Origin of the sequence: Nonomuraea sp. NPDC049695 (assembly GCF_040674955.1) — a bacterium.
Lineage (GTDB): Bacteria > Actinomycetota > Actinomycetes > Streptosporangiales > Streptosporangiaceae > Nonomuraea > Nonomuraea helvata.
In genome coordinates, this window is sequence record NZ_JBFANV010000023.1 from 57,672 (window position 1) to 115,342 (window position 57,671).

Sequence of the window (57,671 nt, forward strand, 5' to 3'; positions counted from 1 at the left end):
CGCTCCTGACCGAGATCGCCGCGAAGGCGGGCGGGGAGAAGGCCGTCGTCAGCAGCATCTGCGGCGACAAGAGCGATCCCGGCGTCAGCCCGATCTCACCGGACGGCCGCCGGATCGCCGTCCAGGTGGACTTCCCGTCCAGCGGCGACCCGACGCACGTCGGGTGGCTCGACCTCGGCACCGGGACGTTCGTGGACCTCACCGACCGGTCGAACAAGAAGGGATACGTCAAGGAGACCTTCTCCGACGAGAACCCCGGATTCGCACCCGACGGGTCGTTCTGGTTCCTGCGCGACTCCGAGCAGTACTTCTCGGCGGACCCGGACGGCCGGCTGACTCCACGCAAGGTCAGCCTGGCCTGCTTCAACAACAGGCACGAGGACACCTTCTACCGCGTCGTAGGCTCGGTCGCCGTTCTCTGCCCGGGCACCATCCATCCCTCCGGGAGGTTCGCGGCCAACCCCAGCGGGGTGGCCGTGGGGTGGAATCGGATCCAAGGGGCCGAGCTGGAGATCCTCGCGAACACGGTCGACCGCTACGAGGACGCTCCGCCCTGGCTGCCGTTCGGCATGAAGATCGTCGTGCGCGACGGCGGCCTGCGCGACTGCCACCCGCTCGCCTGGCTCAACGCCACCGACCTGCTCTGCTCAGGCGGAAGCAACGACCTCTACACCGCGCAGGTCAACCCCAGGCTCGCCCGGGACGACATCGATTACGTCCAGCACACCGAGGTCAAGGTGAAGAACGAGATCGCCCCCAAGACCGAGACGACGATCACGACGATGGCAATCTCCCGGGACCGCCGCTCCCTGATCATCGCGGCCGATGAGAACGAGGACCCCGCCACGGCCAAGCTCTACCGCGTCAGCCTGACCTCTCCCTCCGCCCCGGTGGAGATCGGCCCGATCCCGGCGGAGTCGAGGGAGCACTTCAATCTTCTCAGCAACTTCCAGCAGCCTGTACGCGTCGACGACACGTCGCACTGACTACAGTGTCGGGGTGGCAGGTGAGCAGCTGAGTGTGCGCGTGGACAGTTGGATCTGGTCGGTGCGGCTCACCAGGACTCGTTCGATCGCGTCCGACGCCTGCCGGGGCGGTCACGTCCGGGTCAACGGGGTGCGGGTCAAGCCCGCGCACGCCGTACGGGTCGGCGATGAGGTCCGGCTCCGGCACGAGGGGCGCGAACGCATCGTGGTCGTCTCCCGCGTCATCACCAAGCGCGTCGGCGCCGCCGTGGCCGCCGAGTGCTACGTCGACAAGAGCCCTCCGCCCCCTCCCCGCGAGGAGGCCGTGACGGTGGCCGTCCGGGCTCGCGGCGCGGGCCGTCCCACCAAACGCGAACGCCGCAGCATCGACAGGCTGCTCGGACGCCCGGTGGCGGAGGAGCGGCGTGGTCCGGACCGGGAAGGATAGTCTTCCCCGCGTGATCTCCCCCGGATCGGCGCGTACCGATCAGCCCCAGCCATCCCCCGTTCGACCGTGACCGATGAAGTCTGACACGCGACCAGTCACCGGCTCGCTGTGGCGCGACCGGGATTTCCTGATCTTCTGGTGTGCGCAGACACTCTCCGTGGCGGGCGACTCGTTCGCGCTCATCGCGGTGCCCCTCCTGGTCCTGAACGTCACCGGCTCCGTCGCCCAGATGGGTCTGCTCACCGGCGTGTCGGGGGCGGCGTCGGTGGCGGCGGGGGTCTTCGCAGGGGTGCTCGCCGACCGGCTCGACCGGCGTCGGCTGCTCATCCTCTGCGACCTCATCCGGCTTGTCCTGTACGTGACGATCCCGGTGGCCTGGGCCTTCGGTCAGCACGTCTGGCTGCTGTACGCGGTGCTGCCGATGGCTGCGGCCGTGGGCATGGTCTTCCAGGTCACCTACGTGGCCGCAGTCCGCGGTCTGGCCGGCGAGAAACGCGTCACCGAGGCCAACGGCATGCTGTACGCCACAGCCGCGGCGGCCGGCATCCTCGGCCCCACCCTCGCCGGGGTGGTGACCGGCCACCTGGGCCCGACCGCCGCGATCACCATCAACGCCGCCAGCTTCGGCCTGTCCGCGGCCGGCGTCCTGCTGACCCGCGCCTCCCGGTACGCCGTCGAGACCATCGAGCCGGTGGAGCCCGCTCCCAACCGACGGCCGTGGCGGGAGTTGCTGGCCGGGGCGGAGTTTCTGTTCCGGCATCCGGTGCTGCGGACCCTGACCGTCCTGCTGTCGTTCTTCATCTTCATGACGCTCGGGCTGACCGACATCGTGATCTACCGGCTCAAGCACGACCTCGGCCAGGCCGATTCCGTGGTGGGTGTCGTGCTGGGAATCGGGGCGGCCGGCACGATGGTCGGCTCGATGCTGGTGGCCCGAATGCGGCGCATCCTCGGCTTCGGGCCACTCTGGATCGGGGCGCAGGTCGTATCGGGGCTGGCCATCCTGGGCCTCGGGCTCGCCCGCTCCGTGTGGGGTGTGGCCGCCATCATGGCGCTCTATCTGGCCTGCGTCAGTCTGGCCGGCATCTGCTCCATGTCGCTGCGGCAGCAGGTGACACCCTCTCGCCTGCTGGGCCGGGTGACGTCGGCGTTCTGGACGATCCACTTCTCGCTCGGGCCGGTGGGCGCGGCCGCCCTCGGCTGGGCCACCGCGCAGTACAGCGCTACCACGGTGTTCGTCTTCGCCGGCGCGGCCTGCCTGCTCCTGGCGCTGATCGCGCTGGTCACGCCCGTACGGCAGCGCCACCCCGAGCACGCATGACCTCCCGATCAGACAGCTCTGCACCCACAGGCACAGACGCGGCTGGTTCCCTTCGTAGGTGACGTCCTTGGTGTCTCGTCCGGCACGGGATCACGTACCGGTCTGGACCAGAAGTGCGCGCCGTGGGTACTGGTATTGACCAGTGGAAGGGGCAAATGATCGAATGTGGGCGATTCGGCCCTCTTTTAGCAGGGTTTCGGGTCTTGGCTCCGATTCTCTCAGGAGGACGCTTGCCCCTCAGCCGCCTGTTAGCCGGCGCGATCGCGACGACGCTCTCGCTCCCTCTCCTCATCCTGACCAGCCCATCCGCGCAGGCGGCCACCGCCCCCATCAACCCGCCCGCCCAGCAGGTGGAGGGCCGCGACGACGGTTTCCCCCTTACCCCTGTGGTCGGGCTGGTCCGTACCAGACAGAGCGACCCCTCGGCAGAAGCCGTGGTCCGCCGCACCCTGGCCCGGGCCGGTGTCAAGCAGGTCCGCGCCACCTACGAGACCGATCCCCGCACTCCCGTCACCGTCTGGCTCGGCGACGGCGCCACCGCGCTCGGCCGCCTGGGTGTCGAGGACGCCACCGGACTGCCCGCCGAAGGGTACGTGCTGGCGGCGGGCCGCGACGCGAGCGGCCGCAAGCACGTCGTGCTCGACGGCGTCGACGCCGACGGCACCTACTACGCCGCGCTGACCTTCCAGCAGCTCGTCCGCGAACACCCCGGCAACGACCGGGTGCCCGGCATCGAGGTTCGCGACTGGCCCGGCATGCGCTACCGGGGCTCCGTCGAAGGCTTCTACGGCACACCGTGGACCCACGAGGAGCGCCTGGCCCACCTCGACTACCTCGCCGCGCACAAGATGAACACCTACGAGTACGCGCCCAAGGACGACCCTTATCACCGTGACCGGTGGCGCGAACCGTACCCGCCGGAGAAGCTGGCCCAGCTCGGCGAGCTCATCAGGCGCGCGCAGGCGGGTCACGTCGACTTCACGTTCGCCGTCTCGCCGGGGCTGTCCGTCTGCTACAGCTCGCCGAGCGACGTGACGGCGCTGCTGGCCAAGTTCGACGCGCTGTACGCGCTCGGCGGGCGGTCGTTCACCGTCGCCCTGGACGACATCGACTCGGGGCGGTGGAACTGCGACGGCGACCGCTCGACGTACGGCGCGCCGGGCGGGGCGACGGCCGGCAGGGCGCAGAGTGAGCTGGTCAACGCCGCGCAGGCGTGGGCGGCGGGCAAGGGCGACGTCGCGCCCGTGCAGATGGTGCCGACCGAGTACTACAACGTCACCGAGACGGCCTACAAGAAGGCGCTGCGCGAGCTCATGAGCCAGGACGTCATCGTGCACTGGACCGGCACCGCCGTCGTGCCCGAGAAGATCACCAAGGCGCAGGCGGCCCAGGCCAGGAAGGTCTTCGGACACCAGATCCTGGTCTGGGACAACTACCCGGTCAACGACTACGCCGGGGGGCGGCTGCCGCTGGCCCCGTACGACGGGCGGGAATCCGGTCTGTCGGAACACCTGGCCGGCATCATCTCCAACCCGATGAACCAGCCCTCCGTCAGCCGGATCGCGTTGTACTCCTTCGCCGACTTCGGCTGGCACGACACCGCGTTCAACGCCGAGGAGTCGTGGCTGCGTGCGCTGACCGAGCTGGCCGGGGGCGACGAGGCCCTGATCCGCGCCCTGCGCGACTTCGCCGACCTGAACTTCTTCGACGGCCGCCTGCACCGCACGCAGTCGCCCCGGCTGGCCGCCGAGGTCGCCGCGTTCTGGCCCGCCTGGCGCGAGGGACGGCCGACCACACTGCGAGAGTACGCCGAGCGCCTGGGCGCCGCGGTCAGACGGATCGACGAGAGACTGCCCGACCGGGCGTTCGTCGCCGAGGCCGGGTCCTGGCTGCGGGCGACCGAGTTGTGGTCGAAGGCCATGGTGAAGGCTCTCGACGTCCTGCGAGCGGTGCGGGACGACGACGGCAGGAGGGCCGTACGGGCCGCCGACCAGGCGCGCGAGCTCGTCGCCGCCGCGAACGCCATCCGGGACACCCGCGTCCCGCACGACGCCCAGGCCCCGCGCGTCGGCGACGGCGTGCTGGACAGGTTCGTCACCGACGCGCTCGCCGAGCTCGACCGTTGGATCGGCGTCACCTCCACCAGGCCGCGCGCCACCACCAGCCTCGGCACCTATCAGGTCAACACCCCCGACCGGATGGTCGACGGCGACCCGGGCACGTACTACTGGAGCAACAGCTCACCGGGCTCCGGCGACCACGTCACCGTCGACCTCGGCACCTCCCGCGCGATCGGCGACATCACGCTGCTCATGGGCAAACCGGGCAGTCCGAACGACTACATCCACGCGGGAGCGCTGGAGGTCTCCCGTGACGGCGTCGCGTGGACGCGGCTGGCCACGGGCACGACCGCCGAGCTCAAGGTGGCGGCGCCCTCCGGCACCGTGGCCCGCTACGTGCGCTACCGCGCCACCGCCGCCAACAGCACCTGGCTCGTGGTCAGGGAGTTCACGGTCCAGGTGAGCGACGACTCGGTCACCAGGATCACCGTCAGCGGCACCCCGGCGGGCACCGGCCTCGACCTGGCGGCCGACGGCGACCTGGGCACCGCGTACACGGCGGGCACGGCGCCGGCCCGGGGCGACGCGCTGGTCGCCACCCTGTCCGGGCCGCGGCTCGTCGAGCGGATCCTGGTCGTCGGCACCGGATCGGCCGAGGTGCAGGTGCGCGCCGACGGCCAGTGGCGGGCGATCGGGCGGCTCGCCGGGCCCTACACGGATCTCGACCCGGAGGACGTGCGGACCGACGCCGTGCGCCTCGTCTGGGCGACCGGCGGACAGCCACCGCGGATCGCCGAGATCGTCCCCGTTTACGGCGACGGCTCCGCCGCCACCCTGATCGCGGACCCCGTGGCCATGGACGCCACCAAGGGCGTCGAGGCGACGGTCAGCGCCACGTTCGTCTCCGAGCGTGCCGCCGACGTCACCGGGACGCTCAGCGTCACCGGACCGGAGGGCTGGCGGGTGCCCGAGGACCGGCAGGTCACCGTGCCTCGGGGAGGAGGGCTGACGCTGCCGATCGCGTTCACGCCGACCGCGTCGGGCACCCTGCGGATCGCGTTCACCCCCAGCCGTTCGGAGCCGGTCGAGGCCCAGGTGACGGTCACCGCGCACCGTCCGGCCGGCGACGCCGACGTCGCCCTGAAACGGCCGGTGACCGCGTCCTCAGTCGAAGGCGGCACCTCCTTCGCCGCCGCCAACGCGGTGGACGGCGACCCGGCCACCCGCTGGTCGTCCGGGCGCACCGACGGTGAGTGGCTGGCCGTGGAGCTGGCCCAACCGGTCGACGTGGCCAAGGTGACGCTGCGCTGGGAGGCCGCGTACGGCACGGCGTACCGGATCGAGGGCTCGGCGGACGGCGCCACGTGGCAGCCGCTGGCCACGGTCACCGGCGGGGACGGCGGCATCGACACTCTCTGGCTCGACGAGCCGAACCAGACACGGTTCCTGCGCGTGCAGGGCGTCAAGCGCGCCACGAGTTTCGGCTACTCGTTGTGGGAGCTGGAGGTGTATCCCGCCTCCTGATGTTGACGGGTGAGCCCGGCCCGGACGGAGACCCCGGAGGGTTTCGGTCCGGGCCGGGTCCGTCAGGGCTGCCCGCCCTGGTATCCGACCTGGGACAGGGTCCGAGCCAGCAACCCCGCGTACGCGGACGTCCCGGTGTCGTTCGGGTGGAACGACTCCCGGCTCATGCACACCGGGTTGGAGAGGTCGAGCGGGTTGGGGATGCATTTCGCGCGATCGTCCCCGGGATGGAAGTCACCCTCCCCGTTGGGGTTGAGCATGATGGGGTTGATCCAGTTCGCGCTCCCGCAGGCCTCGTGACCGGCGAAGTCGGCGATCGGGCTGGCCGTGTACACCTTGAACGGCGGGTCGCTCGGATTCCCCTCGGACTGCAGCTGGGAGACCAGCTCCCACTCCTTGCCCTCCAGGTACCGGGCGAGCTCGCCGAGCTCGCCGGCCTCGTTGGAGGTGATCAGGGACGTGCCGCTGACGCTGCAACCGCCCGAGGCGATCAGCTTCGGATAGCCCAGCAGGATGATCGTCGCGTTCGGCGCCTTGTCCGGGGCGTGGATCGCCTTGAGGACGTTCTTCAGCTTGGCGGCCGTCCGGTCGAGGATCGCCTTGTACGTCGCCAGGAACGAGCCGCCGCACTCCACGACCGGGGTGATGCAGGTCGTGAGCGCGTCTGTGAAGGCTCCCTCGTCGTTGCCGCCAAGGGTCAGCGTGACCAGGGTGGTGTTCTCGTCGAGCACGCCCGAGTCGATCTGCGCGATCTCGTGGAACTGACCTTGACCGTCGCTGTATTTCTCCGGATGCTCCCAGGACGTGGGCGCCGTCCCCATCACATGCCCGGTCTCCGCCCCGGAGCAGGCCACGAAGCCGAGCTCGTGGTTGGCGTCGAACCGGCCGGCCAGCGTGCCCAGGTTCTCGCTGTCGCCTGGCAGGACCACCTTGCGCGACCAGGCGTCATTGCTGCGCCGGCAGGCGTTCCAGTAGGACGTGCCGTGATCGGCGTCGGACTCGGAGAAGTAGTCGCCTGCGCCCTCGCCGGAACTGTAGGAGTCCCCGAGCGCGGCGACGATGTGCTTGGGCTTGGCGTTCAGCTTCTGTACGGCGATCGCGTCCCAGGCCACCCGTACGGTGCCCTTGCCGTCGTCGGTGACGTTGTCGAGGCGGACGCTGGGCACGGTGCCGCCGAAGTTGTACACCCCCAGCGACACCCAGCCGTTGCGACCGAGCTGCTGCGGCAGGTAGCGATGCTTGGTGTACAGACGGCTGCCGTTCACGTCGATGTCGTAACGGGCCTGCTGGGTGCGTGCCCCGATGACCGGCAGGTGGACGAGTATCCGGGCCCATCCGGCGCTCTGGTTCAGTGTCCAGATCCCGCGTGCCCTACGGCCGGCGCTCGAGGGTTGGGTGTTGCTCATCCAGAACTGGCCGGCGAAACCGCTGCCCATCTGATGGACGTCGATCTTGCCTGGATAGTCGCCGGATATGTCCGCCAAGAAGTTGAACTGGAAGGAGCCGCCCTCCACGAAGCCGGGGGCGCAGTTGGGCCTGACGGACGGGGTTCCCTTGGCCAGGTTGTCGATGACCAGCGCGCCCTGCGGCAGGCCGGACAGGTCGCAGTTCGGGGCGTAGTTGGTGGCGTCGTCCTGGTAGGCGTATCCGGGGTCGAAGCGGATGAACTCGTTGCCGCAGGTGAGCGAGCAGTCGGCCTTCCACGTGGACGGCTGGTGCCACCAGCATTTCAGGTCGTACTGGCCGAGGGTGTTCTTGTGCGCGCAGGGGCCGGCGGGCTCGCCGATCACGTCGGGGTCGTTCGGCGTGTGGGACTCGCCGGGGTAGCAGTCGTTGCTGGCGGCGCAGAACTGCACGACCGGCGGCTTGACGTTGTACCGGTACTCGTTGGCGTTCCACCATGCGTACCGGTGGGAGTACACCAGCGTGCCGGGGCTTTCGATGAGCTCGATCGGGTGGCCGGCGAAGCCCATCACCTTCTCGGGGTAGGGCCAGTCCTGCGGGTGCGCCGAGTCAGCGTAGGAGGTCTCCATGAACGGCGGGCGGTCGGCCGGGTAGCGCGGGTTGACCGGATTGTTCAGCCAGCCCAGCCCCCACGGGTTCGACCCGCTCGGCTGGTGCAGCCCGGAGTTGTAGGCCCACACCGCGAAGAACCAGTTCTCCAGCCCCGCGGCGGTGCCGTTGTTGACGATCAGTCCCGCCCTGCGGGTCTCGTTCCACTTGTCCTGCAGCATCTGCAGGCCCTTGGCGATGTTGGCGGCGAAGTCGAGCGCGATCGCCCGCTGCTGGTCGACCGGCAGCGCGGTCTCGCCCGGCTTCGTCTTGCCGGCCAGGCGCATGCCGTCGGTGACCTGCATGATGCCGTAACCGCAGTCGGCCTTGGCCCAGTTGATCGACCAGTCGTCGCCTTCGTCGTCGTTGTAGTAGTCGATGCCGAAGTAGTTGCCGATGAGCGGGTTGGCCGTCACGCCCGGGATGGCGAAGCGGGCGGCCTGCCACGTGTTGGACTCCTGCACCGCGACGCCCAGCAGGATCTGCGCGGGCACGCGCCCGCCGCCGTCGAGCGCCCTGGGCGGGAACAGGCCCTGCGGCGTGTACGCGGGCATGCCCAGGTTCTTCCAGTTGGCCGGCCGCTGCACGGTGAGCCGGCCGTACACGGCCTGGTCCGCGGCCCACTCCACCTGCCGCGGCTTGGGCTGCATGGCCTGGCTGTGCGGGTCGTTGCGCGCCACCGAGCAGACCTGCTGGCCGCCGTCGGCGGGGTCGTTCGGGCCGCCGCCCACGGCGAGCGCGGCCCGGCCGAGCGCCGGGCTCGGCTCCGCGCCGCCGCCCGCGCCGTCGGCCGGCGTCACCGAGAGCGTGAACGGCTTGTTCGTGGCCAGCGACGTGGCGGTGATGTCCACCCGCTGCGCCGCGTCCGGGTCGGCGGGCGCCACCCGCGGGTCCTTGGTGTTCGTGCGCAGCACCGAGGTCACCGCGACGCCGCCGGACAGCGACACTCCCGCGTCGTACGGCACGTCGGCGAGCGCCACGCTCGGCGCCGCCGCGGTTCGGGCCTTGGTGGACTTGGCGCCGGTCACGTACACCTGGCCGCCGCGGGCCGCGCGTACGCTCAGGCCGGTGATGCCGCCGGTGGCCAGCGTGGCCACGGCGTGCCCGCCGGCGAGATCCACCCGACGCACCGAGGCCGTCTGCCCGTCCTCCACCTGGGCGTACACGAGGCCGCCGTCAGCGTCGGGAGTCAGCCGGTACGGCACCCCCTTGGCCGGGGCCAGCACCGTGCGCTTGCCGTCGGGGCGGACCCGGACCACCGCGCCGGAGTCGGCGGCCACGATGCCGTCCTTCACCGGCACCGCCGAAGTCAGCTGCCCGGGCACCTCGATCGGCGACCCCAGCTTCCCCTTGACCGTGTCCAGTTCCAGCAGCCGGGTCGAGGTCAGGTCCTCCCCGCCGCCCTGGGTGAGCACCACCGACTCCGACGGGCCGCAGCCCGGGTTGAAGTAGGCCAGGCTCGTCTGCGCTTTCAGCTTGCGCACCGGGCCGCCGTCGAGGTCCACGATCGCGGTGAACCCGCCCCGATCGGCCAGCTCGGCCTTGTTGGTGAACGTGCGCGGCGCGTACACCACGACGGCTCGCTTACCAGAGGCCGTCACGCAGATGTTGCCGATCCACGCGTCGGTGTCGAACCCGGGCTCCGACAGCGAGGCCGCCGTCCGCCACCGGTAGCCGTCCTTGGCGTCGGCCACGAGCACGTGGAAACCGGCGGCGTCACCCGCGGTGGTCACCGCCCGGTCGGAGGATTTCTCCCACCCGCTGCCCAGCACCTCGCTCCGCTCTCCCGCGTCGATGCTCTCCGGCGCGACGGGTTTCACGGCCGGCACCGCGAGGTCTTTGTCAGACGGTGGTGGGGTGGGTTCGGCGGTCGCGGGAACCGCCACGAATAATAACGCCGAGACGGCGGATAAGGCACTAAGGAATTTTCGGACGCGCACGGCTACTCCTTCAATGATGAGTGCGAGGCCGTTCAGGCGTTGTACCGGAGCCAGGCCTGGTGGGCTTGGTGATGGCAGTCCCAGGTGACGATGGCCGCGAAGTCGTCCAGCGACCCGCCCTGGACCTCCATGCAGAAATTGGACTCGTCGTTCTGCTGGAATTGGGGGTAGTCCGAGGTGTTGCTCCAGACCATGCCGGGCACGTACGTGTTGCACTCGATCTGTTTGACCGGCGCCTGGCGATTAGCATTCCATTCCATGAGGCATTTCCCGCTCCAGGCGTTGCCGATGAGATGGAAATCGATGAAGCCATCGCCTTCGGTGTGCCAGAGATACCACATCTGCGAGACCCCGCCAGCGACGCACCTGTATTGCACCGCCGGCGCGCCCCTGTCCTTCGACGCGCCCAGGATGTCCAGGCACCGGCCACTGTTGAGATTCCGGTAGGTATAGGGCCCGATCCAGGAGCCCTGGAGCCGCGTCCCATCCTTCGTCATCGGCGGCGGGGGCGGCGCCGGCACACCGTCACCGGTGACGGACAGCGCCCGCATGGCCGTGTCGGTGTCCGACCGCCCCGCCGACGCGTTCGCCGTGCCAGGCAAGCCCAGAACGAGCAGCACAACGGCTGCGACGGCCGGGAGCAATTCTCTGATGCGCATGATGCTTTCCTTCTTTGCCGGGATCACCGAATGGCAGGCTGAATTCCCCGGCCCTGGCCGAGCTCGGACGCTTGGCCAGGACCAGGAACATGAATGTTGTCGAGACGGCCCTCTTCTACGAGACCGCGTCAGGTGAAGAGGAGGACTTGTGCGGCAGCAGTGGACGTGAGCGCGTCACGCTCCCTCAAGAGCCCAGGCGTTGGTCAGCACGCCGTCGAGGTGCCACGGAGGCGTCCTCTCGTAGCAGTACTGATCCATCACGCGCGTGTTGACCGCGCGCCACACGCCCGCGTCGCTGATCCGCCACACGGTGGCGAGCCGCTCGCCCGTCGGCAGGCGGGGCGGGTCGAACTGCCCGTCCTCATCGACGTAGCCCAGCACGCCTTCGTCCACGAACGTGCCACTGCCCGCAAGAGTGGCCGCCTCCTGCGGCAGCGCGAGGATATAGGAGGCCCGGTCCACGGCCCGCAGGCGATGCAGCCCCACGCCGCCGGAGAATGTCGTCCGGGAGATGTAACGGGCCGCCTGCACACCCGCCGGCCCGAATCCGTGGTCGCGGATCGCTGATTCCCGCTCGGCCGCGCTGGTGGTGTAGAAATATCCGCCGATCGGAGTTTTCAGCTCGTACAGCTCAACGAGTTCGACCGTGGTCGACACGGCGGTCGACACGGCGGTCGAGGCGGCGGTCGAGGCGTTTGCGGAAGACGTGGTCAGCGGCAGGCCGGCGGCGAGAATCGCCGCGGTGGCCGCCATGCGGATCGAGCGTCGGTGGACTGAGAACATGACATGCCCTTCATTCGTCATGACGACGGCACGGCGAGCGCCCGGAAGGAGCGCGTGCGATCGCTGCACCGGATTCGTCCACGGCCGGCTATTTAGGAAATAATTTCTTCACCTTCGGTCCCACGAATTCTCCTTTCTCGGCACAGTCCGTTTGCCCGACGTCACACTTTCACAGGAACAGTGAGATCAAAAGGGCACCAGCCGGACAGTAACCGGACATTTGTCGGGCAGCTGTTTCGCAAGGAAGCCTGGATTTCCGGTGGCTTGCTCACGCAAGAGTGCAGGCTGCGTCCGGCCCTGTCGTTACGGGTGGGCGCGCAGTTCTTCAGTCTGCGTGCTGTGTCGTGCTACCGGCGGCGGAACTGGCTCGGCGAGAGGCCGTAGGCACCGGACTCGTACGGTCGGCTGGTTCTCGGTGCGGTGAAAGACTGGGCGAGTCACGAAGTCGAGCTACGGAGAGTCGTGCTGGTGCGTCCGCTCGTCACCGCCTGCGTTTCGGTGCTGCTGCTGTCCCTCGCCGCCTGCGGGGGCGGGCCCGAGCCCCAGACGGCGCCGTCCTCTCCCGCCACACCGCCGCCGCCGGCGTCCGGGACGCCGGTGCCGGACTCCGAGGACGCTGAGACGAAGGCGCCGACGCCTGCGCCCTCACGCAGGCCCGCGCTCGCCCGGCCCGGCACCGTGTGCGGCGAGATCCAGCCGTCCAGCGACGGGCCCATCGCCGCGGTCGCGGTCGCCGCAGGTCGCGTCGACTGCGGGACCGCCCTGCGGACCTTCCGCACCTACTACCGGCGAGACACCCCCAAACAAGGCAGCGCCGGAGTCGCGACCGTCGGCGGATGGCGGTGTGCCAGCAACTCGGCCGCCCAGGCGAACATCAGCGGTCGGCTGTCCACATGTCAGAAGGCCGCCACCAAGATCGTGGCCGACGTCGTCCCGTGACGTGGATGACGCCTGCACCGCGCTCGACGTTCTGCTGGGGCCAGGAGGAAAACCGGCCAGGACGGCGCCCAGGCGGACCGTCACCGACATCGGCGCCGTACTGCTGCTGGGCATCGCAGGCAACGAATCCCACGACCAAGATCCTCGGCAACGCCTGGTATCAGGCCGCCCGCCATCCCGACCAGCGCAGCATCGCCCTCCGGCCCGGCCGGATCGGCAACTGGGTGGAGGAGACACTCCGCTACTCCGCTGCTGCCCGCTCCTGGCAGGTCAACTCGTCAAAGCGATGCTCGTACTACACCTCCGCGAAGCGGGATGAACCACTCACTGCATGGTCCTTATGATCCTCAAGCCACAGCTCTCGGGGGTGTCAATGCCGGGAACCTTCCCGATCCCCGTGCCCCTGGATGCCCTCACCTTCCGAGGACGTGACGCTGGGCCGGTACTGCCAGACGAATTCCAGCCACGGCGGGGCCACCCCCGTGAAGTGCGACCAACTGCCCGGTTCCGCGCCGGGGTAGTCGCCTCGGACTTCAGACAGGTGCGTCAACATGAAGCCTTCCTGGATCAGGCTGTTGACTATTCGGCTCAGTGTCTGCGTGTACTCCCTGGGTTCGCGGATGCGCTCGCCGGTCGGCTTCCCGTCGTAGACCCAGTCTTGGTCGGGATAGCTGGTCTCGGCCTCGTCGATGTAGGGCTGCTTCAGCGTGTAGCCTTCCCCGTTCCACGAGTCGTGGGTGAGCCCGGCGAAGAACGGGTTGGCGCACATCAGGTAGTAGTGGCCGCCTTTTCCGACGACTCTCGCGACCTCGCGGAAAACGATCCGGGAGTCCGGGACGAAGGTCAGCGAGTATGGATGCCAGACCAGATCGAACGTGGAGTCGTCGAGGGCGGACAGGTCCCGCATGTCTCCTTGGATCGTGCGGATGCCGACGCTGTAGTGCTCAGCGGCCAAGCGGTCCCGCTCCAGCTGTCCGGAGGAGATGTCGAGAACCGTCACGTCGGCTCCGAGCAGGGCGAAAGCCGCAGACTGCTGCCCGCCTCCTCCTGCCAGGCAGAGCACCTTTCGGCCCGCCAGGTCGGCGGGTATGCCCAGCCTGTCCAGGCCGAGATAAGCCTGAGCCTTCTCCGCGTCCAGGTCGAGCATGGGACGGGTGAACAACGCGTCCGCCTCCGCAAGGGCTTCCCAGCGTTCCTCGTTGTAGTGGTAGACCTCGTCTCGCACAGCGGACACGCTATCTGTCGTCCAGCGGCCGAGGCGAACGATTTTGATCGGGCCTAGGAGGGCACCGGTAGCGGGTTCCTGACGAGCACTCCTCGATCGGTATTGTGCGGGAGCCCCTCGTCTTATCGCTGTCTTATCGGCGATGTGCTGTTGTCGCCCGATCTCGCCAGATCGACGTAGATCGGGACGACGAGACGCCGGCCGCTCCGTAGACCGGACTTTCGTTACGGCACGGTTTCGGGCTCACCGGCAAGAGGTTTCTACCGGTATCACTACGTGAACAATGGGTAACATCAGGGCCCTCACCGACGGCTTTTCCTTGCAAGGCGGCGCCGATGGACTGGTCCTCAGTTGGTCCCGATTTGGCATCCAATCTGTTGGCTAACGTCATTTTCGCCGTTATGGTCGCCGTGGCGGCTATTGTCCTGGGAAACATCGCCTGGCGGCGCAAGGTCCGCGCATTCTTCAACATGAAGCCCAACCGCGGCAGGTTACCCGTCTACCTGTCGAACATCGTGGTCCATCCCGGCGGCACTACCGGAACCGGGCCGATCTCGGTGGGATACCACGGCACGGCCATCACGGAACTCGAGTACAAATACGCGCTGGCCTTTGCGGCGACCGTCGAGAGCAAGCCCCTGTACCGGGCGCTGCGCGCACTCGACTCGGCGGAACTGCTCACCACAGTGGACCCCATCGTCTGCCACATCGGCACGAGCCCCGCGGCCTCGGAACTCGGCGATCCCTCGCGCGTCAGCGAGTACATCCGCGAAGGGACGACCCTCATCGTCGGCGCCCCCATCTACAACTCGCTGACCGACTACGTCATGCGGACGGTCCCGTCGCACTTCGAGTTCATCCGGTTCGACGACAAAGAGCGTGGCATAAAGGTACGCAACTTCAAGGGCAGCGACACCTTTGTCTTCAAGCGCGGGCTTTACACCAGGGAACGCCCCGATGGCAAAGAACGCCCCTTCCTGAAGGAGTACTTCATCATCGAACGCCTGACGTGGAAGCGCGGCACCGGCCGGCACAAGCGCAAGAGCACAATCTTCATCTGCGCGGGCACCTGTTCGGCCTCTACGGCAGCGGCGCTGCGCATGCTGGCCGACTGGCCGAAGCTGGCCAAGGTCTACGGGACCGAGGACTTCGGGCTGCTCTGCGAGATACACCTGGACGCCGCCGACGGGCGCGACACCATCCCGCGCGAGATGCCTCCACCCGAAGACGAGCCCTTCATGGTCCACCACTACGGCGAAAGCTGATCCCGCAGGGCTCTGACCAAGCTGTACAGGAACTCCGGCACGGCCTCGGGCGCGTCGACACACAGGTCGGCGAGCGCAGCCAGACGCGCGCCCGTCTCGCCGTTGGCCACCGCCACCCGGACACCCGTGAAAGCCGGATCGAGCCGTTCGCGCTCGGTCAGCGTCTCGAAGGCCTTGGCGTCGGAGATGTCGTCGCCGAAATACCACGCCGTGGTGAGCTCGGCGCATTCCCTGGCCACGATGATGCCCTTGTCGAGCCGTACCGGAGGCTTGAGCTCGACGACCATCCGCCCGGCTTGCCGCCCGGCGGCGCGAGCGGTATCCGACATGACGGGCTCCCACGCGGCCGCCTCATGATCGATCCGTACCTCGCCGTCCACGTAAGACTGCAGGCCGTACAGACCGTAGAGAGGCATTTCCGGAAGGTTCGCGAAGCGTTCCTGGAGGAACTCGACCGGCCGCGCGGAGATGATGGCGACCCGGGCGACGAGCGTGACGAGGTCCGCCGATCTCTCCACTGCTCCGGCCACCGGACGGACCGCGGCCGGATCGAGCATGATGGGCGCCAGAGTGCCGTCGTAGTCGAAGAAGAAACCGGTTTTCGCCGGATGGGAGACTGTGGCGGAGATCGCCTCGTCGAGTCCTCGTGCGGAAGAGGTCTCATCCGACGACGATAGAACGGAACGTCCTGCCCGTACAGGCGCCAGTCACGGGCTGCGGCTCACGCGCGCTGCCTGCGCCTATACGTGCCCGGCCAGGCCCTCGGACAGCAGTGCGAAGGCATGTTCGGCGTCGGCGACCGCCTCCGGATAGCGCTCTGCCGCGGACTGGCCCCCGTCCAGCGCCCGGGAGTTGTCCATCGCCAGCAGCCAGTGCGTGGCCACCAGGTGGGTGGCTGCCAGGCGCGCGGTCAGGGCGGGTGCGCCTGCGGTGTCCTGGAGCGCCTCCGCGAGCGCCTGTTGCCCACTCTCCTGAAAGCGGATCGCCCTCGATCGTAGCGCCGGAGTTTCCCGGACCATGCGGGTGAGCGCGACGATCTCCGGGACGTCGTTGAGGCCGGTGATCGGGTCACGGTCGCGCAGGCCGTCGAGGAAGTGGTCGCGGAGGGCGGCCAGCGGCGCGACGCCCGGCGGGCGGGCGCGCACCACGCGGGCCGACTCGGTCTCGTGGTCGGCGAAGCGGTGGACGACGAGATCCTCCTTGACCGGGAAGTAGGCGAACAGGGTCCGCTTCGACACTTCGGCGGCCTCGGCCACCTGTGCCACCGACACCTGGTCGAACCCGCGCTCAAGGAAGAGCGCGATGGCAGCCTCCGAGATGGCGGCATGGGTCCGTGCCCGCTTGCGTTCGCGCAGCCCTGTCATGCCTCCACGATATCAAGAACCTGCACTCGAACTCTTCTTGCGACAGGTATATATTTGCACCCGGTCGAGTATTGGGGAGGAACGATGACCGAAGTGATCGTGGCGGGCGCCGGGCCCACCGGGCTGGCACTGGCCTGTGAGCTGGCTCTGGCCGGCGTAGAGGTCCTGGTGGCGGAGCGCCTGCCGGACCGGATCAAGCAGACCAAGGGCGGCACGATCCAGCCGCGCGTACAGGAGCTGCTCGAGCTGCGCGGCCTGCTGGAGCCGATGCAGGCCAGGGCGGTTTCCCGCGAGCCGGGCGGCGGGCACTTCGCGTTACTGCCCGTGCCGCTCGACTGCACAGCGTGGGACACCGCGCACCCCTACCCGCTCGCGATCCCGCAGTGGGAGATCGAGGAGGTGCTGGAGGAGCGTGCCACCGCGCTGGGGGTCAAGGTGCTGCGCGAGACCGAGGTGACGGCGGTGGAGCAATCGGACGACGGCGTGGTCGTGACGGCCGGCGACCGACGGATCGAGGCCCGCTACCTGGTGGCCTGCGACGGCGCGCACAGTACGGTCAGGAAGCTGCTCGGCGTGCCGTTCCCCGGCAGGCCGGGGACGTATACGGCGGTGCTCGCCGACGTGCGGCTGTCGTCGGTGTCCGACCTCGTGCCGAAGACTCTCGGGCACATCAGCACGATGACGCGCGAGGTCGACGACTGCTGGGTGATGCTGGTGCCGCTGGGCGGCGGCCGCTACCGGTTCACCGGCGGGGCGGCGGGCGAGGAGCCGGCCAAGGACAGGCCGGTCACGTTCGAGGAGATCGCCGAACTGCTGCGCATCGTGTACGGCGAGCAGACCGTGCTGGACACCGTGGACAACGCCTCACGGTTCGGCGACGCCACCCGGCAGATCGACAGCTACCGGGTGGGCAACGTGTTCTTCGCCGGCGACGCCGCGCACATCCACCCGCCCTTCGGCGGGCAAGGCCTGAACCTGGGCGTGCAGGACGCCTTCAACCTGGGCTGGAAGATGGCCGCGGTCCTGCGGGGCCGGGCCTCGACGGACCTCCTGGACACCTACCACGCCGAGCGGCACCCGGCCGGAGCCTGGGTCCTGCACATCACCCAGGCGCAGCGAGTCTTCGCCGACCCCCGCCCCAGCGCGGACGTCATCGAACTGCGCAAGGTCTTCACCGACCTGATGCGCCTGCCCGAGGCCAACAGGCACCTGGCGGGCCTGATGTCGGGGCTGTCGCACTCCTACGACCTGCCCGGCGACCACCCGCTGGTCGGCCACCGGGTCGCCGGTCTCGATCCGTCGCTGTTCCTGGCCGGCAGGCCCGTCCTGGTCGATCTGGCCGGGATACTCGCGCCCGACCTCGGCGCCACCCGCGTCCAGCCGGTGGACGGCCTGCCCGGCGCGATTCTGGTCCGGCCCGACGGCTACGCGGCCTGGGCGGCGGACACGGATCCCGACCTGAACGCCCTCGTCGGTGATCCGTGCTGGTCCCTCAGGGGGTAGGTCCGCAGGGAGACCGGCGGATATGATCAGCCTCTCGGGTACGGCGCCGTTTGCCTTGTCCGCCGTAGAGTGAGACCAAGCCGGGCGTGCCGGCGACGCCACTCTCCCGCTCTGCCGGGAATGGGCGGCGGTTATGACACCATCGAAGCGGTCGAGGCTGTGGAAGCGAGGACATGAACCGGGCACCTGGCATGGTGGATGTGGCACGCGAGGCCGGCGTGTCGCACGTTACGGTGTCTCGCGTCCTGAACGATCACCCTTCCGTCCGGCCGGAGACCCGGGCGCGTGTCGAGGCCGCCATCGAGAAACTCGGTTACCGCCGCAACAGTGTCGCCCGTGCGCTGAAGAGCCGCCGGTCCTCCACGATCGGAGTGGTGCTCGCCGGTGCCGAGCTGTACGAGCTGCCCCGCATCCTGCGCGGCGTGCAGACCGCGGCGCAGCGGGCCGGATACTGGGTCAATCTGGCCAGCTGGCAGGGCGGCACCACCAGGGATATGGCCGAGACGCTGCAGCGGCTGACCGATCAGGCGGTGGAGGCCATCGCGGTCATCGCCGACCGGCCCATGGTGGTGGACGCCCTGTCCGACGTCGTCACCGGCGTACCGATGACGGTGGTCATGTCCGGCAACGTGCCCAATCCCGAGGTCGGCTTCGTCGAGCTCGATCAGGTGCACGGCGCCCGGCTCGCCGTGCGCCACCTGCTGGAGCTGGGGCATCGCCGCATCGTTCATCTGACCGGAGCATTGCGTACGTTCGACGCCCGAGCGCGCGTCGAGGGCTGGCGGGCCGCGCTGAAAGACGCGCCGCAGGCCGAGGGCGAGATGCTCGAGGGCGACTTCACCGGCAACAGCGGCTACCGGCTGGCGCACTATCTCACCACTCGCCGGACGGAGGAGCTCCCGACGGCGATCTTCGCCGGAAACGACCAGATGGCCATGGGGGTGCTGGCGGCCTTCGCGGAGCTCGGCGTGAAGGTCCCCGGCGACGTCTCGCTCGTCGGCTTCGACGACATCGCCGGGGCGGCTTACCTGGTGCCCGCGCTGACCACCGTTCGCCAGGATTTCGTCGGTCTCGGCGAGCGCTCCATCGAGCAGGTGCTGCGGATGATGCGGGGCGAGCCGGCCTCGTCGGAGCGGATCGCTCCCGAGCTCGTGGTCCGGCGCAGCACGGCGCCGCCCCGATCAGCGCGCTGATCCGAACGCACCGACCCGTACGCACTGCTGCTGGCCGGGCTGCTGTCGGCCGGGCTCAGCGGTGCGGCTGGTATTCGAACCAGTGGACGTGCGCGCAGCCGTCGCCGGGGCGTCCGTTGCCGGTGGCGTAGAGACCGAGGTGGACGCCCACGAAGCCGCCCGCGCGTTCGGTGCTGAAGAAGGAGCGCTCGATCGTGGCCAGGCTGGTCCAATGATCGGCGTCGGGGTCTTTGGCGCGGAAGGTGTAGCCGGCCTCGTCTCCCTCGACGGACAGCAGCGCCTCGCCCACCGGGATCGGCACGGCGGCCAGTGACGTCTCCACGCCGCTCTCCCGGACGGTCAGCGTCGCCTGTGGCCTTCGGTCGCCGTCCACGGTGAGGGCAAGCGTGGCGTACTGGTCCTGATGCTGGAAGACAGCCAGTCCGGCCTCTTGTGACGGATCCGCGGCGGCGAAGCTGAGGTGTGCCTGCGCGTGAAAACGGACATGCTGCTGGCGCCGGCCGATGAAGGCCGGTACGCCGGTGGAGCTGAGCGGCTCAGGCACCACGTCGATCTCGAGGCCCTGCCCGTGCGCCGAAGGCCTGACGCGGTCGCCGATCGGGCCACGCAGGCTGCTCCAGTGCAGGCCCGGCAGCTGCCCGTCGAAGCACTCCCGGCCCACCACCGCGGCACCGTCACCCAGCCCGTCACCCAGCCCGTCACCCAGCCCGTCACCCGGCCCGTCACCCGGCCCGTCACCCGGCCCGTCGCCCAGCGGGTCACCCAGCCGTTCCGACGCGATCGACGGCAGCCGCTCCGACAGCCGCACTTCCCCCGACTCCGGGGCGAAGACGGGACCGTGCGCCGTCCAGACGACGGGCACCAGGAACACCTCGCGGCCCAGCGTGTGGGTGCCCTCGATCGGCCGCACCCCGAGCGTCACCGCCCACGTCTCGCCGTCAGGGGTGTCCACCAGGTCCGCGTGGCCGACGTTGTGAATGGGCTCGTCCGGGCCACGGTGCCGATGGGTCAGCAGGGGGCTGCGCGGATCGGTGACGTAGGGGCCGGTGACGACGTCGGAACGCGCGGCGGTGACGCTGTGGTTGCCTTCGGTGCCGCCTTCGGCGGCGATCAGGTGGTACACGCCGTCGCGCTTGTACAGGTGCGGAGCCTCCACCCACGCCCCCCGTACGGCGCCCTGCCAGAGCACGTGGGTGGGGCCGATGAGCTTGAGGCGGTCGAGGTCGAGCTCGCGCATCCACAGCTCGCCGGGGCCGCCCTCGACCGCGTCCCTGCAGGCGGCGAGCCAGCACCGGCCGTCGTCGTCGAAGAACAGCGAGGGGTCGATGCCCTCGGCCTCCAGCGGGACCGGGTCGGACCAGGGCCCGGCCGGGTCGTCGGCGGTGACGATGAAGGTGATGCTGCCCTGCCGGTTCCTGGCCAGGGTGGAGACCACGTAGAACGTGCCGTCGTGGTGGCGGATGGTCGGCGCCCAGATGCCGTCGGAGACGTCCAGTCCCTCCAGTGACAGCGGGCCCGGCCGGGTCAGTACGTGGGTGAGCTGGCGCCAGTCGACCAGGTTCCGGCTGTGAAAGACGGGGATGCCCGGATAGTAGGCGAACGACGAGGTGACCAGGTAGAAGTCCTCGCCGACCCGGCAGATCGACGGATCCGGATGGCAGCCGGGCAGAACCGGGTTACGGAAGGTGAGCACGGGGGTGGGCTCCGAAGCGGTGTCGGCTCTGTTACGAGCGAGGGCTTGACAGGATGACAACGTTAACATCAGGTTAGATGCCAACGCACGACCCGGCAGTCCGCCGGATGCAGCACCTGTCCGAGGAGATCGTCATGACCCCACCCACCGTTCCCCCGCTCCGCCGCCGGAGCATGGTGAGCGCCGCATTGGCGCTGGCCCTGGCGGCGTCGCTGGCCGCCTGCTCGTCCGACGACACCTCCTCCTCCTCGGGAACGGCGAGCGCCGGCGGGCCGGTCACGCTGCAGGTCTGGACCTGGAACCTGAAGGGCGGCGACCCGGAGGCCGAGGCGATCATCAAGAAGTACCACCAGGAGAACCCCAACGTCACGATCAAGCTGTCGGAGGTCGGCGGGACCGCCGACACCGCCTCGAAGCTGCTCGCGGCCGATCAGGCCGGCGACACCCCTGACGTGGTGCAGCTGGAGTACCGCGGCGTGCCCGCCGTGGTGGTGGCCGGAGCCGTCAAGGACATCACCGCCGACGTGGCCGGCGTCAAGTCGGGCATCGAGTCCAACATCTGGGCCCTGACCACGTTCAACAACCAGGTCTACGGCGTGCCGCAGGACATCGGGCCGATGACGTTCACGTACCGGAAGGACCTGTTCGACAAGTACGGCGTCAAGGTCCCCAGCACCTGGGCCGAGTACGCCAAGGCCGCCGAGCAGATCCACAAGAAGGACCCTGACGCCTACATCGCCAGCTTCTCGGCCAGCCAGCTCGAGTTCTTCGCCGCCCAGGCCGCCCAGGCCGGCGCCCAGTGGTGGAGCAACGACGGCAAGGCGTGGAAGGTCGGCATCGACAGCGAGGCCTCGCTGAAGACGGCCGACTTCTGGGAGGACCTCGTGAAGCGCGACCTGGTCAAGGTCGAGCCGCTGCTCACGCCGGAGTGGAACGCCCAGGTCAACGACGGCAAGATCCTCAGCTGGGCCGCCGCGGCCTGGGCGCCCAGCGTGCTCTACTCGGTGGCGCCGGATACGGCGGGCAAGTGGGAGTCGGCACCGCTGCCGCAGTGGACGCCGGGCAATCCGGCCGTCCCGTTCCTGGGCGGCTCCGCCTATCTGGTGCCGGCCAAGTCCAAGCACGCCAAGGAGGCCGCGGCCTTCGCCGCCTGGCTGGGCGCCTCCGACGAGGGCTCCAAGTTGCAGCTCACCCTGGACATCTATCCCGGCGGGAACGCCGGCCGCCAGGCGACGCTGACCTCCGCGCCGCCGAAGCTGATGCCCCAGCAGAAGGACTTCTACCAGGTGACCGACCAGGTGATCAAGAACACCACCATCCCGGTGACCTGGGGACCCAACGTGAACGTGGCGCAGACCGCCTTCGGGGACGCGCTCAACAAGGCCGCGCTCGACAAGGCCTCGTTCCGCGCGGTCTACCAGGCCACGCAGCAGGCTGTCATCGCTGACCTGCAGAAGTCCGGCTATACAGTCACCAAGTAGGACACTCGGGGGCCCTCCGGGTCCCCGGTTCGACCCATCTCTGGACGTCTCATGCCCGCCACCTCCGCCGGCCGGCGAACGCGCCTGCGCGCCACAGCCACCCCCTGGCTGTTCGCCACGCCCGCGATCGTGCTTTTCACCCTGTTTCTGATCATCCCGATCGGTTACGCAATCTACCTGAGCTTCCGTGGCTTCCGCATCGAAGGCGGCGGCGCGTTCGGGCGGCGCGTACAGACCTTCATCGGGTTCGACAACTACACCGCCGCGCTCACCGACCCCGAGTACGTCGCCGGGCTCGGCCGCGTGCTGCTCTACGGCGTCATCGCCATCCCCAGCGTGCTGGGCCTGGCCTTGCTGTTCGCGCTGCTGCTGGACACCCCGAGGGTGCGGGCGCGCGGCTTCACCCGTACCGCGATCTTCCTGCCGTACGCGGTGCCCGGCGTGATCGCCAGCCTCCTGTGGGGCTTCCTCTACCTGCCCAGCACCAGCCCTGTCACCTACATCGCCAGGCAGCTGCACGCCGGGCCGCTGGACTTCTTCAGCTTCCCCGCCCTGTACTTCTCCCTGGCCAACATCGCGCTGTGGTCCGGCGTCGGCTTCAACATGATCATCATCTTCACGTCGCTGCGTTCCATCCCGACCTCCGTCTACGAGGCGGCCCGCATCGACGGAGCGAGCGAACTGCAGATCGCCTGGCGGATCAAGATCCCGCTGGTGGCCCCCGCACTGGTGCTCACCGGCCTGTTCTCCGTGATCGGCACCCTACAGCTGTACAGCGAGCCGGCCACGCTGCGCCCGATGACGACGACCATCAGCTCGACCTGGGTGCCGCTGATGAAGATCTACCAGGAGGCGTTCATGAACGACAACCTCGGCGGGGCCGCCGCCGCCTCCGTCGTGCTGGCCGCGGGCATCCTGGTCATCTCGCTGCTCCTGCTCCGTTTCTTCCAGCGCCGTACCTTCGGAGACAACGCATGAGCGCCACCCTCCATCACCGCCGCCGTCCCGGCGCGCGGCGGCGGCCGCGCCTGGCGCTGATCGTGCTGCTGCTCGGCGGGCTGTACTGCCTGACCCCCGTGGCCTGGGTGGTGATCGCCGCCTCCAAGACCTCGCGCGAGCTGTTCACCACCTTCTCCTTCGCCCCAGGCAGCGGCCTGGCGGACAACCTGGCCAACCTCAGCACCTACGGCGGCGGCCAGTTCTGGCAGTGGGGGCTCAACTCGCTGCTGTACGCCGGTCTCGGCGCCGTCCTGTCCACGCTCGTGTCGGCCATGGCCGGCTATGCCCTGGCCAAGTTCCGCTTCCGCGGACGCCAGGTCCTCTTCTCGGTGATCCTCGCCGGGGTGCTCGTGCCCGGCATCGTGCTGGCCGTCCCGCAGTACCTGCTCATGGCGGCCGTCGGTCTGGCCGGCACCCACTGGTCGGTGCTCCTGCCGGTCATCATCAACCCGTTCGGCATCTTCCTGTGCCGGGTCTTCGCCGCGGCCTCGGTCCCGGAGAGCACGCTGGAGGCGGCACGCCTGGACGGCGCCGGCGAGCTGCGCATCTTCGGCACCATCGTGCTGCCCATGATGGTGCAAGGGCTCGTCACCGTGTTCCTGCTGCAGTTCGTCGGCATCTGGAACAACTTTCTGCTGCCCTTCATCATGCTGTCCGACCAGGACAAATACCCGATCACCCTGGGCCTGTACACGTTCCTGGGCAAGGGCGCCGGCGACGGCGACCTGTACTCGCTGGTCATCACGGGCTCGGCCGTCGCCGTCATCCCGCTGATCGTTCTCGTCCTGGTCCTGCAGCGGTTCTGGCGCGCCGACCTGCTGGCCGGCGGATTGAAGGGATAGCCCCACCGATGAAGTTCACCGACGGGCTCTGGCAGATGCGGCCCGGCGTCACCCCGCTGTACGCGGCCGAGGCGTACGACATCGAGACCGAGGAGAGCGCGTTCACCGTCACCGCGCCCACCACGGTCATCCACCGCCGAGGCGACACGCTCAACCGGCCGGTGCTCTCGCTGCGGCTGTCGTCACCGCTGGAGAACGTGATCCGCGTCCGCATCGACCACCACCTGAGTGACGAACGCGGCTTCGAGCTCGTCGGCGCCGAGGACGGCCCCGAGGATGGGCCCAAGGATGGGCACGGCATCGTCAAGGCGGACGACGCGAACGGCGCGACGCTCACCAGCGGCGCGCTCAGCGCGACCATGGCACCCGGAGCCCCCTGGAACCTGTCCTTCCACGGCGACGGGCGCCCGCTGACCTCCAGCGGTCCCAAGTCCATCGGATACTTCCAGCTGGCCGCGGACGCGCTGACCGACCCGGGCCCGGTCGGCAACCCCCGGACGGGCCGCTCCGTCCACCTCGCCCAGCAGCTCGCGCTGGGCGTGGGCGAGGCGGTCTACGGGCTGGGGGAACGCTTCGGACCGCTCGTCAAGAACGGCCAGACGGTGGAGATCTGGAACGCCGACGGCGGGACCTCCTCGGAGCAGGCCTACAAGAACGTGCCGTTCTACCTCACCAACCGCGGCTACGGCGTCTTCGTGAACCACCCCGGGCACGTCTCGTACGAGATCGGGTCGGAGGCGGTGCAGCGGGTGCAGTTCTCGGTCGAGGGAGAGAGCCTCGAGTACTTCGTGATCTACGGGCCGGCCCCCAAGCAGATCCTGGAACGGTACACCGCGCTCACCGGCCGTCCCGCGCGCCTGCCCGCGTGGTCGTACGGCCTGTGGCTGTCGACCTCGTTCACCACCCGCTACGACGAGCGGACCGTGACCTCGTTCATCGACGGCATGGCCGAGCGCGACCTGCCGCTGTCGGTCTTCCACTTCGACTGCTTCTGGATGCGCGAGTTCAACTGGTGCGACTTCGCGTGGGACCCGCGCGTCTTCCCCGACCCCGAGGGCATGCTCGCCCGCCTGCATGCCAAGGACCTGCGCGTCTGCGTGTGGATCAACCCCTACATCGCCCAGCGCTCGCCGCTGTTCGCCGAGGCCGCTGAGCAGGGCTTCCTCCTCAGGCGTCCTGACGGCTCGGTCTGGCAGTGGGACCTGTGGCAGGCCGGCATGGGGCTGGTCGACTTCACCAACCCCGATGCGACGCGGTGGTTCCAGTCGAAGCTGCGCGCGCTGCAGGACCAGGGAGTCGACGCGTTCAAGACCGACTTCGGGGAGCGCATCCCGCTCGACGTCGCCTACTTCGACGGCTCCACGCCCGAACGGATGCACAACCTCTACACGCACCTCTACAACAGCGCGGTGTTCGAGGTGCTCGAGGAACGACGCGGCCGGGGCGAGGCGGTGCTGTTCGCGCGGTCGGCGACCGCCGGCGGTCAGCGGCTGCCGGTGCACTGGGGCGGCGACTCGGGATCGACGTACGAGTCCATGGCGGAGAGCCTGCGCGGCGGCCTGTCACTCGCGTTCTCCGGCTTCTCCTTCTGGAGCCACGACATCGGCGGCTTCGAGGGCACCCCGGACCCCGGCGTCTTCAAGCGCTGGGTCGCCTTCGGGCTCATGTCCTCCCACTCGCGGCTGCACGGCTCGTCGTCGTACCGCGTGCCGTGGGCCTTCGACGAGGAGGCCGTGGAGGTGACCCGGCTGTTCACGAAACTCAAGCTCCGCCTGATGCCGTACCTGTACCAGGCGGGCGTCCAGGCGCACGAGAGCGGGACACCCGTCATGCGGCCCATGGCGATGGAGTTCCCCGGGGACCGCAACGTCACCTACCTCGACACCCAGTACATGCTCGGCCCCGACCTGCTCGTCGCGCCCGTCTTCAGCCCCGACGGGACGGTCGAGGTCTACCTGCCCGACGGCACGTGGACGAACTACCTGACGGGTGAACGCGTCGAGGGTGGCCGCTGGCGTACCGAGACGCACGGCTTCACCTCGATGCCGATCTACGTGCGCGAAGGCGCCGTCCTGCCCGTCGGGGCCAGGGACGACCGGCCCGACTATGACTACCTCGACGGCCTGACCCTGCGCGTGTACCCGGGCCCGGACGGCGAGACCACCCTCACGGTCACCGACCAGGCCTCCGGCGAGCCCACGCTGTTCACCGTCGCCCGCTCCGGCGGGGAGGTCTTGGTCTCGTCCTGCCTCGCCACCGGCTGGAGGTACGAACTCGCCTGACGAGTCGGTTGACCTTGTCACGGGCGTCAACGTTTACCCTCGACCCCTCTGACATCGACGAACGGACGCACATGAGCACGGATCGGGCCACGCTTCTCAAGCACGACCAGAGCTTCTTCGACGCCTTGGTGGCGGGCGATCTCGGCGTGCTTGAGGAGCTGCTGTCGGACGACTTCATCCTGGTGGGCCTGCAGGACGGGGCCGTCGCTGACAAGCGGATCGTGCTTGACCTTGTGGCGTCCGGAGCTCTTGCGTTTCCCCGGATCGACTCGTTCCCGGATGAGGCGATCGTCCGCGTCATCGGGAACGTCGGCATCGTGGTGGGGCGTACCGGAATGAAGGTGACCAACCCGGACGGCACCACGTACAGCGCCGGGAGCCGTTACACCCACGTGTACGCCACCGGGTCCCCCGGCACCTGGCGCCTCACCTCCGCCCAGGGCACCGCCATCAGGCCCTGACCCGATCGCATCACGTGGCTTCTTCTTCGGCCGGCACCTTCGCCTTCGCAGATCTTGCCGGCAGCAGCGAGACCGTGCCCAGCAGCCAGTCCGCCAGACGGTCGCGTTCGACCAGGATGAGCGGCGTCCGTGCGCCCAGCGCCTCGAGTCTGGCCTGTTTGGTGAGGCGGCCGGAGGTGACCAGCACGCCGGTGTGGCCGGCGAAGGTGTTGGCCAGCGCACCCAGGAAGTTGCGCACCTCGGGCGCGCCGACCGTCTTGCTGTAACGCTTGCACTGGACGGCGTACCGGCCGTGTCCTGGAGCGAGGGCCGTGATGTCCACGCCGCCATCACCGGCACGGCCGCACTCGCGGACCTTACGGAAGCCGTCAGCGATCATCCGCTCGGCGACGAGATGCTCGAACGCGGGGCCCGCCATCCGGTCGACCTTCTCCAGGTGGGCATTGGCGGCCAGGAACCGCTGTCTCTCCGCCTCGATCATGCGGTACCGGAGGACGAGCCCGCCGACGAACACCACCGCGAGCAGGCCAGCGGTCCCCGCAGCCCAGCCTGGGTACTCGCGGGCGAACCACACGACGACGGCGCTCAGGAGGCACGCCCCCGTAACCGCCCACTGCCTCTTGCGTGATCTCCGCTTACCGCTTCCTCTCTTGGAGCCCCTCGCCATGGTTCCTCCTCGATGGTGGCGTCGAACAGGCTGTCACAAACGGCGCGGCCATCTTGTCCTCACTCTGAACAGTCCCTGTTTGGATGGAGGACAACATGAGCGCTGAACACGCACACCTGCCCCCAGGCGTTGAAGTGATCACAACCCTGCCGGAAGCGGCGGCCCGGATCCCCGCCGGCGCCGAGGCCAGGACCGTCCGGGTCACCCTGTCGCCCGGCGACCCCGGCGCACCGCCACACCGCCACCCCGGGCCACTCTTCGGCTACGTGACCCAAGGCGAGATCCTCTTCGAGCTGGAAGGGCAGCCACCCCGGGTGCTCAAGGCCGGCGACGCCCTGTTCGAACCCGGCGGCGACGTCATCCACCTCCAAGGCGCCAACAACCTCCCGGACGCGCAGTCGCAGCTGGTGGTGACCATGTTCGCGCCGCCGGGAACCCCGATCCTGACCCTGGTCAGCGCGGAGGAACTGGCCGAACGGCGACACCTGCGGGTCACCCAGCCATAGGGATGTCTGAGCGTGCGGCGGCGCCGCGGCCGTCGAGGCGACCGCGGACCGCCTCTACTGCTCGCCCTGGGACAGGTGGGCCTTGGCGTCGTCATAGGAGGCGTCGCCGCTCGTCCCGGCAGGCCGGTAGACCAGGTACAGCACGCCCGTCGCGAACGTCTCGGACTTGATCAGCTCCAGAGGGACCGAGCTCTCCCCCTCGTCGAACAGGCGCTCGCCCTTGCGGACGGCGATCGGGTGCACCAGCAGGTGCAGTTCGTCCAACAGCCCCGCGGCCAGCAGCTGGCGGACCACCGAGACCGAGCCGCTGATGGCGATACGGCCGCCCTGCTCCTTCTTCAACGCGGTCACGGCCTCGGCCAGGTCACCCTGGAGCAGCTCGGAGTTGCGCCAGGTGAACTCCAGGGGCTGGCGCGACACGACGATCTTCCGTGCGTCGCCGAGCGTCTTCGCGAAGCCGGCGTCCTCGCCGCCCTCGGCCTCCCGCTCCGGCCACGCCCCGGCGAAGCTGTCATAGGTCTTGCGCCCCAGGAGCAGGGTGTCGGCCATCTGCGCCGACACGGCGGCGCCCATCTCGTCGTTGAAGTACGGGAAATGCCACGCCGCCGGCTCCTCGACGACACCGTCGAGCGAGATGAACAGGCTTGCGACGATCGTCCTCATGAAATCCTCCAAGGAAGGGGCGGGCCGTCCGGCCCGGCCGTTCTGATGTGCTTGTAGTCTCGCGGGGCCTGCTTACGGATTGCTTAAGGTCTCCCTTTGGGTCGGGCGGACATACGACCGGGGCAGGCGGGGTAGCGCGCTGCGAATGGGATCAGTTCCGGCATCCGGGCTGCGGCGGCGGCTCGTCACTCTCTTGATCGCCGTTCTGCTGCTCGGCATCACCGAGTCCATGATCGGTCCCTACCTCGTCCTGTTCGGTGTCGAACGCCTGCGGTTGTCGGCACTGGAGATCGGCCTGTTCGTCTCGCTCACAGCGGTCAGCGGCATGGCCGTCAGCGTCTGGTTCGGTCGCCGCTACGACCGCCGTCCCAGCCGATGGCCCACGGTGGTGGCCGCGGCGCTGGCCGGGACGGGCTACCTGCTGCTCCTGCTGACCCCGTCATACCCGCTGCTGCTCCTCATCGGTGTGGTGTTCCTCGGCGCGGGCAGCGCGGTGTTCCCACAGCTGTTCGCCCTGGCCAAGAGCGACGCGGACGGGCCGGGCGGCGGCACACCCATCCTGCGCTCGGCGTGGTCGCTCGCCTGGGCGATCGGCCCGCCGGCCGGTGGCGCGCTGCTGGGCGGGCCCGGCTACTCCGGGGTGCTCACGGCCACGGCCTGCGGGTTCTGCCTGGTGGTCGTGGCCGTGTTCCGGGTCGATGCCCGCTCGCCGGCTCCGTCCCGGCCCGTCAAGGAGCGGAGCGACCGGCCGCTGTCCTCGCCGGCCGTCGCCCTGTCGATCGCCGGCTTCGCGCTGTTCCACGTCGCGATGTTCTCGGGCGCGGTGGCGCTGCCGCTCTATGTCACCGAGGCGCTGCACGGCTCGGCCGATGCGGTGGGATGGATGTTCAGCGTCTGCGCGGCGGCCGAGATCCCCGCGGCGCTCGCTCTGCTGGTGTTACCAGGCCGCTGGAGCAGGGAGCGGATGATCCTGATCGGCATGGGGCTCATGATCGCGTACTTCGTGCTGGTGGCGGCGTTCACCGGGATCGTGGCGCTGGTGCTCGTCCACATCGCCCGGGGGGTGGCCATCGCGGTGGTGGGCGCGCTGGGCATCAGCCACATGCAGGACCTGCTGCCGTCCGCCCCGGGACGGGCCACCACCTTGTTCGCCAACACCGCGACGGCCGGCTCGCTCGTGTCGGGCATCGCCGCCGGCGGCATCTCCCATGCCCTCGGCTACCGTGCGGCCCTGCTCGCCTGTGGCGTGCTCAGCGCCGTGGCGTGGCTGCTGTTCCTCCTCGCACGGCGCCGGGCGGCGGCTGCGCCGGTCTGACCAGGCTCGTCAGCCGACGTGGACGTGTGGCCGGCGTTCCGGGTCAGGTTCGGCCTGGCGCAGCACCTCCCTGGTCAGTGGCGGTACGTCGCCGCCGCCGAAGACCAGGTAGCGCAGCATCGCGACGGCCGGGTTGCCCTCGGCCCAGTGGAAGTAGATGTGCGGCACTCCCCCGGTCCGTTCGCGCAGGAAGAGCAGCAGCGCGGCCAGCGAGTTCGGGACGGCCGAGCTCTCGATGGTGAGGATCTTGTGGCCGTACCGCTCCTCGCCCTTGACGTGCAGCTCGGTCTCGAACTCCGACGCGTCCGGCACCGTCACCTCCACGAACAGCACCGGCTCCGAGCTGCGCAAGCGATGGGTCTGCCAGGTCTCGCGCAGCTTGTCGTTGTATTCGGCCTGGTCGCGGGCGTTCGGCTCGTTGGCGATCACGTGGATGTCGCCGCACGCGTCGTTGACGAACTCCTCGGCCAGCCCGTCCAGACGCACCTCGGTCACCCGCAGCTCGGTGGAGCGGGTGACCCGGGAGACCAGCGAGGTGACGATGATCGCCGCGATGAAGAATGAGGCGATCTTGACGCCGTCCGGCCGTTCGATCACGTTGTCCACCAGGGTGTAGCCCAGCACCGCCGAGATCAGCGCGAATCCCGCCGCCGCCGCGTGCTGGCGCTTCTTGCGGGCCGACAGCGTCACCGCCACCGCCGCCGACAGCATGAGCACCAGCACGCCGGTGGCGTACGCGCCGCCCTGGGCGTCCACGTCCGCGTCGAAGATGATCGTGATAGCGAACCCGATCAGCGAGAACACCACCACCAGCGGCCGCACCGCGCCCGTCCACTCCGGCGCCATGCCATAGCGCGGAAGGTACCGCGGCACCAGGTTGATCAGCCCCGCCATCGCCGACGCCCCGGCGAACCAGAGGATCGCGATCGTGGACACGTCATAGGCCGTGCCGAACCAATCGCCCAGGAAGCTGTGCGCCAGGTACGCCAGCGCCCGCCCGTTCGCCTTGCCGCCCTCCTCGAACTCGTGATGCGGGATCAGCACGGTCGTCACGAAGCTGGAGAAGACCAGGAACACGCTCATGATCAGCGCCGCGGTGGTCAGCAGCCGCCGGGTGCCCCTGATCCGTTCGGCGATGTCGCCCTTGACCACGGGCATCACGGCGACGCCGGTCTCGAAGCCGGACATGCCCAGCGCCAGCTTCGGCATTACCAGGAGCGACAGCCCGATCATGGCGAGCGGGCTGGAGTAGTTCACGCCGAGCGCGCCCTGCCAGTCCACCACGACCTGCGGGGCCTCCAGCACGTGCACGAGGGCCACCGCGATCACGACCGCGTTCAGCCCCAGGTAGACGAAGACCAGCACCACGGCGATGCCGATCGCCTCGGTGAAGCCCAGCATGAACACCCCGCCCAGCGCCGCCAGCAGCACCAGCGTCACGAGCACCTGCTGTCCGGCCAGGGCGTCGGGCACGAACGGGTTCTCCAGGATGTGCGCGGTCGCGTCCGCCGCCGACAGCGTCATCGTGATCACGAAGTCGGTGGCGGCGAAGCCGAGCAGCGCCAGCACGAAGATCTTGCCCCACCACTGGGGCGCGAGCTTCTCCAGCATCGCGATCGAGCCCTGCCCGTACGGGCTCTCGGCGGCGACGCGCCGGTAGACCGGCAGCGCGCCCAGCAGCGTCAGCGCCACCAGGAACAGAGTGGCGAGCGGGGAGAGCAGTCCGGCCGCCAGCGCGGCGATGCCCGGCTGGTAACCCAGCGTGGAGAAGTAGTCCACGCCGGTCAGGCACATCACTCGCCACCACGAGTGCTTGACGTGGGGACCGTGCTCGATCTGCTTACGGTCGGTCTGCAGTCCCTCCAACAGCCAGGAACGCAGCGTCCCTTCCGTAGCGGCCGGCCGTTTCGCCAGCACCATAACGGTCACTCCTCGTCAAAACCCCGCAAAGACGCATCGGACACTACCTGTGCCGAAAGAGCGATTGACGAGGTGAGGGCGTCAAGAAAACGTATAAATCAGCGCAGGTGTCCGGCCTCACCCGGTGACCGCGGGCACGCGGGTGAACAGCCGGCCGGCGAGGTCGACACCCACGATCGTGCCGCTGTCGTCGCGGGTGAAGTAGCCGCGCTGCCCCTTCAGGCCGCCCTCGGTGACGATGTACTCCTCGCCGTCGCCGGGCAGGAAGCCGATGGCGGCCGGCGGGTAGTCCGGGGGCATGTCGGCGTCGGAGGCCTGGCGGATCTCCGGCTTGATCCCGACCCCGAGCGTGAGCTGCTGCCCGTCGGTGGCGATGTCGAGGTTCATGGCGTCGATCTCGTAGTGGCCGGCGACCTCCCGCGCCCGCGACTCGTCGTACGGGATCGGCTCGGGGTCGCGTTCGACCACGCCGAGGTAGCGCTCCAGCGCCCAGCGGAGGACGGCCTGGTTGAAGGGGTAGCCGTCCGGGCCGGCGTTGGCCAGGGAGACGACGGCGAAGTCGTGTTCGGGCGCGATGAGCAGCTCGGCGAACTGGCCGTTGCCCGATCGTGCGGACGCCGCCCACCTCACGCAGGAACCAGCAGATCCCGAAGCCGTCGCCGAGCGTGCTGGAGCGCAGCTCGACCGTCTGCTCCCGCATGCGGTGCAGCGCCTCGGCGGGCAGCACCCCGTCACCGGTGCCGAGATGGAAGCGGGCCCAGCGCAGCAGGTCGCTCACCGATGACACGATGCCCCCGCCGGGGTTGCACCCAGACGATGGCCGTCGCCGCTGACAGCGCTCTGAGATCGCGCTGTCAGGAAGCTCCGGCCGCCGTCCGAGGGCGTCAGCGACGGCGTCGCGAACGGTCCGCACCCCCGATCACGTGCTGCGACGGCCTCCTGGGCCCCACTACTGTCCCAGGAACGCGCCGACCTGGGCGGCGAACTCCTCCGGGCTCATGATCCGCACCCCGAGCGTCTCGGCCTTGGCCCGTTTCGAGCCCGCCTTCTCCCCCGCCACCAGCAGCGACGTCTTGGCGGACACGCTGGAGGAAGCCTTGCCGCCCGCCCGCTCGATCAGCTCGTTCATCTCGTTGCGTGACAGGGCCGCCAGCGGCCCGGTCATCGCGCCGGTGACCACGATGGACATCGAGGCCAGCGGCAGCTCCACCGCCGTGTCGGGTGCCTCGGAGGCGGGCGTGACGCCGGGCTCGGTCATGTTGACCCCGGCCTGGACGAGCTTGTCGATGAGCGGGGCGAGCTCGGTCAGCTCGGCGACCACGACCGGCGCCTTCTCCGGGCCGATGCCCTCCACCTGCTGGATCGCCTCGGCGTCGGCGGCGCGGATGGCGTCCATCGTGGCGAAGTGGCGGGCGATGCGGCGGCTCATGGACCGGCCGGTGCCGCGCACGCCGAGCGCCGCGAAGACGCGGCTGAGGGGGCGCGCCTTGGCCTGCTCGATGGCGGCCAGCAGGTTGTCGGTGCTGGTCTCGCCCATGCGGTCCAGGCCGAGCAGCTGCTCGCGGGTCAGGAAGAACAGGTCGGCGAAGTCGGCGATCAGCTCGGCGTCGAGCAGCTGCTTGATGCGGTTTTCCGCCAGACCCTCGATGTCGAGCTGGTCGCGGCCGACCGCGTAGATGATGGAGGCGATCGCGCGGCAGCCGCGCCCGCGTACGCATCGCCAGCGCTCCTGCGAGCTGTCGATGGCGTCGCCGCACGACGGGCAGACCTGCGGGATCTCGATGGGCTGCTCGTCGCCGGTGCGCAGGTGGACGACCGGCGCCTCGACCCTGGGGATCACGTCGCCCGCCTTGTAGACGGTCACGCTGTCGCCCAGCATCAGCCCGCGCCGGGTGATGTCGGCCACGTTGTGCAGGGTGGCGTAGGTGACGATGCTGCCGTCCAGCTCGACCGGCTCCAGCACGGCGCGCGGGGCGATGACGCCGGTGCGGCCGGTGTTCCACTCCACGGCGAGCAGTTTGGTGATCTTCTCGGTGGCGGGCAGCTTGTAGGCGATGGCCCAGCGGGGTGCGCGGGAGCTGAATCCGGCCTCGGCCTGGTCGGCAGCCAGGTCACACTTGATCACGATGCCGTCGATGCCGAACGGCAGCTCGGCGCGGACCGCGGCGATCTCCCCGACGCGCTCCTGCACCCGCTCGAGGGTCTCGGCGACGATCCCGGCCACGGGTGTGGCGGCCGTCGTCTGCACGCCCTGCGCCGCGGCCCACTCCATGATCTGGCTGTGCGGCAGCTCCCGCAGCCGCACCGCCGGCTCCGAGGCGTCGTCCGGCGGCGGCAGCACGCCGTAGCCGAAGAAGGTCAGCTCGCACACGTACGGCCGGTCCTGCGCGCGCAACGTGCCCGCCGCCGCGCTGCGCGGATTGGCGAACGTGGTGCCGTCGTGCGCCTGTCGCTTGGCACAGGCCTCCTCGAACTGCGAGGCGGTCATCATGACCTCGCCGCGGACCTCCACCGTCACCGCGTCGGCCAGCCGGTCCGGCAGGCCGACGATGGTGCCGATGGCGTGCGAGACATCCTCCCCGGCGCTCCCGTCGCCGCGCGTGACCAGCTGGGCCAGGCGGCCGTGCCGGTAGCGGGCCGAGATCGCCAGGCCGTCGAGCTTGGGCTCCACGCTCCACGCCGTCACCGGCCGGCCGAGCCGGCGCTCCAGCCCGGCCGCCCAGTCGGCGAGCTGCTCGGCGCCGAACACGTTGTCCAGGCTGAGCATGGGCACGGTGTGCGGCACATCGCCCACCACGGCCCCGCCGGCCACCTTGCCCGTGGGCGAGAACGGCAGCACCGCCTCGGGGTGCTGCTCCTCGTACGCCTGGATGCCGCGGACCAGCCGGTCGTAGGCGTCGTCGTCGAGCGTGGAGGTGCCGTCGGCGTAATAGGCCGCGGCCGAGTCCACGGCCAGCTGAACGGCCTCGGCGTAGGCCGTGTCGTCGGCCAGGACGGTGAGAGGGGGTGCGTCGCTCATGGCTCCACCATGCCGGGTGCCACCGACAATTCCCGCAGCCGCGCGGAGGACCCTGATCAGTCGGCGACGAGGGTGTCGAGCGTGAGGGTCTCCTCGCCGGACGGGCCGGTGAGACGGATCGACAGCTCCCATGCGCCCGCCATGAAGAACAGGTCGTCGCCCTCGGCGGCGAAGTGGCCGGGGGCGGTCTTCCTGGCGGTGACCTCGGGCATCGAGTGTCCCATGGTGAGCATCACGGCGGCGACGGTGACCGTGTCGGCCTGGCCCTTGTCCACTTGTACGTCGATCGCGTCCCGCTCGGCGGTGACGGTGACGGCGTAGCGGGTCCCCGTCGTGGTGACCGGGGTCGCGCCCGAGGTTCGGGCGACGATGAACGCGGCCACCACGACCGCCACGAGCCCGGCGAGCACCAGCAGGCGTATCAGGCCCTTGCTCGGCATCATCGGGGGACCTCCACGGTGAAGGGCACGGTGGTGATGCCGCGGTCTGTGGCGTACTGCGTCCAGGCGAGGTAGCGGCCCGGCGTGGGGAAGCTGAAGGTGAAGCGCAGCCGGCTGCCGGGTGTCCCCATCTCGTGGACGTGCCCGAGGAACTGGCCGTCCTCGCTGCGTACGATGAGGTGCCCCGCCATCCCGAGCCACGGCCGCGGCGTCCCGCTGGTGCTCACCTCGACGGTGGCCGGCCGCCCCGCCTGCGGTACGGCGGGCGTCACCGTGACCGTGCCGCCGGTGGCGGCGGCGTCCTGGATCGCCGGGTCGGACGTGGCAGCCGTGGCGGCCGCCGGCCCGGTGACCGTGAAAGAGCCGGTGAGGAGCTGGCCGCCGGAGTCGGTGCGTTCGAGCTCGACGTAGGTGAGATAGCGCCCGGGGCGGTCGGCGCGCAGCCGTACCTCCAGGCGGCCGGGCGCGGTGCGCAGCGGATGGACGTGGCGGAAGTAGCGGCCGTCCTCGCTGGTGACCACCAGGTGCGCCATGGCCTCGTGGTGGATGGCGAGGTCGTCGACGGGTCGGCCGGTGGACCCGTCGGACAGGTCCACCCGCGCCACGAACTCCTCGCCCGCGGCGGGGCGGGCGGGGACGGTGGTGAGTACCCGCTGCACGTACGGCCGCCCGATCGCCGAGTCCGTGGGGCGCGGCTCGGCGCCGTCCGGCGCGCCGGCGGGCAGCCACGGCTCGAGGACCACGATCAACGCGGCCACCGCGACCCCCGCGGCGGCCACCGCGGTCACCACGAACGCCGGACGGCCGCGCCGGTTGAACGCCCCGGTGAGCAGGCCGCCCACCAGGAGCAGACCGGCCACGAACAGGCCACCGTAGATCAGGAACTCCCACCCCGACCCGCGGTCCACCAGGACCCGGAACGGGATCACCGCGCTCTCGCCCCCGGCGCCGACGGTCAGCTCGTGCGGACCGGTCTCCTCGACCCCCAGCTGGGCGGGGCGGCCCGGCGCCACCGTGCCCTGCACGACACGACCGTCCGCCACGGAACGGAGCCGCAGGCTCAGCTCCGGGGCGGTCGGAAAGCCGATCACCTCGACGCGCAGCGGCCCCGGCACCCGGGTCGTGGCCTTGATCACCAGGGTCAGCTCTGAGCCCGCGATCGTCTGCGCGATCCGCAGGTCCGCGCCCGCCTTGACGACGTGTGCCGCCGCCGGCGGCGCCAGCGCCACCAGCAGCAGGGCGACCAGGCAGAGTAGCCGCGTCATGCCCGCCGGTCGCCGGACCCGCCGGCCTCTGCGGGCATCGCGTTCGGGAGGAACAGGGCACCGAGGGCGAGGCCGATGAGACCGGCCACGACGGGTGCGCCGGTCCACAGCTCGGGGATGGCGGGCAGCCGCCCGGCGACCACGGAGGAGACCGCGATGTACAGGGACCAGGTGGCGAACGCCGACAGCCCGGCGAAGGCCCAGTAGGCGGCCCGGCGCTCCCGTGAGGGACGCAGCCACCGGATCAGCAGGTCGCCCACCACCCCCGCGGCGACGAACGTCAGCAGGGTCGGCAGGTTGCGGAAGGCGGTCTGCGCGCCCGGCATGAGCACGCCGACCACGGACAGCACGGTCACGCTGCCGAACGGAAGCCGCCAGCGCCGCAGGAGGAACAGCACCGGAGCGAGCAGGATGACGTTCGTGATGACCATCGACGCGGCCAGGCGGGAGGTCATGCCGTCCTCCATGCTGGAGAAGGCCCGGATTACGCCCTCCGCGCCCCACTCCATGGCGTCGGCGTACGACAGGAACAGCGACACCAGCGTGGCGCCGAAGCCGAGCCCGATCAGCGCGGGCAGCAGCCGCGACAGCCGGGGCCGGTCCCCGATGTCCGGGGCGTTCCAGGCCGAGCGGAGCGGGGTCGTGATGATGAGCATCATCGTCACGATCAACCCCAGGTGGGAGGGGCTGAACAGGATGTTGATGGTCTGCTCGATGCCCAGGAACGTGTGCCACATCATGTCGGCGAACCCGAACGCGGCGAACGCCGGGATGGCGACCAGCCCCGCGAGGTATCCGTTCGGCACCGCGGCCAGCCCGCTCCGGCCGGCGCGCACGTTGCGGTAGACCTGCCAGATGATCCAGGCCGACACCGCCGCGAACCCCGAGTAGAACGCCGCGTGCCAGGGCGTGAAGAACGTCTCCAGCCCGGCCAGGTTGCTGTGCGCCCAGGCGTCGATCATCAGCCCCACGCCGAACCAGACGCCGAGCAACGCCATGACCAGGTCCGTCCGGGGGGTCACCCACGTGCGTGTCTCCCCGGAGTCCGCGAGCAGCCGTCGTACTCCAGGACTCACCGCCGTCATCAGTACGCTCCTTCCAGTCGATCCGATCATTCGCGACCGGGCCCGGAAAGGGAACCCGGCTGGCACTCACGGAGAGGTACGGTTACCCGCACCCCTCATGCGTTCAGGTACCGCAGCACCGCGAGCACCCGCCGGTGGTCGTGGGCGCTCGCCTCCAGCCCGAGCTTGGCGAAGATGCTGGTGCAGTGCTTCTCCACGGTGCGTTCGGCGATGGCCAGCCGCTCGGCGATCGCCATGTTCGTACGCCCCTCGGCCATCAGGCGCAGTACGGCGCGCTCACGCTCGGTGAGCAGGCCCAGCGGGTCGCCGGGCTGCCGGTGGCGGCCGACAAGTTGCTCGACGACGACCGGGTCCAGCGCGGACCCGCCCGATCCCACCCGCCGGATGGCCGCGGCGAACTCGGCCAGGTCGGACACCCGGTCCTTGAGCAGGTAGCCCACGCCCTCGGTGCGGCCGCCGAGCAGCTCGACCGCGTAGCTCACCCGTACGTGCTGCGACAGGACGAGCACCCCCACCGCCGGGTGCCGCTCCCGCAGCGCGACGGCCGCCCGCAGCCCCTCGTCGGTGTGCGTGGGCGGCAGGCGGATGTCGAGCACGGCCACGTCGGGCGGGTCCTTCTCGACATGGGCGAGCAGGTCCTCGGCGTAGTCGACGCACGCCGCCACCGTGAACCCCGACTCGGCGAGCAGCCGGGCCAGGCCCTCGCGAAAGAGCGTGGAGTCCTCGCAGATCGCTACGCGCACGGCAGGACCACCTTCAGCACGGTTCCCTTCCCTGGTGGGCTCTCGATCGTGAGTCTGCCGCCGTTGGCCTCGGCGCGGTCGGCGAGCCCGGCGAGCCCCGAGCCGCGCGCGGGATCGGCCCCGCCGGCGCCGTCGTCGCCCACCTCGACCCAGAGGCGGCGGCCGTCGTGGGCGAGCCGTACCCACGCCTTCGACGCGGCGGCGTGCCTGGTCACGTTGGCCAGGGCCTCGTTGACGATGTAGTAGGCCGCGCTCTCCACGGACTGCGGCAGCGGCTGGTCCAGCGCCAGATCGCAGGTGACGGCCATGGGGGCGACCGCGGCCAGCTCCTTGACCGCGCCCGCCAGGCCGCGCTCCGTCAGCACCGGCGGGTGGATGCCATGGCTGACCGCACGCAGGTCGTCCAGCGCGGTCAGCACCGCCGTCTTGGCCTCGCCGATGAGCGGGACGGCCCGTCCCGGGTCGGTGCCGGCCTCCGCCAGCCCGAGCGCCATCGCCGCGGACAGCAGCCGCTGCTGCACACCGTCGTGCAGGTCGCGTTCGATCCTGCGGCGCTCGGCCTCGCCCCACTGCAGCATCCGCCGCCGCGAGGCCGCGAGCTGCCGCAGCCGGGCCCGCAGGTCCGCGGTGAGCCGCTCGTTCTCCAGGGCGAGCGCCGCGGCGGCGCACGCGGCCTCGACGAGCAGGGGCTGCTCGAGGAGGGCGGCGTCGTGCACGAGTACGGCGAGCGGCGCCTCGCCCTGGTCGACGCGGGTGACGACCCTGCCCGGCCCCGGGTCCAGGGCGACCGGGCGGCCGTCGGCGTCCACGTAGCGGTCCTGCTGGGCCGTCCAGTAGCCCACGATCAGCCCCGGGTCCCGCAGGGTGGCGGCCAGCTCGTCACGCAGGCTGTGCGGCCGTTCGCGCCTGCTCAGCCGCACCACGAGGTCGGCCACGCGGCCGTGGTCCATCCGGCTTCGCATGAGCCCGGCCAGGTACGCCAGTGGGACCGCCATGAAGGCCCCCAGCATGACGAGCGCGAGGGGGACCTGCAGCGGGTTCGGGCCGAAGAGGCCGGACATGCGGTCCACGGCGAAGGAGGCCGTGGCGAGTATCGAGGCGCCGGTGACCGGCGCGACCGCCCGGCGCTGCGCCATGCTCGCCTGCTGCCAGCGCTTGACCGTGAGAGCGAGCACCGCACCGGAGATGAGGACGGTCACCTGCCAGGAGGAGTCGTCGAGCGCGACGGCGAGGGTCCGGAGCGGTGGGGACAGGGGAAGGTACGTGGCGGCCTGGGCCGAGGGCAGCAGGAGAGCCGCCACGTACGCCAGCCCGGCCACCACCCGGTAGGAGACGAAGCGCAGCCTGCCGGTGGGAAAGGCGAGGAACAGGTGGCAGGCGACCGCCGCCCACATGCCGCACAACGCCAGCGCCCACAGCACGTCCCCGGGATGGAACAGCAGCTGCTGCGGAAGCCAGGCGACTCCGACCGCCACCATGAGCGGGCCGACCTGGTTACGTGGATGCTCCCGCCAGGCCACGGTCCCGGCCGTGAGGAAGGAGAGGCCGACCAGCGCGCCGAGCATCCAGATCGGGCCGTGCCGCCAGATGGGGCCGTGCCCGGTCCCGAGGACGTTGACGACCAGCAGCCACGTCCCTGCCGCCGCGACGGCGAGTAAACCGGTGGTGCCCCTGGAACGCGTCGCCATCGCCCACCCCCGATGGGGATTCTACGGGCGAACCGCCCGGAATGAGGCTGAGCGCGGGCTCGCGGTCACCGCGGGGTGAGCCGGATCACCGGATACTCGCGGTCGGATTTGCTCTGGTACTTCGCGATGCGGGGCTGGGCGGCGGCGATGCGCTGCCAGGCCCGCTCGCGGTCGGCGCCGCCGAGCCGGTGCGGCGTCACCGGCATGGCGTCGCGGCCCGGCAGTTCGATCGCCGCCCGGTCGGGGTGCGCCATCAGGTTGGCGTGCCAGTCCGGGTGCCGGCTCCCACCGCCCGACGCGACGATCAGCCAGGCGTCCTCGCCGTCGGCGAACCACGCCACAGGCGTCTCCCTCGGCTGCCCGCTCCGCCGGCCCACCGTGTTCAGGATCAGCACGTCCATGCCCATGAACGTGCCGCGGCCGCGCCGGATCTTGCGGTTCATGCGGGCGTTCGTCTTGCGCTGCAGCCACCGTGACAGCGCTCCGGGCGTGCCGGGCTCGCGCGCCGCGCGGCCGCTTGCTTGCTGGTTCTGTGCCATGTCGCCAACGTTAGGCAGCGGGGCCGCGGGCCTGCTTCTCCATTCCTGATCGGTCCGTCCCACCCCGGGGCGGAATATTCTGTTGCGGTTTCTCTGCTGATGACCGCACTATGTTCGGCATGTTCCTGCACGCTCTCCTCGCCACACCCGCGGTGCCGGGTGTGCTTGAGCGTGCCTGCGACGGCCTGGAGCGCTGACCTCTTCCCGTACGTCCTGAAGTGACCCGGCGGGGGGAGGTTGTCGGCCCGGACGGGTCACGAAATTTCCAGGTATGTCAGGAAGGAACCATGGCCAAGCAGGCCTACGTACGGAACAAGCCCCACCTCAACATCGGCACGATGGGGCACGTCGATCACGGGAAGACCACGCTGACCGCGGCCATCACGAAGGTGCTGGCGGAGCGGGGGCAGGCCACGTACACGCCGTTCGAGCGGATCGACCGCACGCCCGAGGAGGCGCAGCGGGGGATCACGATCAACATCTCGCACGTCGAGTACGAGACCGCCACCCGCCACTACGCCCACGTGGACATGCCCGGCCACGCCGACTACGTGAAGAACATGATCACGGGTGCGGCGCAGCTCGACGGCGCGATCCTCGTCGTGTCCGCGCACGACGGGATCATGCCGCAGACCCGGGAGCACGTGCTGCTCGCCCGGCGCGTCGGGGTCGAGCACCTGGTCGTGGCCGTCAACAAGGCCGACGGCGCGGACCCGGAGCTGACCGACCTGGTCGAGCTGGAGCTGCAGGACCTGCTGACCGAGCACGGCTACACCGGCGTCCCGATGGTGCGGGTGTCCGGGCTGCGGGCGCTGGAGGGCGACCCGGTCTGGACGGCCTCCATCGAGGCGCTGCTCCGGGCGGTGGACGAGCACATCCCCGTGCCGGTGCGGTACGTGGACGCGCCGTTCCTCATGCCGGTCGAGAACGTGCTCACGGTCACCGGCCGGGGCACGGTCGTCACCGGGGCCATCGAGCGCGGCACGGTCCGGGTCGGTGACACGGTGGAGGCGATCGGTTTCGGGGGCGGTTTCGGGGGCGGTTTCGGGGGCGGGTCCGGTGACGGGTTCGGCGCCGTCGTGACGGGCGTGGAGACGTTCGGCAAGACGATGGAGCGGGGCGAGGCCGGTGACAACGCGGCCGTGCTGCTGCGCGGCGTCCGGCGCGAGCAGGTGCGGCGCGGCATGGTGCTGGCGGCGCCCGGCAGCCAGCGGGCCCACCGGTCCTTCACCGCCCGCGTCTACCTGCTGACCGCGGAGGAGGGCGGGCGGCGCAAGCCGATCGCGTCCGGGTACCGGCCGCAGTTCTACCTGCGGACGACGGACGTGCCCGGCGAGATGACGCTGCTGTCCGCTGGAGCCGGCTCCGGGGTGGCCGCCCAGCCGGGTGACACCGTGGACGTGGTGGTCGAGCTGGGCAAGGCGGTGGCGCTGGAGCCCGGGCTCGGCTTCGCGATCCGCGAGGGCGGCCTGACGGTCGGCGCGGGCACGATCCTCACCGTGCCCGGCTGACCCGCACGGCCGCACGGCGCCGCGACCGGCTCGTTCCCCGTCAGGGGCGCGAGCCGGTCGCTGCCGCCCGTCAGCTGGGCTCGAACCTGAGCCTGAACGTCGTCCGCCCGGCCCTGAGGTCGTACGCGGGAAGCGCGCCCGGACCGCAGGTGGCGGTGCCGATGCCCTGCTGGGCCAGGTCCAGGCCGATGTGCAGGCGGTCGCCCGGCACCAGGTCGGGCCGGTGACGGGCCCGGTCCAGCTCGGCCGCGCTCCACGGGCGCGCGGTCAGGCCGAACACCGGGTACCCGCGCACCCTGAAGGCGCCGAAGTCGGCCCACCGCACGTCCGCCCGGTGGCCGTTCTCCTGCGGGAACACGTACGGGATCTGGAGCTCGTCGATGCTCGCCCGCCAGCGGCCGACCCGGGCGGACATCCCGGTGTCCGGGTACGCCTCGCCCGGCCCCCTGCCGAACCAGGTGACATGCTCGACCGTGCCGGCGGGCAGCGTCATGTTCAGGCCGACGCGCGGGATGGGATCGGCCCAGTCGCCCTCCGGCTCGATGTCCACCGTCAGCTCCAGGCCGCCGCCCACCGCCGTCCAGGTGTACGTGGCCCGCATGCCGAGGTCGGTCACGGCGGGCGCCACCCGGGTGCGTACGGTCAGCCCGTCGCCGGTCTCGATCGCGTCCACGCGGTGGGTGAGCCGGTGCAGGCCGAGCCTGCGCCACTTGCCGGCCAGCCCGCCGTAGGTGTCGTTGTCGGTCGGCGCCCGCCACAGGTCGAGCCGCGGCCCTTCGACCTCCGTCCCGAACAGCCGCACGAGCCTGCCGGTGGCCGCGTCGAACGCCGCGTCGCCGAGCATGTGGTGCTCCCGGCCGTCCAGGACGGCCCGCGCCGGAGCGCTCACCACGGCGGGGGCGGCGGGTTCCACGGGCGAGGGGAACGGCTTGAGCGGGGCCTGACCCCAGGCGACCTCGTGCCCGGCCGCGGCCCACGGCTGGTCGGCGGCCAGTACGGCGCGCACGGTCACCCACGACTCGCCGTCCCCAGCCGGTGGCGGGGGCAGCTTGACCTCGCCGCCCTCGGCGGGGACCGTCAGCCGGTGCTCGGCCACCGTCTCCCCGTCCGTCTCCCCATCCGTCTCCACGGTGACGACGAACTCCAGGTGCGACAGGTCACGGAAGCCGTGACCGTTGACGACCCGCACCACGCCGTCCCCGAACTCGAAGCGGACCGGCTCGAACACCTTCTTCAGGTCGAGCAGCCCGGGCGACGGCGTGCGGTCGGGGAACACCAGACCGTCGATGACGAAGTTCGAGTCGTGCACGGGCTCGCCGTAGTCACCGCCGTACGCGTACTCGTACGTGGGATGCGCCAGCCCATGGTCGATCCACTCCCAGATGAACCCGCCGGCCAGCCGCGGATACCGCTCGAACAGCTCCTGGTACTCGGCCAGCCCGCCCGGCCCGTTGCCCATGGCGTGGGCGTACTCGCACTGCATGAACGGCATCCCCCGCCGGCGCGCGTCCAGCGCGGGGTCGTCGAGTGGCGCCTCCTCGCGCCGCCCGATGGCCTCCACCTCGGCGTGCGAGGCGTACATGCGCGAATACACGTCCGTGTGCGCGCACGACCGGTCCCCTTCGTAGTGGATCGGCCGGGACGAGTCGCGCGCACGGGTCCAGTCCGCCATGACGGCCAGGTTGCGGCCGACGCCCGCCTCGTTGCCGAGCGACCACATGATGATGCTGGGGTGGTTCTTGTCGCGTTCGACCATGCGGCGCATGCGGTCGAGCAGCGCGTCGGCGTAGCGCGGGTCGTCGGTGGGGTTGGCGCGCCAGCCGACCTCGCCGAAGCCGTGCGTCTCGAGGTCGCACTCGTCGATCACCCACAGGCCCAGCTCGTCGCAGAGGTCGAGGAAGTCGGGGTGGGGCGGGTAGTGGCTGGTCCTGACGGCGTTGACGTTGTGCCGCTTCATCAGCAGCACGTCCTCGCGCATTGTCTCGTACGGGACCGCCCGGCCGTGCTCCGGGTGGAACTCGTGCCGGTTCACGCCCTTGAACAGCAGCGGGCGGCCGTTGGCGAGGAGCACGCCGTCGACGATGGAGATCGTGCGGAAGCCGATGCGCAGCCGCACCGTCTCCTCCGGGAACGTCACGACGGCGTCGTACAGGCGGGGCGTCTCGGCCGTCCACGGCTCCACCTCCACCGACACCTCGGCCCCGGGCGCGAGGTCGGCGACGCCGAGCTCGGGGACGCTCAGCGTCCCCTCGCCCTCGAAGCTGAGCGTGCCCCGGCCGTCGGCGTAGGAGGCGCGCACGAAGACGTCGGCGGTGGAGCGGGTGAGCGTGACGTCGCGGAAGATGCCGGGCAGCCACCACATGTCCTGGTCCTCCAGGTACGTGGCCGCCGACCACTGGTGCACGCGGACGGCGAGCACGTTGCGCCCGGGACGCAGGTACGGGCCCGCGTCGAACTCGGCGGGCAGCCTGCTGCCGGTCCAGAAGCCCAGCTCGTGGCCGTTGAGCCAGACCCTGGCGAAGGACTCGGCGCCCTCGAACCGCAGCCGGCCGCCCGTCCAGCCCTCAGGCAGGTCGAAGACGCGCCGGTAGTCGCCGGTCGGGTTCTCGTCGGGGACCCGGGGCGGGTCGATCGGGATGGGGAAGTCGACGTTCGTGTACGCGGGCGCGCCGTGGCCGTGGAGGTTCCAGTGCGACGGGACCGGGAGCGAGTCCCAGTCCGAGTCGTCGAAGGACGGCTCGGCGAAGTCCTCGTGAACGTTCACGGATTGTGAGAAACGGAAGCGCCACGTCCCGTTGAGGTCGAGGGCGGGCGCGTCTGAGCGGAGTGCGGCCCTGGGTTCGAGCAGTCCCGAACCGGGGGCGAAAGTTTCGAGGTCCATCATGGCCGAGCCTAGAGGTTCCAGCTGGTTTCGTCACCGATGAGTTTTCTGTCCGCTTGCCCGGGCGAGCGGCCGCGCTCATGCGTCCCCGAGGTCGTAGACGCGGCGCGCGTTCCCGGCGCCCACCATGAAGGCCACCCGCATGGCCTGCTCCACCGACCACTCCCCCTCGGCCACGAACCCGCCGAGCACCCGCGCCATCGCCCGCCGCCACAGCAGCGCCCCGAGGTGGTGCAGCTCGGCGGGCCCGAAGGCGTCGGACGAGAAGAGGATCTTCGCGAACGGCGCCACCTCCAGGCTCTCGGCCACCACGGCCGCGCTGCGCGCTCCCGTGTAGCTCACCCCCAGCCCCACGTCGAAGAAGACGTTCGGGTACGCGTGCGCCAGGAACCCCGCCTGCCGCTGGTACGGGTAGCAGTGCAGCAACAGCAGCGGCACCCCGGTCGGCTCGGCCAGCTCGATCAGACCGCGCAGCAGCAGCGGGTCCGACCGGCGAAGGTCCACGTCCGGATCGCCGAACCCGATGTGGAACTGCAGCGGCAGCCCGCGCTCCAGCCCCGTCCAGATGAGGTGGCGCAGCAGCACGGGGTCCGTCAGCCGGCCGCCGCCCGCCGACAGCCAGCGCCCGGCGGCCTCCGTGACCTCCTCGGGGGCGGGCGGCGCGGGGTCGAAGTCGAGCCCGTGCCGGTAGGCGGCGACGCTCTTGAGCCCGCGTGCCGTGCGCGTGCGCTCCCACAGCGCCTCGGCGAACCGGCGGGCGAACGCGCCCGCCTCGCACCCGGCGGCGGCCACCTGTTCGGCCACGCTCTCCAGCCGCACGATCTCGTCGGCGGGCACGCCGCTCGCCTCGGCCATGCCGGACGGGCCCAGCAGCTCCTCGCTCCGGTAGCCGGTCTCGACGAGGAAGTGCCCGATGCCGGCGGCGGCCAGCAGCAGCCGGTTCGTCTCGGCGGCGCCGAGCCGCGCGCGCCTGGCGAGGTACTCCTCCGGCGTGCAGAACGGCTCGAGCCCGAGCACCGGCGCGCAGTGGCGCAGGATGGCGTGGCCGAGCTGGGAGTCGAACGGGGTCATCCACGAGGGCACCGGCCGGTCCGACTCGGTGATCATCTCCTCGAACGCGGTGCGCGACAGGTCGCGCGACGTGGCGCCGTGCACGTGGTGGTCCACCAGCGCCATCTCCTCGATGGCCCGCACGAAACCGCTGGGCAGGAGGTCGAGCTCCATGGACATCAGCCATGCCTCCCAAGGGGTCTCCCCAGGTGTCTCCCAAGGTCAACGTACCCGCGTGCTACCCCGGCGGGCGCGGGTTCACGCGCCCTCGTGAAAATTGTGGCCATGGGTGACAAGAACCACGAAAACTGTTTTAATCCGTGGCTAAGTGACTAAGGGGCCTACATGGCCCTGTGTGACCGTTTTCCTCGAGCGGGAAAGGCGGGTCCGTGCGAGCACCAGGTGGCGAAGTAGTCATCACCGGCGGTCTCGGTTTCATCGGCTCTTATCTCGTGGACGCCTACCTCGCGGCGGGCCACCGCGTACGGATCATCGACTCGAACGCCGGCGCGGTCGTGGACGGCGAGGACTACGACGCGGACCCCCGCTGCACCGTCATCCGGGAGCGCGTGGAGGACCACCTGGCGTCGGGCGGCGACTTCGCGGGCGTGGACCGGGTCGTCCACGCCGCCTCCTACGTCGGGCCGGCCAGCATCCTGGCGCGATCCGGACGATTAGGGCACGACATCGTCGGCAGCACCGCCCCGGTCATCGAGGCGTGCCTCAGCGCCGGGGTGCCGCTGTGCGTGTTCAGCTCGGCCGAGGTGTACGGGCGCAGCGGCGTGCTGAGCGAGAAGGACGACATCGTCGTGCCGACCCAGTACAACACGCGCATCGAGTACGCGATCGCCAAGACGCTGGTCGAGGCCATGGTCTGCAACAGCCGCCGGCAGGGGTTGCGCGGGATCGTCATCCGGCCGTTCAACGTGGCGGGCGCGCGGCAGTCGCGGGCGGGCGGGTTCGTGATGCCGACGTTCGTGCAGCAGGCGCTGGCGGGGCGGCCGATCACCGTGTTCGCGGGGGGCGAGCAGGTCAGGGCGTTCGTCGCGGCCAGCGACCTGACGGCGTTCCTCATCGGCTACATGGACACGGCGCTGGACGGCGACGAGGTCATCATCAACGTCGGCAACCCGGCCAACGCCGTCACCGTCATGGAGCTGGCCGAGCGGGTGAAGTCGCTGCTCGGCAGCCCCTCGCCCATCGTCCGCGTGGACGGCAGGAGCGTGCACGGCCCCCACTACGCCGAGGCGGAGTCGTTCCACAAGATCCCGGCGCTGAGGACGGCCACCGACCTGGGCTGGCGGCCTCGCGTCACGCTCGACGAACTGATCATGAGCACCGCCGACTACTACCGCGCCCGCGAGGACCGAAGGGCAGTGAATGCGCCGCTTTGACCGCGTCCTGGTGATCTCCCCCCACGCCGACGACGAGGTCCTGGGCTGCGCCGGTCTGATGGCGGCGCAGGCCGAGGCCGGGGCCGAGGTGCACGTCCTGTATCTCGCGGTGGACGGCATGCACCACTACGGGCTCGACGGCGCCACGACCTACCCGCAGCGGCTGGAGGAGATCGAGGCCGTGCGGGACCTGCTCGGCTTCACCTTCGAGATCGCGTACGGGGACGCCGGGCTGACCGAGCGGCTCGACACGCTGCCGCGCAGGGAACTGGTCGACCTGTTCGAGCAGGCGCTGAACGAGCGGCGGCCCGACCTGCTGCTGCTGCCCAGCTTCGCCGACTACGACCAGGACCACGTCGCGGTCTTCCACGCCGGGTTCGCCGCCGCCCGGCCGATCGCGCAGCAGTTCGGCAAGTGGCTGGTGCCGAACGTCCTCATGTACGAGATGTCGAAGATCCAATGGGCGTCCGAGCCGATGCCCCGCTCGACCGCGTACTGCGACATCTCCTCCTGCATGGACACGAAGCTGAAGGCGCTGCGGGCGTACAAGAGCCAGCACCGGCCCTCGCCGCACATCAGGAGCGAGGAGTCGGTGACGGCGCTGGCCACGTTGCGCGGGGCGGAGATCGGTGTCTCTCACGCGGAGGCGTTCGGGGTGTTGAGGGAGGTCCTGTGAAGACGTACGCGTTCGCCACGGGGATGGAGTTCGCCGCACCGGCAGTGGACGTGCTGGTGGCGCAGGGCACTCCCCCGTCCCTGCTGATCGGCTATCCGCAGAAGCTGCAGCACCGCTCCGGGTTCGCGCCGCTGCGGGAGGCGTCGGAGAAACACGGCATCCCCCTGCTGGAGACGTCCGACATCAACGATGGGCAGGCGTACGAGCTGGTCAAGGGCATGGACCTGTTCGTGATCGCGGGATGGTCGCAGCTCGTGCGCGAGCCGCTGCTGTCGGCGTGCCCGCTGGGCTCGATCGGGCTGCATCCCACCCGGCTGCCCGAGGGGCGGGGCCGGGCCGCGCTGCCGTGGACGATCATCAAGCGGCTGGAGACGAGCGCGGTCAGCCTGTTCTTCCTGGACGAGGGGGCCGACACGGGCGACCTCATCGCGCAGCGGGAGTTCACGGTCAGCCGGCGTGACGACGTCACCGAGGTGTACCGCAAGGTCACGGAGATCAACGTGGACCTGCTGGCCACGTACATCCCGCTGCTGCTGGAGGGCCGGGTGGTGGCCCGCCCCCAGGGTCCCGGAGGGTCGTGGTGGGACAAGCGGCGGCCCGAGGACGGGGTGATCGACTGGTCCCGGCCCGCCTCGGACCTCTACGACTTCGTGCGGGCGCTGGCCGCGCCCTATCCGGGGGCGTTCACGTCGGTGTCCGGGCGGCGGCTGTACGTCCACAGCGCGGACCTCATCGAGTACGGCGGAGCCGAACCCCCCGGGACCGTGCTCGCGCCCGTCTGGTCCACCGGCGTCGGCGGGGTGCTGGTGGCCTGCGGGTCGGGGCTGCTGATGGTGCGTGAGGTGCAGTGGGAGGGCGAGGACCGGCGCGACGCCCTGGACCTGGTCGAATCGGGCGAGCTCGCGGTAGGCGCAGGCCTGGGCACATGACCGGCCCCGGCGGCGTGCGGTTGAGCGGTGCCGTGATGGCGCATCCCCGGCGCAGGGAGGCGGCCGCGCGGCTGGCCGGCGACGTGCTCGGCGTCGTCACCGACCCCGATCCGGCCGGCCGGCCTTCGGCGTTCCGCACGTCGCTGCTGGCCTGGTCGAGCATCCCCGACGACTCCACGCACCACTTCCTGCTCCACGACGACATGGTGCTGTCCGGCACGTTCTTCGAGCGGGCCGAGCGCGCCGCCCACGCCATGCCGGACGCCGCGCTGGCCCTGTTCGCGTTCTGGAACTCCCGCAACGGCGCGGCCGTGCGCCAAGGGGCGCTGGCCGGGGCGCGGTGGGTGGCGGGCGCGGGCGAGTACACGCCGGTGGCGGCCCTGCTGCTGCCCAGGGAGGTCGCCGAGGGGTACGTGGAGTGGGCGAAGGACCGGGGCGACACCTGGCCCGACGACGTACTCATGGGGCGTTACCTGCGCCAGGCCGGGGTGCCGGTCTTCGTGGCGGTGCCGAACCTGGCCGAGCACGAGGACCTGGCGAGCCTGGTGGACAACGACTTCCAGGGTCTGCGCCGCTCGCCGTGCTTCTTCACCGACGACCCGCTGGCCAGCCAGGGCGAGGACGCCGTGCCGGCCGATCTGCCGGTGATCCCGTTCTTCAAGCGGGGTATCGCGCAGTGCGCCGTACGCGTACCCGGGTCGAGGCGCTGGCGGGACCTGCGGTGCGAGGACTATCTGGCCGGCCTGGGCATCGACGCCGGCTCGCTGCGGGCGCGGGCGGCCGCCGGGCGTCACTGGCCGCTGTGGCTCACGGCGTACACGATGGGGGTCGTGCACCGGGGCGCGCGGGGCGACGCACGGGTGCTGGACGAGGCGCTGGCCACGCTGGGTCCTGGCGGGCTCTGCCACGAGCTCGGGTGGCGGGAGCTGGCGGGGCTGTCGGCGGAGCTGCACGAGGTGGCCCGGGCGGGGCTGGAGGCCGGGCTGTCCCGGTCGGAGGGCCGTCCGCCTCGCCGGGTGGATCGCGGGCCCGTGGCCGTCAGCGGTTCGAGCACGTTCGTACGGGAGCACCTGGCCGGCGCGCTCGCCGACCGTGGGTTCCGGCTCACCGGGCCGGGCAGCGGTGGGCCGGTAGTGCACGTGTGCGCGCTCGGCTGGTCCCCGGACGCCGACCCCGAGGAGGAGGTACGGCTGGCGCGGGCCGCCTTCGCCGGCGGGGCCGGCGGGGTGCTGCTCAGCTCGTTCCACGTCTACCCGGAGCGGAAGTGGGTGGACGAGGAGACACCCGTCGGCCCCGCCGGGGAAGGCGGCGTGTCGGCGGCGCTGCTCCAGGTGGAGGAGGAGGCGGCGGCCGGGGCGGTGGTGCTCCGGCTCGGCGAGCCGTACGGGCCCGGCATGCCGCAGCTGGGGCCGGTGGCCGAGCTGGTGCTGCGCTCTTCGCTCAACCGGCCCGCGCCTGTCTCGGGACGTCCGGTGCAGCTCGTGCACGTGCAGGACATCGCCGGGGCGGTGCTGGCCGCGCTGGAACGGGGCCGCGCGGGGCGCGTCTACAACATCGCCGACCGCAAGCGGCTGCGCATGGGCGAGCTGGCGGAGGCGGTGTCCGGGGCGGTGCGGCCGATGGAGGTCGAGACGTCGGACGAGCCTCCCGGGGCGCTGGTCAACGTGGAGCGGGCGGGTGTCGAGCTTGGGTGGCGGGCTGGTGTGACGTTGGACTATGGGCTGCATACGTGTGCGCAGTGGCTCGCCTACGAGAGCGACCGCTCATAGGGAATCCCCGCAGGGAGCCGCCGCTCCTGGGGGCCGACTCTCCTGGAGGCCACCGCGTCCTGCGGGCCGCTCCTGGAGGTCGCCCCTCCGGGGGCCGCCCGCTCCTGGGGGCCGCCCGCTCAGCCCGTGAGTGAGCGCCAGCGGAGTCGGCCGTCGTGTCCCGCGCCGATGAGGCGGCCTGCGGTGGCGGCCAGCGCGGTGAGGCCTGCGGCGGGTCCGAGGTCGCTCCAGCCGGACTCGTGCCGTTCGGCCGACCGCACCAGGATGCGGTCTGCCGCGACGGCGAACAGGCGTCCGTTCATCGCGGTCAGGCTCACCACGCCGGCGGCCGGGCCGACCGCACGCCAGTCGTGCGCGTCGAGCCGCCGGATGGGCAGGTGCCACAGCTCGCCGGCCGAGGTGACGGCGAACAGGCCCTCGTCCACGGCGGCCAGCCCGATGGCACCCTCGGGCGCCCGACTCACGTCCTGCCACGGCTGCGCGGCGGGGACGGGGTCGCGGTATCGGATGACGCCGTCGGGCGTGACGCCGTACAGGCCCGCGGGTGGGCCGCCGTGCGCCTCTCTCGGCGCGGCGAGGGCGATCGCGTCGGTCTCGCCGATCGCCTCCCAGGGAAGGTTCTGACCCGAGACGTCACGGACCGCGAGCGTCCCGTCCGAGCACGCCGCGTACAGGCGGTTCTCGCAACACACGAGCGCCCGCACACCGGCTTCGGCCGATGCGTTACCCACCCTCCTCTCAGGCGCCGCGGCGGCGGGACGGTGTGCGATGGAGCCCGGCGCACCATGCACGGCCCCCGAGCTGGGCGAAGCGGGCGCGGGATCCGATGCACCGATCGCCGTGCCTTCGGCCGCCGCGGCCGACGCGCCACCCACCGTTTTTCCGGGTGCGGCAGGCGGGTGCGGGGTCGGGCCGATGGTGTCCCAGGTGGAGGTGGAGGAGCGGCGGGAGAGGCGGTCGAGGACGTTTCGGGTGATGGTGGCCAGCACCGGGTCGTGGAGGGTGTTGCCCCAGTTGATGGTGCCCGCGTTGAAGACCGTGCCGGAGCCGAGGCGGTGGACGCCCATCGTGGCGGCCCCGCCCTTGCCGTAGCGGCGCCAGTGGGACAGGTCGGCGGTGGCGAGGACGACGAACGACGGCGGGGTGCCGTCGCGGCCGGTCGCCCTGGGCACGCCGGCCACCCATTCGAGGTCGGCGGCGTCCGTCTCGTAGCCGATCGCGCCGGTGCCGAACGCGTCGCCGTCCGACAGCCCCGTGCCCTCGAACACCCAGTGGCCGGCGAACCTGGCGGTGTAGGACTCCTGTGACATGACGCGGGAGTCCACCCAGCAGCCGGCGCCGTTCCTGAAGGACAGGCCGGTGAGGGTGTTCTCCGGGCGGTTGACGGGGTCGCTCGGCCACTCGACGGTGACCCGGCCGGGGTCGGTGGCGGACAGGGGGTCGGCGGTGGCGTCGCGGTAGCAGACCATGGTACGGAGGTCGTCCTCGAAGCGGACCTGCCACCAGCAGGTGTTCCCCGAGAAGATGGCGATGTTCCCCCCGCGCCGTGCGAACTCCTCGACCGCGTCCCGCATCTCCCATGACCAGTACTCGTCGTGCCCGTTGACGACCAGCAGGCGGTAGCCGGACAGGAAGTCCAGGCCTTCGTGCAGGTCCAGGCCCGAGCAGTAGTCGACCGTGTAGCCGGCCGGGCCGAGCCAGCGGAGCAGGCCGAGCTCCCACTCCTCGATCTGCGGTCCGGCGCCGGGGCGGTCGAAGGCGACCTTGACGGCGCGGTCGGGCTGCTCCGACTGGTAGAGGCCCTCACCGGGAACCCCGGGACGGTTGTACGCCTCCCAGGTGGGGAACGGAATCGACACCAGGATCGGCGAAGCGGGCACAGCACCGCGTACCACGAAATATGCGGAAGTGTCGTGGTAGATGGCTCGGTAGAGGGAGCTGGGCCAGTCATCGCCGACCTTCAGGGTCCAGGAGGGCCCGCCCGGCGCCTCGTCCTCCACGATCACGCGCCCCGACGGCACGTCCTCCACCCTGATCGGGCCGCCACCGCCGTCGAGCAGCCGGAAGCGGAGCTCCTCCCCCTGCGCGCACGACGTCGCCTCGGCGTACAGGCTCATCCTCGGGCCGCCGCCACGATCAGGCCTTCCAGGTCCAGCAGATACCGCTCGATGCCGGACGGGGGCAGCAGGGCGGTGTCCGCGTAGCAGGAGACCTCCATGAGCCCCGGCTCGCCGCCGACGTGCAGGCGGAAGTCGCAGATGTTGCGGTCCATGGCGTCCGTCCAGGCCACCTCCGTCTTCCCCTCCGCCGCTCCGGGGGAAGCGCCGTCCTCCTGCACGAGCCGCTGGTCGTTGAAGCAGCCGAACGACCGGATCCCGGGGCCCACACCGGCGACCGCCTCCTCCATCGCGTACGGGTCGTACTGGGCCTGCCGGTACGCCCGCAGCGCCGTCCCCCACGCCTGGCGTACCAGCGCGTCGAAAGAGGCCGCGCCGAGGTCCAGCACCACGAGGGCCTCCTGCGAGATCGTGGAGACCACGTCGCGCCGGCCGGCCGCGAAGCGGTTGTTGACGATCACTCGCATCCCGCAGAACCGCTGCCCGGTCAGCCCGCCCGCCAGCCGCATCGCCCCGGCCAGCAGCACAGTCGAGGAGCTGACCCGGTTGCGGGCGGCGACCGCCTGCGCGGCGGCGGCCAGCGCGGGCGAGCGCAATGTGGCCTCCAGGAAGCGCGGCGACTCCGGCACGTGTGAGGACGGCGGCACGGGGTCCATGCGGGCGTACTCGTCCAGCCAGGACGCGATCGTCTCCTCCGACACGCGCCGGCCCGCGTCGGAGCGCTGCCACGCGGCCAGGTCACGGGGCGTGGCGCTGTCCGGGGGCGGCAGCGAGTCGCGGAGCAGGAGCAGGCGGAAGTCCTTGACCACGAGGTCGGCCGCGTGGCCGTCGGCGGCGAGATGGCACAGGACCAAGGCGATGTGCCGGACATATCCCCCCGCCACCACGAACGCCACCCGCAGCGGCCACTCCTCCCAGTACGCGAACGGCTCGGCCGCCAGCCGCTCGCACACGTCCTCGACGGGCCCAGAGGTCGCCGCTGGGACCACCTCGTAGGAGGGACACGCGACAGCCGACACCTGCTGGAACGGCGCGTCACGGGGACCGGCGAGCCGGGTGCGGAGCGACTCGTGCCTGGCGACCAGCCGCTCGAGTGCCCGGGCGGCGTGTTCGACGGTGATGGGACGCCGCTTGGGGGCGGCGAAGGAGCGGGCGATGTTGAGGTAGCGCTCCTGCGGCGCGGCGGCGACAACCGCGCGCCAGATGTCCTGCTGCCCCCAGGTCAGCGGCGCCGTCGACGGCTCTGCCCGCAGCGCTGCCGGCCCTGTCAGCGGCGCCGTCAGCGGCGCGCCGCCGGCTTCACCCATGGAGCCGTACGTAGTCCACCAACGCGTCCAGGCTGTCGACCGCGGTCGGATCGAGCTCCACCCCGAACTCGGCCTCCACCGCGTCGATCAGCCGCAGATAAGCCAGCGAGGTGACGCCGAGATCGCTCAGCCGGGCCTGCCCGGACAGCACCTCGGCCGGATCGACCGCACCGTCGGCGGCCTTGGCGATCATGTCGGCGAGCCGTTCGTGGAGCTCCCCATCCATCTGCACCTGGTGAACCCTCCCTCGTCGGGGAATCCGGGGCGAGTGTGTCACGCGGTGCCAGATGTCGGCAAGCGCCTGCAGGGAAGGGGTTGACGCGATTGTGCATTTTTTCTAGCGTCAGGCCGCACGACGAAAAAAATTCTGGGGGTGGTTCCCTCGGCCCTTCCAGTGCCCGATCTCCTGACGTCCCGAGCCGCCGCCGACCCCGATCACGAAGCGCTGATCGTCGCCGGCCAGGGCAGCCTGACCCTGGCCGAGTGGGATGAGCGCTCCACCGCCGTCGCCCGCGCGCTCCCCGGGCCGCTCCAGGGCGGCCGGGTCGCGCTGGTCTTCGGCGGCCGCGACTGGCTGGACTACGCGGTGAGCTGGATGGCCGTGCTGAAGGCGGGCGGCGTGGCGGTGCCGCTGTCGGACCGGCTGGCGCCGCCGGAGCTGGCGTACATGGTCGAGAACTGCGGCGCGACCACGGTGGTGCACGGCCGGGGCACGACGCTCCCCCAGGGCTTCTCGTACGAGTATTTATCCGAAAAATCTGGCACGGCTGCCCTGCCGGAGATCGACCCGCTGTCGCTCGCCCAGATCCTCTACACCTCCGGCACGACCGGCCGCCCCAAGGGCGTCGCCGCCACCCACGCGAACCTCACGTCTCCGCCCGTCCACCCCAAGCGCCGCCCGTTCGCGCATTCCCGGCATCTGGTGCACGCCTTCCCCATCGGCACGAACGCCGGCCAGGTGATGCTGCTCCACGCGCTCACCGCCGCCCCGGCCGTGGTCACGCTCCCGCTCTTCACCCCGTCCCGCTTCGCCGCCCTGATCACCGAGTACGCGGCCGGCACCGTCTTCGTCGTCCCCGCGATGGCCGTCGAGCTGCTGAGCGCCCGCGTCCAGGACCGCCACGACCTGTCCGGCGTGCTGCTGCTCGGCTCGGCCGCCGCCGCGCTGCCCCCGAAGGTCGCCGCCGGGCTGACCGCCGCGTTCCCGAACGCGACCGTCGCGAACTACTACACCTCCACCGAGGCCGCCCCGGCGCAGACCATCATGATCTACGACCCCGAGCGCCCCGGCTCGCTCGGCCGCGCGGCCGGCGGCTCCCGGCTGAGGATCGCCGACGCCGAGGGCAAGCCGGTCGAGCCCGGGCAGACCGGCGAGGTGTGGCTCCGGGCCGCCGCGCACCCGCGCGCCTACTACGGCGAGGACCGGGACGACGCCTTCCAGGACGGCTGGGTACGCATGGGCGACCTCGGCTACCTCGACGACGAGGGCTACCTGTATCTCGTCGACCGGGAGAGCGACGTGATCAAGTCGGGCGCGTTCAAGGTCTCGACGTTGCAGGTGGAGTCGGCGCTGCACGAGCACCCGGCCGTGACGGACGCGTCGGTGTTCGGGGTGCCGCACCCGGTGATGGGCATGGCGGTGGCCGCCGCCGTGGTGGCCGGGGAGCCGCTGGCGCTCAGCGACGTACGGGCCTTCCTGAGCCCCCGGCTGGCCGGGCACGAGCTGCCCTCGGTCCTGCTCAACCTGGACGCCCTGCCCAGGAACGCCGCGGGCAAGGTCATCAAGCGGGAACTGCGGCGTATGGCAGAGGAGTGACGATGGTCCTGGCATCGCAGGCCCAGCACGGCATGTGGATCACCGAGGTGATGCACGGCACCGGCACGGCCTACCACATGCCGTTCGCCATGTGGTTCGACGGCCCGCTGGACCGGGGGGCGATGCTGAAGGCGTGCGAGTCGGTGCTCGCCCGCCACCCCGTGCTGGGGTGCGCGTTCGAGGACCGCGACGGCGAGCTGCACCTGGTGCCCGCCGCGGACCGGCCGCCGGTCGAGTTCGTGCGAGCGGCGGACCCGGAGGCGCTGATCCGCGAGGAGATCGCCCGCCCGTTCGACCTGGCGCGGGGGCCGCTGGCCCGGTTCACGCTGGCGGAGGTGGCGCCGTCGCGGCATCTGCTGCTGTTCGTGGGGCACCATCTGGTGTTCGACGGGGAGTCGAAGGATCTGCTGGTGCGCGACCTGGCGGCGGCGTACTCCGGTGGGCCGCTGCCGCCGCTGCCCATGCCGTACGGCGGGGCCGCCTCAATCCCGCCCGAGGCCGAGGCGTACTGGCGCGAGCGCTGGCGGGACCTGCCGTCGGTGGTGGTCGGCGGCGTGGCCAGGACGGCGCGGACGGCCGGCCACGCCGAGACGGTCCTGCTCGACCTGACGGCCGAGATGGCCGGGTGGGAGCGGGCCGGGGTCACACGGTTCGAGCTGTTCCTGGCGGCCGTGCACGCCCTGCTCTTCCGGTACGGCAACGCCGAGGCGGCGGTCGCCGTTGCCATGTCGACCAGACGGCAGGAGAGCAGGGAGCACATCGGCCTGTTCGCCACCGAGCTGCCCGTCTACTCCGCGCCCACGCCCGGCACCACGCTGGCGGAGCTGGCCCACGGCCTGCGGGCCCAGCTACGCGAGCTGAACCGCTTCCGCGACGTCCCCGCGGCCAGGGCGGCGGGCGGCATCAGGCCGCGCCCGGCGCTGGCGCCCGTGTCGATCAGCTTCCGGCGGCGCGCCGCCGACGCGCCCTTTCCCGGGCTGGCGATGGCCGCCGAGTGGAAGATGTCGAACCACATGGTCAGGAACGTGCTCCACCTGCAGGCCGTGGACGGCGACGACGGGCTCCTGCTCACCCTGCACCACAGCCCGGACATCATCGAGCGCGAGCTCGTGGAGCTGACCGGGGAGCACCTGCGCGCCGTGCTGGCCGCCGACCCGGGTCTCAGGCTCGCCGACCTGCCTCTCCCCGTCACAGCGCCGGTGCCCGCACCGCCGGTCGAGGCGCCCGTACCGCACGCGGAGACGGAAGCCCTCGACGGCGAGCTGGTCGAGGAAGTGCGGCGGATCTGGATGGAGGTCCTGCGGATCGACGACATCGCCCCCGACGAGGACCTGTACGACCTCGGCGGCCACTCGCTGACGATCACCCAGAT

45 protein-coding genes (2 of these 45 cut by a window edge) are annotated in these 57,671 nt (G+C 70.7%); 22 read left to right on the plus strand and 23 right to left on the minus strand.

Annotated features, from left to right (window positions below; genetic code table 11):
* The 4 genes from AB0J64_RS21520 to AB0J64_RS21535 form a co-directional block, all read left to right on the plus strand.
* Positions 1–986, plus strand: partial view of a hypothetical protein gene (locus AB0J64_RS21520; protein WP_364029284.1) — the 3' portion only. The gene continues 292 nt to the left of window position 1, outside the view; the window shows 986 of its 1,278 coding nt (coding positions 293–1,278); the start codon falls outside the window, past its left edge; it ends in the stop codon at positions 984–986.
* Positions 987–999: 13 nt separating this feature from the next.
* Complete coding sequence (locus AB0J64_RS21525) at positions 1,000–1,413, plus strand: RNA-binding S4 domain-containing protein (RefSeq protein WP_364029286.1); 414 nt, start codon at positions 1,000–1,002, stop codon at positions 1,411–1,413.
* Positions 1,414–1,486: 73 nt separating this feature from the next.
* The gene (locus AB0J64_RS21530) at positions 1,487–2,734 is read left to right on the plus strand and encodes an MFS transporter (RefSeq protein ID WP_364029288.1); all 1,248 of its coding nucleotides are present in this window, start codon (positions 1,487–1,489) and stop codon (positions 2,732–2,734) included.
* 230 nt (positions 2,735–2,964) lie between these two features.
* Positions 2,965–6,318, plus strand: coding sequence for a beta-N-acetylglucosaminidase domain-containing protein (locus AB0J64_RS21535; protein WP_364029290.1), 3,354 nt, complete (start codon positions 2,965–2,967; stop codon positions 6,316–6,318).
* Between the two features lie 62 nt (positions 6,319–6,380).
* Here the strand turns inward: AB0J64_RS21535 and AB0J64_RS21540 are convergent, their stop codons facing one another.
* The 3 genes from AB0J64_RS21540 to AB0J64_RS21550 all read right to left on the minus strand — a co-directional run bounded on the left by AB0J64_RS21540 (position 6,381) and on the right by AB0J64_RS21550 (position 11,752).
* Positions 6,381–10,190, minus strand: coding sequence for an SGNH/GDSL hydrolase family protein (locus AB0J64_RS21540; protein ID WP_364029292.1), 3,810 nt, complete (start codon positions 10,188–10,190; stop codon positions 6,381–6,383).
* A gap of 152 nt (positions 10,191–10,342) precedes the next feature.
* Positions 10,343–10,969 carry an RICIN domain-containing protein gene (locus tag AB0J64_RS21545; RefSeq protein WP_364029294.1) on the minus strand — a complete coding sequence of 209 codons (627 nt, stop codon included), beginning with the start codon at positions 10,967–10,969 and terminating at the stop codon, positions 10,343–10,345.
* Between the two features lie 174 nt (positions 10,970–11,143).
* The gene (locus AB0J64_RS21550) at positions 11,144–11,752 is read right to left on the minus strand and encodes a hypothetical protein (protein ID WP_364029296.1); all 609 of its coding nucleotides are present in this window, start codon (positions 11,750–11,752) and stop codon (positions 11,144–11,146) included.
* A gap of 462 nt (positions 11,753–12,214) precedes the next feature.
* Between AB0J64_RS21550 and AB0J64_RS21555 the strand changes: the two genes are divergently transcribed.
* Entirely contained in the window at positions 12,215–12,691 is a 477-nt protein-coding gene (locus AB0J64_RS21555; RefSeq protein WP_364029298.1) for a hypothetical protein, read from the plus strand.
* A gap of 370 nt (positions 12,692–13,061) precedes the next feature.
* Here the strand turns inward: AB0J64_RS21555 and AB0J64_RS21560 are convergent, their stop codons facing one another.
* Complete coding sequence (locus tag AB0J64_RS21560; RefSeq protein WP_364029300.1) at positions 13,062–13,916, minus strand: class I SAM-dependent methyltransferase; 855 nt, start codon at positions 13,914–13,916, stop codon at positions 13,062–13,064.
* Between the two features lie 335 nt (positions 13,917–14,251).
* On the opposite strand from AB0J64_RS21560, the gene AB0J64_RS21565 reads away from it, so the two are divergent.
* On the plus strand, positions 14,252–15,181 hold the full coding sequence (locus AB0J64_RS21565; protein ID WP_364029302.1) for a hypothetical protein: 930 nt from the start codon (positions 14,252–14,254) through the stop codon (positions 15,179–15,181).
* On the opposite strand, the gene AB0J64_RS21570 is transcribed toward AB0J64_RS21565, so the two are convergent.
* Both AB0J64_RS21570 and AB0J64_RS21575 read right to left on the minus strand, forming a co-directional pair.
* Complete coding sequence (locus tag AB0J64_RS21570; protein ID WP_364029382.1) at positions 15,166–15,888, minus strand: trehalose-phosphatase; 723 nt, start codon at positions 15,886–15,888, stop codon at positions 15,166–15,168. The two genes, AB0J64_RS21565 and AB0J64_RS21570, sit on opposite strands and share 16 nt — an antisense overlap.
* Before the next feature lie 33 nt (positions 15,889–15,921).
* Entirely contained in the window at positions 15,922–16,545 is a 624-nt protein-coding gene (locus AB0J64_RS21575; RefSeq protein WP_364029304.1) for a TetR family transcriptional regulator, read from the minus strand.
* Positions 16,546–16,629: 84 nt separating this feature from the next.
* Between AB0J64_RS21575 and AB0J64_RS21580 the strand changes: the two genes are divergently transcribed.
* Entirely contained in the window at positions 16,630–18,048 is a 1,419-nt protein-coding gene (locus AB0J64_RS21580) for an FAD-dependent oxidoreductase (protein WP_364029306.1), read from the plus strand.
* A gap of 173 nt (positions 18,049–18,221) precedes the next feature.
* Complete coding sequence (locus AB0J64_RS21585; RefSeq protein WP_364029308.1) at positions 18,222–19,241, plus strand: LacI family DNA-binding transcriptional regulator; 1,020 nt, start codon at positions 18,222–18,224, stop codon at positions 19,239–19,241.
* A gap of 55 nt (positions 19,242–19,296) precedes the next feature.
* On the opposite strand, the gene AB0J64_RS21590 is transcribed toward AB0J64_RS21585, so the two are convergent.
* A complete protein-coding gene (locus AB0J64_RS21590) occupies positions 19,297–20,934 on the minus strand; it encodes a glycoside hydrolase family 43 protein (protein ID WP_364029310.1) in 1,638 nt (545 codons plus the stop codon).
* 77 nt (positions 20,935–21,011) lie between these two features.
* Here AB0J64_RS21590 and AB0J64_RS21595 point away from each other — a divergent pair, with 77 nt between their 5' ends.
* The 5 genes from AB0J64_RS21595 to AB0J64_RS21615 all read left to right on the plus strand — a co-directional run bounded on the left by AB0J64_RS21595 (position 21,012) and on the right by AB0J64_RS21615 (position 26,999).
* A complete protein-coding gene (locus tag AB0J64_RS21595; protein ID WP_364029312.1) occupies positions 21,012–22,415 on the plus strand; it encodes an extracellular solute-binding protein in 1,404 nt (467 codons plus the stop codon).
* 51 nt (positions 22,416–22,466) lie between these two features.
* Positions 22,467–23,393: a sugar ABC transporter permease gene (locus AB0J64_RS21600; protein WP_364029314.1), complete on the plus strand. Its 927-nt coding sequence runs from the start codon at positions 22,467–22,469 to the stop codon at positions 23,391–23,393.
* The gene (locus AB0J64_RS21605) at positions 23,390–24,256 is read left to right on the plus strand and encodes a carbohydrate ABC transporter permease (RefSeq protein ID WP_364029316.1); all 867 of its coding nucleotides are present in this window, start codon (positions 23,390–23,392) and stop codon (positions 24,254–24,256) included. The genes AB0J64_RS21600 and AB0J64_RS21605 overlap by 4 nt, the downstream gene beginning before the upstream one ends.
* Positions 24,257–24,264: 8 nt before the next feature.
* The gene (yicI, locus tag AB0J64_RS21610; protein ID WP_364029318.1) at positions 24,265–26,538 is read left to right on the plus strand and encodes an alpha-xylosidase; all 2,274 of its coding nucleotides are present in this window, start codon (positions 24,265–24,267) and stop codon (positions 26,536–26,538) included.
* A 71-nt stretch (positions 26,539–26,609) separates the two neighbouring features.
* Complete coding sequence (locus AB0J64_RS21615) at positions 26,610–26,999, plus strand: nuclear transport factor 2 family protein (RefSeq protein WP_364029320.1); 390 nt, start codon at positions 26,610–26,612, stop codon at positions 26,997–26,999.
* Between the two features lie 10 nt (positions 27,000–27,009).
* Here AB0J64_RS21615 and AB0J64_RS21620 read toward each other — a convergent pair whose 3' ends face one another.
* Positions 27,010–27,666, minus strand: coding sequence for a restriction endonuclease (locus AB0J64_RS21620; RefSeq protein WP_364029322.1), 657 nt, complete (start codon positions 27,664–27,666; stop codon positions 27,010–27,012).
* A gap of 95 nt (positions 27,667–27,761) precedes the next feature.
* Here AB0J64_RS21620 and AB0J64_RS21625 point away from each other — a divergent pair, with 95 nt between their 5' ends.
* Positions 27,762–28,172, plus strand: a complete 411-nt coding sequence (locus AB0J64_RS21625; RefSeq protein WP_364029324.1) for a cupin domain-containing protein — start codon at positions 27,762–27,764, stop codon at positions 28,170–28,172.
* Positions 28,173–28,226: 54 nt separating this feature from the next.
* Here AB0J64_RS21625 and AB0J64_RS21630 read toward each other — a convergent pair whose 3' ends face one another.
* Entirely contained in the window at positions 28,227–28,835 is a 609-nt protein-coding gene (locus tag AB0J64_RS21630; RefSeq protein ID WP_364029326.1) for a dihydrofolate reductase family protein, read from the minus strand.
* Between the two features lie 79 nt (positions 28,836–28,914).
* On the opposite strand from AB0J64_RS21630, the gene AB0J64_RS21635 reads away from it, so the two are divergent.
* Positions 28,915–30,150 carry an MFS transporter gene (locus AB0J64_RS21635; RefSeq protein WP_364029328.1) on the plus strand — a complete coding sequence of 412 codons (1,236 nt, stop codon included), beginning with the start codon at positions 28,915–28,917 and terminating at the stop codon, positions 30,148–30,150.
* A gap of 9 nt (positions 30,151–30,159) precedes the next feature.
* On the opposite strand, the gene AB0J64_RS21640 is transcribed toward AB0J64_RS21635, so the two are convergent.
* The 9 genes from AB0J64_RS21640 to AB0J64_RS21680 all read right to left on the minus strand — a co-directional run bounded on the left by AB0J64_RS21640 (position 30,160) and on the right by AB0J64_RS21680 (position 40,849).
* Entirely contained in the window at positions 30,160–32,070 is a 1,911-nt protein-coding gene (locus AB0J64_RS21640) for an amino acid transporter (RefSeq protein ID WP_364029330.1), read from the minus strand.
* Between the two features lie 117 nt (positions 32,071–32,187).
* Positions 32,188–32,700: a hypothetical protein gene (locus tag AB0J64_RS21645; protein ID WP_364029332.1), complete on the minus strand. Its 513-nt coding sequence runs from the start codon at positions 32,698–32,700 to the stop codon at positions 32,188–32,190.
* Between the two features lie 319 nt (positions 32,701–33,019).
* Positions 33,020–35,089 carry an NAD-dependent DNA ligase LigA gene (gene ligA, locus AB0J64_RS21650; protein ID WP_364029334.1) on the minus strand — a complete coding sequence of 690 codons (2,070 nt, stop codon included), beginning with the start codon at positions 35,087–35,089 and terminating at the stop codon, positions 33,020–33,022.
* 56 nt (positions 35,090–35,145) lie between these two features.
* Positions 35,146–35,532, minus strand: coding sequence for a hypothetical protein (locus tag AB0J64_RS21655; protein WP_364029336.1), 387 nt, complete (start codon positions 35,530–35,532; stop codon positions 35,146–35,148).
* Positions 35,529–36,794, minus strand: a complete 1,266-nt coding sequence (locus AB0J64_RS21660) for a hypothetical protein (RefSeq protein ID WP_364029338.1) — start codon at positions 36,792–36,794, stop codon at positions 35,529–35,531. The genes AB0J64_RS21655 and AB0J64_RS21660 overlap by 4 nt, the downstream gene beginning before the upstream one ends.
* Positions 36,791–37,879: a hypothetical protein gene (locus AB0J64_RS21665; RefSeq protein ID WP_364029340.1), complete on the minus strand. Its 1,089-nt coding sequence runs from the start codon at positions 37,877–37,879 to the stop codon at positions 36,791–36,793. Before AB0J64_RS21665 ends, AB0J64_RS21660 begins: the two co-directional genes overlap by 4 nt.
* A gap of 95 nt (positions 37,880–37,974) precedes the next feature.
* Positions 37,975–38,622: a response regulator transcription factor gene (locus AB0J64_RS21670; RefSeq protein ID WP_344984171.1), complete on the minus strand. Its 648-nt coding sequence runs from the start codon at positions 38,620–38,622 to the stop codon at positions 37,975–37,977.
* Positions 38,613–40,310: a sensor histidine kinase gene (locus AB0J64_RS21675; RefSeq protein ID WP_364029342.1), complete on the minus strand. Its 1,698-nt coding sequence runs from the start codon at positions 40,308–40,310 to the stop codon at positions 38,613–38,615. Before AB0J64_RS21675 ends, AB0J64_RS21670 begins: the two co-directional genes overlap by 10 nt.
* A 65-nt stretch (positions 40,311–40,375) precedes the next feature.
* Positions 40,376–40,849 (minus strand): nitroreductase family deazaflavin-dependent oxidoreductase, encoded by a 474-nt coding sequence (locus tag AB0J64_RS21680; RefSeq protein WP_364029344.1) that lies wholly within the window; start codon positions 40,847–40,849, stop codon positions 40,376–40,378.
* A gap of 287 nt (positions 40,850–41,136) precedes the next feature.
* Between AB0J64_RS21680 and tuf the strand changes: the two genes are divergently transcribed.
* Positions 41,137–42,360, plus strand: a complete 1,224-nt coding sequence (gene tuf, locus AB0J64_RS21685) for an elongation factor Tu (protein WP_364029346.1) — start codon at positions 41,137–41,139, stop codon at positions 42,358–42,360.
* Between the two features lie 70 nt (positions 42,361–42,430).
* Here tuf and AB0J64_RS21690 read toward each other — a convergent pair whose 3' ends face one another.
* The gene (locus AB0J64_RS21690) at positions 42,431–45,244 is read right to left on the minus strand and encodes a glycoside hydrolase family 2 TIM barrel-domain containing protein (protein WP_364029348.1); all 2,814 of its coding nucleotides are present in this window, start codon (positions 45,242–45,244) and stop codon (positions 42,431–42,433) included.
* A gap of 75 nt (positions 45,245–45,319) precedes the next feature.
* Complete coding sequence (locus AB0J64_RS21695; RefSeq protein WP_364029350.1) at positions 45,320–46,471, minus strand: amidohydrolase family protein; 1,152 nt, start codon at positions 46,469–46,471, stop codon at positions 45,320–45,322.
* Positions 46,472–46,680: 209 nt separating this feature from the next.
* On the opposite strand from AB0J64_RS21695, the gene AB0J64_RS21700 reads away from it, so the two are divergent.
* From AB0J64_RS21700 to AB0J64_RS21715, 4 genes are read left to right on the plus strand one after another with little or no spacing between them, the layout of a single operon-like run.
* Positions 46,681–47,685, plus strand: a complete 1,005-nt coding sequence (locus AB0J64_RS21700; RefSeq protein ID WP_364029352.1) for an NAD(P)-dependent oxidoreductase — start codon at positions 46,681–46,683, stop codon at positions 47,683–47,685.
* Positions 47,672–48,361: a PIG-L deacetylase family protein gene (locus tag AB0J64_RS21705; protein WP_364029354.1), complete on the plus strand. Its 690-nt coding sequence runs from the start codon at positions 47,672–47,674 to the stop codon at positions 48,359–48,361. The genes AB0J64_RS21700 and AB0J64_RS21705 overlap by 14 nt, the downstream gene beginning before the upstream one ends.
* Complete coding sequence (locus tag AB0J64_RS21710) at positions 48,358–49,290, plus strand: methionyl-tRNA formyltransferase (RefSeq protein WP_364029356.1); 933 nt, start codon at positions 48,358–48,360, stop codon at positions 49,288–49,290. Before AB0J64_RS21705 ends, AB0J64_RS21710 begins: the two co-directional genes overlap by 4 nt.
* A complete protein-coding gene (locus AB0J64_RS21715) occupies positions 49,287–51,059 on the plus strand; it encodes an NAD-dependent epimerase/dehydratase family protein (protein ID WP_364029358.1) in 1,773 nt (590 codons plus the stop codon). Before AB0J64_RS21710 ends, AB0J64_RS21715 begins: the two co-directional genes overlap by 4 nt.
* A 119-nt stretch (positions 51,060–51,178) precedes the next feature.
* On the opposite strand, the gene AB0J64_RS21720 is transcribed toward AB0J64_RS21715, so the two are convergent.
* From AB0J64_RS21720 to AB0J64_RS21730, 3 genes are read right to left on the minus strand one after another with little or no spacing between them, the layout of a single operon-like run.
* Complete coding sequence (locus AB0J64_RS21720; RefSeq protein ID WP_364029360.1) at positions 51,179–53,176, minus strand: N,N-dimethylformamidase beta subunit family domain-containing protein; 1,998 nt, start codon at positions 53,174–53,176, stop codon at positions 51,179–51,181.
* Positions 53,173–54,483 (minus strand): hypothetical protein, encoded by a 1,311-nt coding sequence (locus AB0J64_RS21725; protein WP_364029362.1) that lies wholly within the window; start codon positions 54,481–54,483, stop codon positions 53,173–53,175. The genes AB0J64_RS21720 and AB0J64_RS21725 overlap by 4 nt, the downstream gene beginning before the upstream one ends.
* Positions 54,476–54,709: an acyl carrier protein gene (locus AB0J64_RS21730; RefSeq protein WP_364029384.1), complete on the minus strand. Its 234-nt coding sequence runs from the start codon at positions 54,707–54,709 to the stop codon at positions 54,476–54,478. Before AB0J64_RS21730 ends, AB0J64_RS21725 begins: the two co-directional genes overlap by 8 nt.
* A gap of 168 nt (positions 54,710–54,877) precedes the next feature.
* On the opposite strand from AB0J64_RS21730, the gene AB0J64_RS21735 reads away from it, so the two are divergent.
* Both AB0J64_RS21735 and AB0J64_RS21740 read left to right on the plus strand, forming a co-directional pair.
* A complete protein-coding gene (locus AB0J64_RS21735) occupies positions 54,878–56,299 on the plus strand; it encodes an AMP-binding protein (RefSeq protein ID WP_364029364.1) in 1,422 nt (473 codons plus the stop codon).
* Positions 56,300–56,301: 2 nt separating this feature from the next.
* Positions 56,302–57,671, plus strand: partial view of a condensation domain-containing protein gene (locus tag AB0J64_RS21740; RefSeq protein WP_364029366.1) — the 5' portion only. Its footprint extends 109 nt past the window's final position; the window shows 1,370 of its 1,479 coding nt (coding positions 1–1,370); the start codon lies at positions 56,302–56,304; the stop codon falls past the right edge of the window.

Coding starts and splice junctions, on each gene's coding strand:
- AB0J64_RS21530 (WP_364029288.1), top strand. CDS start 1,487: ATGAAGTCTGACACGCGACCAGTCACCGGCTCGCTGTGGCGCGACCGG.
- AB0J64_RS21545 (WP_364029294.1), bottom strand. CDS start 10,969: ATGCGCATCAGAGAATTGCTCCCGGCCGTCGCAGCCGTTGTGCTGCTC.
- AB0J64_RS21550 (WP_364029296.1), bottom strand. CDS start 11,752: ATGTTCTCAGTCCACCGACGCTCGATCCGCATGGCGGCCACCGCGGCG.
- AB0J64_RS21565 (WP_364029302.1), top strand. CDS start 14,252: ATGGACTGGTCCTCAGTTGGTCCCGATTTGGCATCCAATCTGTTGGCT.
- AB0J64_RS21575 (WP_364029304.1), bottom strand. CDS start 16,545: ATGACAGGGCTGCGCGAACGCAAGCGGGCACGGACCCATGCCGCCATC.
- AB0J64_RS21580 (WP_364029306.1), top strand. CDS start 16,630: ATGACCGAAGTGATCGTGGCGGGCGCCGGGCCCACCGGGCTGGCACTG.
- AB0J64_RS21585 (WP_364029308.1), top strand. CDS start 18,222: ATGAACCGGGCACCTGGCATGGTGGATGTGGCACGCGAGGCCGGCGTG.
- AB0J64_RS21595 (WP_364029312.1), top strand. CDS start 21,012: ATGCCAACGCACGACCCGGCAGTCCGCCGGATGCAGCACCTGTCCGAG.
- AB0J64_RS21600 (WP_364029314.1), top strand. CDS start 22,467: ATGCCCGCCACCTCCGCCGGCCGGCGAACGCGCCTGCGCGCCACAGCC.
- AB0J64_RS21605 (WP_364029316.1), top strand. CDS start 23,390: ATGAGCGCCACCCTCCATCACCGCCGCCGTCCCGGCGCGCGGCGGCGG.
- yicI (WP_364029318.1), top strand. CDS start 24,265: ATGAAGTTCACCGACGGGCTCTGGCAGATGCGGCCCGGCGTCACCCCG.
- AB0J64_RS21615 (WP_364029320.1), top strand. CDS start 26,610: ATGAGCACGGATCGGGCCACGCTTCTCAAGCACGACCAGAGCTTCTTC.
- AB0J64_RS21620 (WP_364029322.1), bottom strand. CDS start 27,666: ATGGCGAGGGGCTCCAAGAGAGGAAGCGGTAAGCGGAGATCACGCAAG.
- AB0J64_RS21625 (WP_364029324.1), top strand. CDS start 27,762: ATGAGCGCTGAACACGCACACCTGCCCCCAGGCGTTGAAGTGATCACA.
- AB0J64_RS21630 (WP_364029326.1), bottom strand. CDS start 28,835: ATGAGGACGATCGTCGCAAGCCTGTTCATCTCGCTCGACGGTGTCGTC.
- AB0J64_RS21640 (WP_364029330.1), bottom strand. CDS start 32,070: ATGGTGCTGGCGAAACGGCCGGCCGCTACGGAAGGGACGCTGCGTTCC.
- ligA (WP_364029334.1), bottom strand. CDS start 35,089: ATGAGCGACGCACCCCCTCTCACCGTCCTGGCCGACGACACGGCCTAC.
- AB0J64_RS21655 (WP_364029336.1), bottom strand. CDS start 35,532: ATGATGCCGAGCAAGGGCCTGATACGCCTGCTGGTGCTCGCCGGGCTC.
- AB0J64_RS21660 (WP_364029338.1), bottom strand. CDS start 36,794: ATGACGCGGCTACTCTGCCTGGTCGCCCTGCTGCTGGTGGCGCTGGCG.
- AB0J64_RS21665 (WP_364029340.1), bottom strand. CDS start 37,879: ATGACGGCGGTGAGTCCTGGAGTACGACGGCTGCTCGCGGACTCCGGG.
- AB0J64_RS21675 (WP_364029342.1), bottom strand. CDS start 40,310: ATGGCGACGCGTTCCAGGGGCACCACCGGTTTACTCGCCGTCGCGGCG.
- AB0J64_RS21680 (WP_364029344.1), bottom strand. CDS start 40,849: ATGGCACAGAACCAGCAAGCAAGCGGCCGCGCGGCGCGCGAGCCCGGC.
- tuf (WP_364029346.1), top strand. CDS start 41,137: ATGGCCAAGCAGGCCTACGTACGGAACAAGCCCCACCTCAACATCGGC.
- AB0J64_RS21690 (WP_364029348.1), bottom strand. CDS start 45,244: ATGATGGACCTCGAAACTTTCGCCCCCGGTTCGGGACTGCTCGAACCC.
- AB0J64_RS21695 (WP_364029350.1), bottom strand. CDS start 46,471: ATGTCCATGGAGCTCGACCTCCTGCCCAGCGGTTTCGTGCGGGCCATC.
- AB0J64_RS21705 (WP_364029354.1), top strand. CDS start 47,672: ATGCGCCGCTTTGACCGCGTCCTGGTGATCTCCCCCCACGCCGACGAC.
- AB0J64_RS21715 (WP_364029358.1), top strand. CDS start 49,287: ATGACCGGCCCCGGCGGCGTGCGGTTGAGCGGTGCCGTGATGGCGCAT.
- AB0J64_RS21720 (WP_364029360.1), bottom strand. CDS start 53,176: ATGAGCCTGTACGCCGAGGCGACGTCGTGCGCGCAGGGGGAGGAGCTC.
- AB0J64_RS21725 (WP_364029362.1), bottom strand. CDS start 54,483: ATGGGTGAAGCCGGCGGCGCGCCGCTGACGGCGCCGCTGACAGGGCCG.
- AB0J64_RS21730 (WP_364029384.1), bottom strand. CDS start 54,709: ATGGATGGGGAGCTCCACGAACGGCTCGCCGACATGATCGCCAAGGCC.